A 55,554-nucleotide genomic window follows, 5' to 3' on the forward strand; every position below is an offset into this window, starting at 1 on the left:
GCTCACCATTCAGGATGTGGAGAAAGGGAGCCGGCAGACACACTCTACGACACAGCATCGAGTGCTCAGGTTGGGCAGGTGCTTAGCCGGCTCCGGGTAATGAGGTAGCTAATCCCATTACCCGGGAGAGATACAAGGTTGGGTTGAGACGGCTCCATCGTCGAAGCCCAACAGGCACGAGCACAGTGCCTCCCTGTTAGGCTTCGCTGCGCTCAGCGCCAACCTACGTCAGGAACCGTAGGTTGGGTTGAGACGGCTCCATCGTCGAAGCCCAACAGGCACGAGCACGGTGCACCCCTGTTGGGCTTCGCTGCGCTCAGCGCCAACCTACGTCAGGAACCGCAGGTTGGGTTGAGACGGTTTCATCGTCTAAGCCCCACAGTCACGAGCACGGACCATTCATGTTGGGCTTCGCTGCGCTCAGCGCCAACCTACGTCAGGAGTCGTAGGTTGGGTTGAGACGGCTCCATCGTCGAAACCCAACAGGCACGAGCCCGGTGCATCCCTGTTGGGCTTCGCTGCGCTCAGCGCCAACCTACGCCGGTGTAGGCCAGAACGCGCGGATCGCCGCCACGCCCTGGGCGCCGGCCTGCCAGGCGCCGGTGAGGTCGGCATCGCCCAGCCCTCCCAGCAGATAGGCCGGCAGGTTGCAGTCGGCCAGCAGTTGCTGGGCCTTGACCCAGCCCAGGGTCGGGGCGCCGGGGTGGCTGGCGGTGGGCATCACCGGCGACAGAGTGACGAAATCCACCCCCATCTGCTGAGCCAGGGCCAGTTCTTCGGCGTCGTGGCAGGAGGCCGCCAGCAGGCGCTGTTCCGGAAAGGGTCGCCCATTGGGCGCATAGCGACGCAACTGCTCGGCGGTCAGGTGCCAGCCGGCCGCGGGGAAGTCGCCCAGCCACTCCAGCGGGCCCTTGAGCATCAGCTGGGCGCGGCCGGTGCAGAGCCCCTGGACGTCGCCGGCCAAGTCGCGGTACTGGGGATCGAAGTTGTCCGGCGTGCGCAGCTGGACCAGGCGGATGCCGCTGTCCAGCGCTCGATGCAGGCCGTTGAGCAACTCCGCGGTGGTCAGCTCGCCGGGGGTGATGAGATAGCGGTCTGGCAGCCGCGCCGCCTGGACGATGGGTCGGTTGGCTGCGGGAAAGTCATAGTCGAGCAGCGCGCGCGGGGCGACCCAGGTCAAGGGCTGGCCCTCGGCGCCGTGGGCCTTCCCGGTGAAGGCGTCCACCTGCCAGACGTCCAGCAGCACCGCCTGGTCGGGATAGTCGTGGCGGACCTGCAACAGCGGGCGGGCCGCAGTCGCCCTGATGCCCAGCTCCTCGGCCAGCTCGCGTTCGAGCGCTACGGCCGGGGCCTCACCGGCCTCGACCTTGCCCCCCGGAAATTCCCAGAGTCCGCCCTGGTGCTTGTGCGCCGGACGCTGGGCGATAAGGATCTGCCCCTGGGGATCGCGAATCACCGCGGCAACCACATGCAGACGAGTCATGCGCTCTGCTCCTCCGTTTCAGCCTCCGCCAACCAGCGCTGGAAGGCCGGCCAGGCGTAGATGGTTTCGACATAGGCGGCCGCCTCGGCCGACAGTTCCACCCCGTAGCTGCGGAAGCGGCTGGCGACCGGGGCATAGAAGGCATCGGCGATGGTCGGCGTACCGAACAGATAAGGGCCTTGCTGGCCATAGCGCTCGCGGCATTCGCGCCACAGGCGCTGGATGCGCTGGATGTCTTCCACCGCCTCGGCGGTGGTCGACTTCAGCCGCTGGCGGCGACGCAGGTCCATGGGCAGCTCGCGGCGCAGGGCCAGGAAGCCACTGTGCATCTCGGCGCACAGCGCCCGGGCATGGGCGCGGGCCAGGGTGTCCGTCGGCCACAGCCCGGCATCGGGATAGGCCTCGGCGAGATACTCGACGATGGCCAGGGAATCCCAGATGGTGCCCTCGGCCAGTTTGAGCACCGGCACCTTGCCGGTCGGTGACTGGGCCTTGAGCAAGGCGCGGCTGTTGGGGGTATAGAGCGGAATCGCCACCTCTTCAAAGGCAGCGCCGCTGAGCTCCATGGCCAGCCAGGCGCGTAGCGACCAGGAGGAGAAGTTCTTGTTGCCGATCACGAGTTGCAACTGGGACATGCGGGGATTCCTCGAAACGATGCGGCCCGCGAGGACCGCCGCAGGCGCCCGTCGGTGCGGACGCCCAGGCGTCGGATAGCCGTCAGGTACGGTACTCGGCGTTTATCTTCACATAGTCGTGGGACAGGTCGGTGGTCCAGATGGTCTCGCTGTGGCTGCCGCGACCCAGCTCGATGCGGATCTCGATCTCGGCCTGGGCCATGACCCGCGCGCCCTGCTCTTCCGTATAGGTGGCCGCGCGACCGCCCTGCTGGCAGATCTGCACGCCGCCAAGGAAGACGTCGATCAGGCTGACGTCCAGCTGAGGCACGCCGGCCCGGCCAACGGCGGCGAGGATGCGGCCCCAGTTGGGATCGGAGGCGAACAGCGCGGTCTTGATCAGCGGCGAATGGGCCACGGCGTAGCCGACGTCCAGGCACTCCTGGGCATTGCCACCGCCATTGACCTGTACGGTGACGAACTTGGTGGCACCCTCGCCGTCACGCACGATGGCCTGGGCCAGTTCGGCGAACACTGCGAACACCGCCTCGCGCAGCTGCTCGAAGGCCGCACCGCTGGGCTGGGCGATTTCCGCCATGGCCGCCTGGCCGGTGGCAACCAGCATGCAGCAGTCGTTGGTGGAGGTGTCGCCATCGATGGTAATGCGGTTGAAGGAGCGATTGGTGGCATCGGCCAGCAGGTCCTGCAGCAGGCCCCGAGCGACCTTGGCGTCGGTGGCCACGTAGCCCAGCATGGTCGCCATGTTCGGCTTGATCATGCCGGCGCCCTTGCTGATACCGGTCACGGTAACGGTGGTGCCGTCCACCTGGAACTGGCGGCTGGCGCCCTTGGGCAGGGTGTCGGTGGTCATGATGCCGGTGGCGGCGGCGGCCCAGTTGTCTTCGGCCAGGTCGGCCAGGGCGGCCGGCAGCGCAGCTTCGATCTTTTCCACCGGCAACGGCTCGCCGATCACGCCGGTGGAGAACGGCAGCACCGCTTCCTCGCCGACGCTGGCCAGAGTCGCCAGGGTCTTGGTGGTGCGCTCGGCCGCGGCCAGGCCCGGCTGGCCGGTACCGGCATTGGCATTGCCGGTGTTGGTCAGCAGGTAGCGGACGGGGCCAGCGAAGCGCTGGCGGGCAATGATGACCGGCGCCGCGCAGAAGGCGTTCAGGGTAAAGACCCCGGCCACGCTGGAGCCTTCGGCACAGCGCATCACCACCACATCCTTGCGCCCGGGACGCTTGATGCCGGCAGAGGCGATACCGAGTTCGAAACCGGGAACCGGGTGCAGCGTGGAGAGCGGACCGAGACCGACAGCCATGGGAAAACTCCAGTGAAAGAAAAGGAAACGCCGCGAGCGGAAAACCGGTCGCGGCGTGGAAATCAGCCTTCCAGCGCCCGCCTCGCCCAGCCTGGGCAAGGGGCGCAGACAGCCTAGCGGGTGGAGTTTACAACCTGTCGGCGGCTATGCCGACCGGTTGCCGTCGCCGCGGCTGCCTGGGCAGGTCTCAGTCGAGCTTGCCGTGGCACTGCTTGTACTTCTTGCCGGAACCGCAGGGGCACGGCTCGTTGCGACCGATCTTCTGGTCGTTGCGCTGGGGCTGCAAGGGCACCACGGTGTCCTCGCCCTGCTCGTCCTCGAGCACCTCGGGGTCGACCAGCGAAGGCGCCTCGGCGTGCTGGAACTGCATACGCTCGGCCAGGGCTTCGGCCTCGCGGCGCATGCGCTCCTCTTCCTCGACCGGATCCTCGCGGCGCACCTGGACGTGGGACAGCACGCGGATGGTGTCGCGCTTGATGCTTTCCAGCAGCTCCTGGAACAGGGTGAAGGACTCGCGCTTGTATTCCTGCTTGGGGTTCTTCTGGGCGTAGCCGCGCAGATGGATACCGTGGCGCAGGTGGTCCATGGTGGTGAGGTGGTCCTTCCAGAGGTCGTCGACCACCCGCAGCAGCATCTGCTTCTCGAAGTTGCGCAGGGCCTCGCGACCGGCCATGTCTTCCTTTTCCAGGTAGGCGGCTTCGAGCTGCTCGAGGATCTTCACCCGCAGGGTGTCCTCGTACAGCTTGTCATCCTCGTCCAGCCACTGACCGATGGGCAGTTGCAGGCCGAAGACGCTGTAGATCTCCGCTTCCAAGCCGGGCACGTCCCACTGCTCGGGCAACGACTGCGGCGGGATGTGCTCGTTGATCACCTGGGTCAGGGTTTCCTCGCGGAAGCCCTTGATGGTGTCGCCGACGTCTTCGTTGGCCAGCAGGGTGTCGCGCATGTGATAGATCACCTTGCGCTGCTCGTTGGCTACGTCATCGTATTCCAGCAGCTGCTTGCGGATGTCGAAGTTGCGGCCTTCGACCTTGCGCTGGGCCTTTTCGATGGCGTTGGTGACCATGCGGTGCTCGATGGCCTCGCCGCCCTGCATGCCCAGAGCCTTCATGAAGTTCTTCACCCGGTCGGAGGCGAAGATGCGCATCAGGCTGTCTTCCAGCGACAGGTAGAAACGGCTGGAGCCCGGGTCGCCCTGGCGACCGGCACGACCGCGCAGCTGATTGTCGATCCGGCGGGATTCGTGGCGCTCGGAGGCGATCACATGCAGGCCCCCGGCGTCGATGACCTGCTTGTGGCGCGCCTGCCAGGCGGCCTTGATCGCGGCGATCTGCTCCTCGGTGGGATTCTCCAGGGCCGCGACTTCGACTTCCCAGTTACCGCCGAGCAGGATGTCGGTACCGCGACCGGCCATGTTGGTGGCGATGGTCACGGCGCCCGGACGACCGGCCTGGGCGATGATCTCGGCTTCGCGCTCGTGGTACTTGGCATTGAGCACCTTGTGCTCAATGCCGGCCTGGGTCAGCAGCTGGTCGACGTACTCGGAGCTCTCGATGGAGGCGGTACCCACCAGCACCGGACGGCCTTCGGCCTGGCACTGCTTTACGTCCTCGATGATGGCCTGGTACTTCTCGGCCTGGGTCAGGTAGACCAGGTCGTTGAAGTCCTTACGGGCGACCTCGCGGTGGGTCGGGATCACCAGCACGTCGAGGTTGTAGATCTGGCGGAACTCGAAGGCCTCGGTGTCGGCGGTACCGGTCATGCCACCGAGCTTGTTGTAGAGGCGGAAGTAGTTCTGGAAGGTGGTCGAGGCCAGGGTCTGGCTCTCGGGCTGGATCGGCAGTCCTTCCTTGGCCTCGATGGCCTGGTGCAGGCCTTCGGAAAGACGGCGACCCGGCATGGTCCGGCCGGTGTGCTCGTCGATCAGCAGTACCTGGTCCTGCTGGACGATGTACTCGACGTTGCGATGGAACAGGGTATGGGCGCGCAGACCGGCGAACACGTGGGTCAAGAGGCCCAGGTTGTGCGCCGAATAGAGGCTCTCGCCCTCGGCCAGCAGCCCGACTTCGGTGAGCATCTCCTCGATGTACTGGTGACCCAGTTCGGTGATCTCCACCTGGCGGGTCTTTTCATCGATGGTGTAGTGGCCGACCTGGGTCGGATTGCCTTCCTCTTCCTCGATGTGCTGCTGCAGACGCGGGATCAGCAGGTTGATCTTCTGATAGAGCTCGGAGCTGTCTTCGGCCTGGCCGGAGATGATCAGCGGAGTCCGGGCTTCGTCGATGAGGATGGAGTCCACCTCGTCGACCACCGCGAAGTTCAGCTCGCGCTGGTACTTCTCGGCCATGCTGAAAGCCATGTTGTCGCGCAGATAGTCGAAGCCGAATTCGTTGTTGGTGCCGTAGGTGATGTCCGAGGCATAGGCGGCGCGTTTCTCTTCCGGCGGCTGGAACGGCAGGATGATGCCCACCGACAGGCCGAGGAATTCGTACAGCGGCCGCATCCAGTTGGCGTCGCGGCGGGCCAGGTAGTCGTTCACCGTGACCACGTGGACGCCCTTGCCGGACAGCGCGTTGAGATAGACCGGCAGGGTGCCCACCAGGGTCTTGCCCTCACCGGTACGCATCTCGGCGATCTTGCCTTCGTGCAGCGCGGCGCCGCCGATCAGCTGGACGTCGAAGTGACGCATGCCCATAACGCGCTTGCCCGCCTCGCGGACCACCGCGAAGGCTTCCGGCATCAGGGCATCGAGGGACTCGCCCTTGGCCACACGCTGCTTGAATTCCTCGGTCTTGGCGCGCAGTTGCTCGTCGCTCAGGGAGGCAATCTGGGATTCCAACGCATTGGTGGCCACCACGACCTTGCCTAGGCGTTTGACATCTCGTTCGTTCTTGCTTCCAAAGAATTTCTTCAACAAAGGCGCAAACATATCGACTGGAATTCTTCCGCTGGAATGAGGGGAGCGAAACGGGCGGCAAGGCCTCTGCAGAGCCTGGCCAGACGCCTGGGCGCGGGGGTTGAAACCCGCGGTGTCCCGCAATGGTAATCGGGCATTCTACTCGGAAATGCCGATGAGGAAAGAACGACGGGCCCCTGGCCGCCAGGACGCCAGAGCGATCTGTTACCATCGGCGTCCTCTCTTCGCCCATCGCGAGTCCTGCGCATGGCCTTTCGTCCGCTCAACGCCGTCGCTCCCGCTGCCCTGCTGCGCCAGGCCAAACCGCTCAAGGCGCTGTTTCGCGAGGCCGAGCGACTGGGTCGGCTGCAACAATTGTTGGAAGAGCAGCTGCAACCCGCTGCCCGCCCCCATTGTCGGGTGGCCAGCTGGCGCGAGGGCACGCTGCTACTAGTGGTCAACGACGCCCACTGGGCGACGCGGCTGCGCTATCAACAGCGCCGTCTGCTCCGGCTGCTGCAACAGGCGCCGGAGTTCGTTGGCCTGACGCGTCTGCAGTTCAAGATGCAGCCGAGTCCTGGCGTCGCCACCCGCGCCCGGCCGGTGCGCCAGGTCAGCCAGGTGGGCGCCGACAGCCTGCGTGAAGTCGCGGCCGGGATCCGCGACCCCAAGCTCAAGGCCGCCTTGGAGCGGCTGGCCAGTCGCACCGGCCAGGTCGCGGACTAGGCCTCAGGCCTTGGCCACCGCCCGCTCGAAGGCGGCGCGGATGCGGTCTTCCGGCAGGTCCATGCCGATCAGCACCACACGACTTTCGCGCTCTTCGCCTGGGAGCCAGTCACGCTCCCAGTCGGCGGCATAGATCTGCTGCACGCCCTGGAACAGCAGGCGGCGGTCCTCGCCGGCGATATTCAGCAGACCCTTGTAGCGCAGTAGGTCACAGCCGAGGGTATCGAGCAGCATCTCCATCACGCTGCTGATCTTGGCCTGGTCGAAGGGCCGGGACTCGCGGATGGCGATGGACTGGATGCGCTCGGTAAGGCTGACCGCTTCCGACACCGGCCGCAGCGGGCGGAACAGCGTCGGTGGCGCCAGGTCTTCGTCGTGCAGGTTGAAGCCGCGGATGTCCAGCAACTCCGCCAGCTCGATGCGGCCGTGGTCGACATGGCGAATCGGCGCGCGACGATTGATGCGTTGCAGGCGATTCTCCAGCGCCTCGACGGCCGCCGGTTCGGCCAGGTCGAGCTTGGTCAGCAGCAGGCGATCGGCGAAACCGATCTGCGCCTGCAGCAGCGGATCGCTCAGCTGCTCGCTGGCGTGGACGGCGTCCACCAGGGTCAGCACCCCATCGAGCAGATAACGCTCGCGCAGGAGGTCGTCGGTAAAGAAGGTCTGGGCCACCGGACCGGGATCGGCCAGGCCCGTGCATTCCACAACCAGGCGCTCGAAGTCCAGCTCGCCGCTGTCCAGCCGCTCCAGCAGCACGGTCAGGGCATAGGCCAGGTCCTTGCTGCCGGTGCAGCAGACGCAGCCGTTGGCCACCTTCATCAGTTGCACGGCACCGGCGTCTTCGAGCAATTCGCCGTCGACGTCCAGGGCGCTGAATTCGTTTTCGATCACGGCGATCTTGAGACCATGCTCGGCTTGCAGGATGTGCTTGAGCAGGGTGGTCTTGCCGGCGCCGAGAAAGCCGGTCAGGACGGTGACGGGGATGGGTTCGTGCATGGAAACTCCAGACAGAAAGAGGCCGGGCTTGGAGCCCGGCCTTAGAACCTGCTCACGATCTCGCGAGCTAGAGACAAACAAGGCGAAAATGGCTGAGGAAGCGGAGTTTACGAGTGGTAAATGAGCATTCCGACCGGGCTGGCGACCCAGGGCATTTTCAACGCCGTTTGGCCGACGCGCAGCAGATCGTGAACAGGTTCTTAGGGTGATCCTGGGTCAGCAGCAGCGGATGGCGCCCGACTTGCCGCCACCGTAGCGCGCCTCCTGGCGCTCACGGAAGAAGGCTTCGTAGCTCATCACCGGCTGGTCCGGGTGCTTGCCGCGCATGTGCTCGACATAGGTGTCGTAGTCGGGCATGCCCACCAGCATCTTGGCGGCCTGCCCGAGGTATTTGCCCATGCGACCCAGGTCATTGAACATGAAGATTCTCCTTTAGGCGCCCGCTACCGGCTGGAAGGGGGTCTCGCGATCGGTCCGCTCGGGCTTGGCCAGTGCGGCGCGACCGACCTTGATGGAAAAGAACAGGATGCTCATCACCACCACCAGGAACAGCACCGACAGGGTGGCGTTGGTGTAGGCGTTGAAGACGATGTGCTGCATCTGTTCCATGCTCTTGGCCGGGGCGATCACCTGCCCCTGGGCCATGGCGGTGCTGTACTTCTTGGCCAGGGCCAGGAAGCCGACCGCCGGATTCGAATCGAACAGCTTGATCAGGCTGGCGGTGGTGGTGCAGATCAGCAGCCAGACGGCCGGCACCAGGGTGACCCAGACATAGCGCTGGCGCTTCATCTTGATCAGCACCACCGAGCCCAGCATCAGGGCGATACCGGCGAGCATCTGGTTGGAGATACCGAACAGCGGCCAGAGGGTGTTGATGCCACCCAGCGGATCGACCACGCCCTGATACAGCAGCCAGCCCCAGAGGGCGACGCAACCGGCGGTGCCGATGACGTTGGCGGTCCAGGAGTCGGTCTTCTTCAGCGCCGGCACGAAGCTGCCCAGCAGGTCCTGCAGCATGAAGCGTCCGGCGCGGGTACCGGCGTCCACCGCGGTGAGGATGAACAGCGCCTCGAACAGGATGGCGAAGTGGTACCAGAAGGCCATGGTGTTCTCGCCCGGCAGCACGTTGTGCATGATCTGGGCGATGCCCACCGCCAGGGTGGGAGCACCACCGGCACGGGCCAGGATGGTGTGCTCACCGATCTCGGTGGCGGTGGCCTGCAGCATCTCGGGCGTCACCACGAAGCCCCAGGTGCTGATCTTGGCGGCCACCGACACCACGTCGGCGCCGACCACGGCGGCCGGGCTGTTCATGGCGAAGTAGACGCCCGGCTCGATCACCGAGGCGGCGACCATGGCCATGATGGCGACGAAGGACTCCATCAGCATGGCACCGTAGCCGATGTAGCGGGCATGGGTTTCCTTGGCGATCAGCTTGGGCGTGGTGCCCGAGCTGATCAGCGCATGGAAGCCGGACACCGCGCCACAGGCGATGGTGATGAACAGGAAGGGGAACAGGGTGCCCTTCCAGACCGGGCCGGTGCCGTCGACGAACTGGGTCAGGGCCGGCATCTTGAGCATCGGCATGGTCACCAGGATGCCGATGGCCAGGGCGATGATGGTGCCGATCTTGAGGAAGGTGGACAGGTAGTCACGCGGAGCCAGCACCAGCCAGACCGGCAGCACGGCGGCGACGAAGCCGTAGCCGATCAGCATCCAGGTGATCTGCACGCCGGTGAAGGTGAAGGCCGGACCCCAGACCGGATCGGCGGCGACCAGGCCGCCCACCCAGATGGACGCCAGCAGCAGCACCACCCCGATCAGCGAGATCTCGCCGATGCGACCGGGGCGGATGTATCTCATGTAGACGCCCATGAACATGGCGATCGGCAGGGTGGCGATCACCGTGAACATGCCCCAGGGGCTCTCGGCCAGGGCCTTGACCACGATCAGCGCCAGCACCGCGAGGATGATGATCATGATCAGGAAGCAGCCGAACAGGGCGATGGTGCCAGGGATGCGTCCCATTTCCTCGCGCACCATGTCGCCCAGGGAGCGACCGTTGCGGCGGGTGGAGAGGAACAAGATCATGAAGTCCTGCACCGCGCCGGCGAAGACCACCCCGGCGATCAGCCAGAGGGTGCCGGGCAGATAGCCCATCTGGGCGGCGAGCACGGGACCGACCAGCGGACCGGCACCGGCGATGGCGGCGAAGTGATGGCCGAAGAGGATGTGCTTGTTGGTGGGGACGTAGTCCAGGCCGTCGTTGTTGAGCACGGCGGGCGTGGCCCGTCTGGCGTCGAGGCCCATCACCTTGGTGGCGATGAACAGGCTGTAGTAGCGGTAGGCAACGAGGTAGATCGCCACGGCGGCGACCACAATCCAGAGGGCGTTGATCGCTTCGCCTCGACTCAGCGCCACGGTACCCAGCGCGAAGGCGCCCAGTACGGCAACGGCGAACCAGGCTAGATGGCTGGCCATTCGGGTCATGCTTGTTCTCCTGCCGCGCATCTGTGACCGCGGCGATACTTGTTATTGTGAGAGCCCACAGCGGAGCCATATTACTATCGGCGGCTCGACGCGACAGCGAAATTCGCAGAACTACCCAAGGCCCGCTACGTAGTTCTACGTAGCGGGCAGTCCGGACAGGTGCCGATGCAACTCAAATACAAGATGGTCGCCCTCGGCCTCCTGCCGCTCCTGCTGGCGGTGGCAGCGGTCTGCCTGGTGGTGTTGGAACAGAGCCAGCGCCTGGGCGAGCAGCAGGCGCGCCTGCTCGAACACAGCATCCTCGGCAGCAAGAAGACCGAGTTGCGCAACTATGTGGAGATGGGCGTCAGTGCCATCCAGCCCCTGTATGGCAGCGGCCGCGACGACGACGAAACCCGGGCCAGGGTACTGGCGCTGCTGGCCAGTCTGAATTTCGGCAGCGACGGCTACTTCTTCGTCTACGACCAGCATGGCCGCAACCTCATGCATCCACGCCAGCCCGAATTGGTCGGGCGCGACCTCTGGCAACTGACCGACGGCAACGGCCTGCTGGTGATCCAGGCGCTGCTCAAGAGCGCCCGCGAAGGCGACGGCTTCCAGCGCTATGGCTGGCAGAAGCCTTCCAGTGGGCAGATGGCGGAAAAGCTGGCCTACGTGACCCAGCTAGAACGTTGGGGTTGGGTGCTGGGCACCGGCCTCTATCTGGATGACGTGGACGCCGCCCTCGCCCAGGTCCGCCACGACGTGGCCGCCGGCATCCGCACGACCCTGTTGGCCAGCGCCGGGGTGGCCCTGGTGGCGGTGCTGCTGGTATTCGCCGGCGGACTGACGCTCAACGTCAGCGAACATCGCCTGGCCGATCGCAAGCTCAAGCAGCTGACCCAGAGGCTCATCACCTCCCAGGAAGAGGAACGCTCCCGACTGTCACGGGAATTGCACGACGGCATCAGCCAGTTGCTGGTGTCCATCAAATTCCAGTTCGAGCTGGCCAGCCGCGAGCTCGGCGCGAGCAAGCCCAGCGCCGGCGAGACCCTGCGCGAAGGCACCCAGCGCCTGGCGGCGGCCATCGGCGAGATCCGTCGCATCTCCCACGACCTGCACCCTTCGCTGCTGGATACCCTCGGCCTGCCTGCCGCCCTGGGCCAGCTGGTGGAGGAGTTCCGCCAGCGCAGCGGCCTGAACGTGGACTATCGGCAGACCCTCGACGACAGTCCCGCCGGCGGCGACATGGACGTCGCCCTGTTCCGTATCGTCCAGGAGGCCCTGACCAACATCGAACGCCATGCCGCGGCCCAGCGGGTGGTCATCGACCTGCAGCGGCGCGGGCGCTGGATCTGCCTGACCGTGCACGATGATGGCCGCGGCTTCGATACCGGCCAGGTGGAGCGCCTCAGCGGCGGCATCGGCCTGCGTAACATCCGCGAGCGGGTGGAGCTGTTCGGCGGTCGTTGCGCCATCCAGTCCGGGCCCGGCGGCACGACCCTGGACGTGGTTCTGCTACGCTCGGACCTCCCGGCCGACGAGGAAAGCCCGACATGACGCCCATCCGCATCCTCCTGGTCGACGACCATGCCCTGGTCCGCGCCGGCGTGCGAGCGTTGCTGGGCACCATCGAGCGCTTCGCGGTGGTCGGCGAGGCCGGCAGCGGCGCGGAAGCCCTCGACCTGCTGGCGCGTCTCGATCCGGACATCCTGCTGGTGGACATCGGCCTCAAGGACATCAACGGCCTGGAGCTGACTGCCCTGATCGCCGAACGCGCACCCCGTGCCCGGGTGTTGATCCTGAGCATGTACGACAATCGCGAATACGTCAGTACCTCGCTGCGGGTGGGCGCGGCCGGCTATGTACTCAAGGATGCCCCCTCGGAGGAAATCATCGCCGCGGTGGAAGCCCTGGCGGTCGGCGGACGCTTCTACAGCAGCGCCATCGCGGCCCGCCTGGGTGAAGGGGGGACCCACGAAGGGGAACTCACCCCCCGGGAACGCCAGGTGTTGTTGCTCATGGCCCAGGGCCTCAACAACAAGACCATGGCGCAGCAGCTGGGGCTCAGCGTGCGGACGGTGGAGACCCATCGCCTGAGCATCCGCCGCAAGCTGGACATCCAGAAGCCGGCCGATCTGGTCCGCCATGCGCGCGAGTACGGCTGGCGCCCCGAAGGTGCGTCCAACGTCTGACCAGCAGGCCGCTGCTCGCGCCCAGGCGACCAATGAGCCCTCTCCTTCTGGCTCCGCCGGTCACCGCCGGCTACCCTTCCAGGAGTAGTCGATACGAGACGGCCCCGGTCGTCTACAGTGATCAGGAAACCTCAGGAAGACCTTCCATGAACGACACCAACGAGCGTCGCCGCTTTACCCGTTTCACCTTCGATGCCCCTGCGCAGTTGCACCAGGGTGAGCGCCAGTGGGCGGCGCCCGTGGACGACATCTCGCTCAAGGGCGTGCTGCTGGCCCGACCTGCCGATTGGTCGAATCAGTCACGCGCGGCCTATGAGTTGCGCATCCGGCTCAATGACGAGACCGAGGTGACCATGGGCGTGGAGCTGGTACGGGAAACCCCGGAGCAACTGGCCTTCGCCTGTCGCCAGATCGACCTGGACTCCATCAGCCACCTGCGCCGGCTGGTGGAGCTGAACCTCGGCGACGAGACCCTGCTGGAGCGCGAGTTGGCGGCGTTGGGTACGCCCTGAGCGAGGCCTTGCCAAGGTGGGTCGAGCCAAAGCGAAGCCTACGATGCGCGAATTCGACCCTGGCTGTTGGGCTTCGACGGTGGAGCCGTCTCAACCCAACCTACTGCATCGATAGCCTCGTAGGTTGGGTTGAGCGAAAGCGAAGCCCAACGGCGCTTAGAACTCCAGATGCAAGCCCACCACCAGCCGGGCGTCGTGGGTGTCTTCGCCCTCTTCCCGCGCCATGGCAGCGGTGTTGCCGTGGGTGGCGTTCCAGGACACCCCGACATAGGGCGCCACCTCCGGGGTCACCTGATATCTCAGGCGCAGCCCGGCTTCGCTTTCGGCGAAGCCGGCGCCCTGGCCGCGGGCCTCGTCGTTGCGACCGTAGAAATTGAGCTCGGTGTGGGGCTGCAGGATCAGCCGCTGGGTCAGGGCCCAGTCGTATTCGGCCTCCAGGCGCAGGGCGGTCTGGTTGTTCTCGCCAAGGAAAGCGGTGATCTCGATGTCGAGATCCTCGGGATCGTGCTCCTGGATCCCCAGGGCGGCCCAGGTCTGCGGCGAGCCGGGTTTGAAATCCTGGCGAATGCCGGCCACGCTGCCCCAGCCCTTGGCCAGCGCGTGCCCCCAGAGGGCCTGCACCTCGGCCTGCTCGGTGTGGCCATTGGTGCGTTCGCCCTGGCTGCGGAAATCCAGCCGATTGGCGCCACCGCCAAGGGCCCAGCCTTCCAGATCCCAGTTGAAGACACTACCCTCGTCGGCGTGCTGCCATTCCAGCTGATCCACCTCCAGGCTGGCCGGGGCGGAACTGCTGGGATCGGCGGCCTGCACCAGGGTGCTGATAGCAAAGCTGGCAAAGAGTACGGAAAGCGGGAGCAGACGAGACATGGCGGGTATCCAGGGTCATGGAAGCGCCTGATAGACCACCCTGCCCCACCGAGAGTTTTAAAAAATATTACAAAGGCCGCGCCAGGCTATTCGAACAGTGCATCCAGTGCCTGCTCCAATCGAGTCACGGCCACCACCTGCAGACCGGGCGGCGGATCCTTGGGCGCGTTGCCCTTGGGCACGATGGCGCGCTTGAAGCCGTGCTTGGCCGCTTCCTTGAGACGCTCCTGGCCACTGGGTACCGGACGGATTTCGCCGGACAGGCCGATCTCGCCGAACACCAGCAGATCGTGCGGCAGGGCGCGGTCCCTCAGGCTGGAGATCACCGCCGACATCAGCGCCAGGTCCACCGCCGTCTCCAGCACCTTGACCCCGCCGACCACGTTGATGAAGACGTCCTGGTCGTAGGTGGGGATGCTGCCGTGGCGGTGCAGCACCGCCAGCAGCATGGCCAGGCGATTCTGGTCCAGGCCCACGGTGACCCGGCGCGGGTTGGCCAGGTGACTGGTGTCCACCAGCGCCTGCACCTCCACCAGCATGGGCCGCGAACCCTCCCAGGTCGCCATGACCACACTGCCGGCCACCGCCTCCTGGGCACGATTGAGAAAGATCGCCGAAGGGTTGGAAACCTCCTTGAGGCCTTTATCGGTCATGCCGAACACGCCCAGCTCGTTGACCGCGCCGAAGCGATTCTTCACCGCTCTGAGCATGCGCAGACGGCCGTCCGATTCGCCCTCGAAATAGAGTACGGTGTCGACCATGTGCTCCAGCACCCGTGGTCCGGCCAAGGCGCCTTCCTTGGTGACGTGGCCAACCAGAAAGATGGCGGTACCGGTCTGCTTGGCGAAACGTACCAGCAGGGCCGCGCTCTCGCGCACCTGGGCCACGCCACCTGGGGCGGATTGCAGTTGCTCGGTGAAGATGGTCTGGATGGAGTCGATCACCATGACCCGCGGCTTTTCCTGGCGGGCGGTGGCGACGATGGTCTCGATGCAGGTCTCGGTCATGACCTTGAGCTTGTCTTCCGGCAGACCCAGGCGCCGGGCGCGCATGGCCACCTGTTGCTGGGATTCCTCGCCGGTGACATAGAGCGCCGGCATGCGCGCGGCCAGATGACAGAGGGTCTGCAGCAGGATGGTGGACTTGCCGATGCCAGGATCACCGCCGATCAGCACCACGGAGCCGTCCACCAGGCCGCCACCCAGCACCCGGTCGAGTTCGGTGGAATCGGTGGTGAAGCGCGGGGTTTCCTCGACGCTGACCTCGGCCAGGGTCTTGATGGTCGCCTGCGCCCCGGCCCAGCCAGCGCGCCCGGAGGGTACGGCGGAGGTCTCGACGACGGTTTCCACCAGGGTGTTCCAGGCACCGCACTCGCCGCACTGACCCGCCCACTTAGGAAAGGTGGCGCCGCATTCGGTGCAGCCGTAGAGACGCTTGGCCTTGGCCATGGCGGAATTCTCCAGTCGAGAAAGGAAGGTTCCCAGCATACCACGACTGGATGCATAGACAGTAAAAAGGCGCGATCCCGGGGGAGCGCGCCTCTCTCAAAAGCGGGCTTGAGCCTTAGTTACCCTCGCCACCCGGCTGACGCAGCATGGTCAGGGCCTGGTTGGCCTGGGCGATGCACTTCTTCTCATCGCCGGCCTTCTGGGCGGCCATGGCGTTCTTGCGGAAGTCGGCGATCTGCTGGGCCTGGGAGCTGCCCGGGCCGATCATGTTGGTCTTCATCTTGCTGGCGTCATCCAGCTTCTGCAACTGCACCGCGCACAGATCCTTGGCGAACACGGGGGCGGTGGCGAACATCATCAGGGCGATCAGGGCGGTACGCTTCATGGGGACATCCTCATTGGGGAGGGCCAGGTAGGCCGGATAAACCTCGCTCACCCCACGAAACTCGTCTGGGGTAACCCATTGACCGTCAGGCATCGTTGGTCGTTCAGCGCGCCATCATTGGCGTTTACCCTCGGGCCAGCCGCTCTGGGACTAGTGCTTGAGCGTCGAAATCATCGCCGCATCGCCACGCATCCAGACCGGCAACGCCTGTTGCCAACGCTCCTGTTCGAGCAGTTGCAGGTCGGCCAAAAGTCGGCTGTATTCGGCGAATTCCTGTTGGACGCGACGGCGTTGCGCGTCCACGGCCGCTTCGGTGATCCACAGGTGCCACTGCTGGTACATCGCCACTTCGTCGGTCATCGGCTCCTCTCCTGGGAGGCCATGATGGCAACGCCGGCGGCCCTTGCCAATCGCACTAAGGTGGGGCTCGACCCTGCAGATCGAGCCCGACACAGCTAGGACGGGTATTTCAGCTGCTGAGCGATTTTGTCCTTGAGCAGGACACGCTCGCGGCGCAGGCGCCCCAGTTCCTCGTCGCCGCTGGACTCTTCCACTTCTTCCAGATCGAGGATCTGCTGATCGAGCTTCGCGTAGTCTTCGAGCAGCTTGGCAAAGGCCGCATCGGTCTGGGGACGGCTGTCCAGCTGCTCGGCGTATTCGGGAAAGTCTTTGTGCAGGTCGTGTTTGGCAACCATCAGAGGCTCCTTGGGGTGAGAGATAGAGGTCGCGAGGGCCGCAGCTCTCGTCGTACAAGGGTGGACCCGGTCCTTTCGACAAAGTGCGACAGCCACGACCAGCTGCCGATTCGCTGACGATTTGACGCTGGCGGGGAACCTAGAGACCGTCAGCAAGGTTCCAAACCCGAGCGAAGCGAGCACAATCGTCTATCGTCTCTTCGAAACCATCCAAAGGAGTGCAGCATGAGCATCATTGCCGAGTTCAAGAAATTCGCCATGAGAGGCAACGTGGTCGACCTGGCGGTCGGCATCATCCTGGGCGCGGCTTTCGGCAAGATCGTGTCGTCCTTTGTAGCCGACATCATCACACCGCCGCTGGGGTTGCTGCTGGGGGGTGTGGATTTCTCCCAGCTGGCCATCACTCTGAGGGCTGCCATAGGTGACCAACCGGCCGTGGTCATGTCCTACGGCAAGTTCCTGCAGACCATCTTCGACTTCGTGATCATCGCCTTCGCCATCTTCATGGCGATCAAGGTGCTCAACCGCCTGCGCCTGCACCAGGATGCCGCGCCCTCTGGCCCGACCAAGGACCAGGTGCTGCTGACCGAGATCCGCGACCTGCTGAAAGAGCAGAACAGCCAGGCGACCGCGGCCCCTGTCGTCAAACAGGAACCGCCGATCACCCCGCAGTAGAAACCTGCTGGATCCCGCCTCGCTAGGAGGCGGGTCGCTCCAGGCGGATCCAGCCGATCCGTCGATCCTTGACCGATTCCACCGTCAGCTGCCAGCCCTGGTATTCCAGGCGATCACCAGCCACCGGCAGGCGGCCCAGCAGGTCCACCACCAGGCCGCCCAGGGTCTGGTAGTCGTCGTTTTCCGTGATCTGGAAACCGGTGCGCTGGGCCAGGGGATGCAGATTCAGACCGCCGCTGGCGCGATAGCCGTTCTCCACCCTTTCCAGCTCCGGCAGGCTCTCCTCGCTGGCATCCGGCAGTTCGCCGGCAATGGCCTCGAGGATGTCGGTCAGGGTCAGCAGGCCTTCGAAGCCACCGAATTCGTTGACCACGAAGGCCACGTGGGTGGAGGCCGCGCGCAGCTGTTCCAAGGCACCTAGCACCGTGGCCTGGGCCGGCAGGTGGATGGGGGTGCGCACCCGGGCGCGCAGGTCCGGTGACTGGCCCTGGAGGATGTCGGCGAACAGCTCCTTCTTGTGGACATAGCCCAGGGGCTCGTCGATGTTGCCATTGACCACCAACGGCAACCGCGAGTGAGCCGAGGCCAGCAGTTGCTCATGCAGTCGTTCCGGCGGAGCGTCGGCATCGAGGATGTCGACGTCGGCGCGGGCGGTCATCACCGTACGCACCGGGCGTTCGCCCAATTGCAGCACGCCACTGATCATCAGGCGCTCACGGCGATCGAAGACCGGGCCTTCGCCCTTCTCGCCTTCCATCAGTTCGGCGATGTCCTCGTCCACCTCGTCTTCGCGCAAACGACCACCCAGCAGGCGCAACACGGCCTGGGAGGTCCGCGCACGCATGCCGAGCCGCTCGTGCATCTGCCGCTTGCGCTTCCAGCGCACCACCTGGTTGGCCAGCTCGATAAGGATCGAGAAGCCGATGGCGGCGTACAGATAGCCCTTGGGAATGTGGAAGCCCAAGCCTTCGGCGGTCAGGCTCAGACCGATCATCATCAGGAAGCCCAGACACAGCATGATCACCGTGGGGTGGGCGTTGACGAAGGCGGTCAGCGGCTTGCTCGCCACCAGCATCAGACCGATGGAGATGATCACGGCGATCATCATCACGCTCAGGTGCTCGACCATGCCCACGGCGGTGATGACGGCGTCCAGCGAGAACACGGCGTCGAGCACCACGATCTGCGCCACCACCGGCCAGAAGGCGGCGTAGGTCCGGCTGCCACCGGTCTTGTGGGTATGGCCCTCGATGCGTTCGTGCAGCTCGGTGGTGGCCTTGAACAGCAGGAAGATGCCGCCGAACAGCATGATGAGGTCACGACCGGAGAAGGCCTTGCCGAAGACCTCGAACAGCGGTTCGGTGAGGGTGACCATCCAGGAGATGCTGGCCAGCAGGCCCAGACGCATGATCAACGCCAGCGACAGGCCGATGACCCGTGCCTTGTCACGCTGCGCCGGAGGCAGCTTGTCGGCGAGGATGGCGATGAAGACGAGGTTGTCGATGCCCAGGACGATTTCCAGGACGATCAGGGTCAGCAGCCCCAACCAGGCGGTGGGATCGGAGATCCATTCCATTAGCGGTATGCCTCCGCAAGAGAGGGCCGGACGGCCACGGAGGAAAGACAACGGGAGGGGGTGTTGGCCGCGCCTGGCCAGGAGGCCGGGGGCGGCTCGGATCTGTCACTGCTCATCGGAACTCGAAAGGTAGCCTTGGAAATTCCGATCCTAGAGCAAGGCGGGGCCAAAGCTAAAGGTCCAACCTTTTCCAATTGTGAAGAAAACGTAAAGACGCCCGGATAACTTCCCGGTTACCAGTAGTTTTCCACCGCCACCTGGCCGGGTCGGCGACTCAGGGCCAGCTGCAGATCGCGGGTCTTGAGCAGCTGGCGGGTGTCGTCGACCATCTCGGGATTGCCGCAGATGAGGATCCGCGAGTGCTCGGGCGACAGCGTGACGCCGGCGGCGCGTTCCAGCTCGCCGTTCTCGATCAGGGTGGTGATGCGGCCGCGCAGGGCGCCGGGGTGATCCTCGCGGGTGACCACCGGGACATAGACCAGGCGGTCGGTGAGGCCTTCGAGGTGCTCCACCTGGCCGTAGCCGTTGATGACGTCCTGGTAGGCCAGGTCGCGGGCCGCGCGCACGCTGTAGACCAGCACGATGCGTTCGAAGCGCTCCCAGGTGTCGGGTTCCTGCAGCATGGACAGGAAGGGTGCCAGGCCCGTGCCGGTGGCCAGCAGCCAGAGATCCCGACCGCCGCCGAAGCGCTCCAGGGTGAGATAGCCATAGGGCTGCTTTTCCACCAGCAGCTCGTCGCCCTCGCGCAGGCGGCTCAGCTCGCTGGTGAAGGCGCCGCCAGGCACCACGATGGAAAAGAATTCGAGGAATTCATCGTGAGGTGCCGAGACCATGGAATAGGCGCGCCAGACGATGTCGCCATCGGCCTTGCGCACGCCCAGCCGGGCGAATTGGCCGGCGCGAAAGCGATAGCGCGGGTCGCGGGTGGTCCTCAGGCTGAAGAGGTTGTCGCTCCAGGGCCAGACGGCGGTGATCGTCTCGCGGGTGAACTTGTCTTCGGTGGCGGTCATACTGGCCTCTTTTTCCCGATTGCTTAGAGCCATTGTCCCGCACTGGGCCGCCGATAAACACCGACAGAAACCATGCCTTCTCTCGTCTCGCCCTTCGCCACCCTCGAACTCGACCGTCAGCCACCGCGCCGCGACGATCCCCTGCAGGCCTTCGACGCCGCCGACGAGTACCTCCTGCAGCAGGTCGCCGAGGGCGGCCTGGCTCCCGCCACCCGGGTGCTGGTGCTCAACGACGCCTTTGGCGCCCTGGCCGTGAGCCTGGCCGGCCATGCCCAGGTGACCTCCAGTGGCGATTCGCACCTGGCGGCCCTGGCCCTAGCGGCGAATCTGGCACGCAATGGCCTCGCCGCCGATGCGGTTACCTTCGTCCCGGCCAGCGAGGCGACGGGTGGGCCCTTCGATCTGGTGCTGATACGGGTGCCCAAGACCCTGGCCCTGCTGGAAGAACAGCTGATCCGCCTGCACGGCCAGTTGGCGCCGGACGCTCAGGTGATCGCCGGCGGCATGCTCAAGCATCTGCCCCGCGCCGCTGGCGACCTGCTGGAGCGGCACATTGGCCCGGTACAGGCCTCGCTGGCGGTGAAGAAAGCCCGACTGCTATCTGCCACGCCCGCGTCGCGGCCGGCGGTAGCCTCGCCCTACCCAAGTCGTTATCGCCTGGATGCACCGCCGCTGACTCTGGTCAACCATGCCAATGTCTTCTGCCGCGAGGGTCTGGACATCGGTACCCGCGCCTTCCTGCCGCACCTGCCCCAGGGTCTGGGCCAGGCCCGGGTAGCCGATCTCGGTTGCGGCAACGGCGTGCTGGCCCTGGCCTGTGCCCTGGCCAATCCGGAGGCGCAATTCACCCTGGTGGACGAGTCCTACATGGCGGTGCAGTCGGCGCAAGAGAACTGGACCGCGGCCTTCGGCGAGCGACCGGTGGCGATCCGCGCCGCCGACGGCCTGGCCGAGCAGCCGCCGCGGTCGCTGGACCTGATCCTCTGCAATCCACCCTTCCACCAGCAACAGGTGGTGGGCGACTTTCTGGCCTGGCGCATGTTCCAGCAGGCACGGGCGGCGCTGAGCGAGCAGGGCGAACTCTGGCTGGTGGGCAATCGCCACCTGGGTTACCACGTCAAGCTCAAGCGACTGTTCAAGCGCGTCGAACAGATCGCGGCCACGCCGAAATTCGTGGTGCTGAGGGCGGTCCAACCCCTCTGACATACATCCGGAGAAGAGAGCCGCCCGCGTGCCATCCCTGCCCCTCGATCTCCACTACATCGCCCTGGTGCTCGAACTGATCGGCATTAGCGCGGCGATCCACGCCATTGTTACGGTGCGTACCGCCCAGGGCGCCATGGCCTGGGCCATGGCGCTGGTGTTCATGCCCTTGCTCAGCCTGATTCCCTATCTGGTGTTCGGCCGGCGCCGCTTCGACAGCTATGTGAAGGCACGGCGCCAGGCCGACGAGGAGATGGCGCGCCAGGCCGCCGAGCTGGACTGGCGGCCCTGGATCGCCGAGGCCATGGCCGCCCAGCAGTGCAGCGCGGCCAACCGCAAGCTCAAGGCCATGACCGCCCTCACCGGCACCCCCTGCGTCGCCAACAACCAGGTGCGGCTGCTGATCAACGGCGAGGAAACCTTCGCCGCCATCCTCACGGCCATCCGCGGGGCGCAGAAGGTGGTGCTGGTGCAGTTCTTCATCATCCACGACGACGCCCTAGGTCTGGCCTTGCAGAACACCCTGCTCGACCGCGCCCGCGCTGGAGTCCAGGTCTTTCTGCTGTACGACGCCATCGGCAGCCATGCCCTGCCGCGCGCCTATGTGGAAAAGCTGCGCGAGGCCGGTTGCGAGGTGAAGGGCTTCAGCAACCGCCGCGGACTGATCAACCGATTCCAGGTCAACTTCCGCAACCACCGCAAGATCGTGATCGTGGATGGCGAGGTGGGCTTCACCGGCGGGCTCAACGTCGGCGACGAATACATGGGCCTCAAGCCGCCCCTGGCGCCCTGGCGCGATACCCATCTGGAACTGCGCGGCCCGGCCCTGGCCACCCTGCAGGAGACCTTCGCCCAGGACTGGTACTGGGTGACCCGGCGGCTGCCCACCCTGCTGCTGCCGGAACGCTACGAGGACGGCGGGGTGCTCTGTCAGGTGGTGCCCAGCGGCCCGGCGGACGACCAGGAGACCTGCTCGCTGTTCTTCGTCGAGGCTATCCATTCGGCGCGCCACCGGGTCTGGATCACCACGCCCTATTTCATTCCCGACGAAGCCGTCTCGGCGGCCCTGCGCCTGGCCGCCCTGCGCGGGGTCGACGTGCGCATCCTCCTGCCCTCGCGACCGGACCACAAGGTGGTCTACGCCGCCTCCTATCTCTATGCCTTCGAGGCGGTGCACGCCGGGGTGCGGGTATTCCGCTACGGACCGGGCTTCCTGCACCAGAAGGTGGTGCTGATCGACGAGGACGTGGCCGCGGTGGGCAGCGCCAACCTGGACAACCGCTCCTTCCGCCTCAACTTCGAGGTCATGGTGATGGTGATGGACGTCCCCTTCGCCTGGGAGGTGCGCAAGATGCTGGAGCAGGACTTCAGTCGCTCCCGCGAACTCACCCCCGAGGACAACGCCGCCCTACGCCGCTGGCGGCGGGTGGCCATGCGCGTGGCGCGGGTGTTTTCGCCGGTGCTCTAGAAACCCGGAACCCGCTCTGCGACGGCCCGGTCCGATGCCCCATGGCGCCTCACCCGGAGCGCCCCGCGCCCCCGGAGTCGCCCGCCATGCCATTCTTTTCGCCGCTGCGTTGCGTCTGCCTGCTGGCGGGCGGTCTGGCCCTGGAGGCCACCGCCGCGCCACGCAGCGTGCCGTCCATCGAGAGCGAAGACGCCGCCCTGGGTAGCGTGGAGGTCAGCGAAACGTCCGGGCGGTTCCATCCGCAACTGGGCGTGGACGTGCGCAACGGTGACTTTTCCCGTGGCAACTACGATGACGATGCCGCCAGCCTCGATCGCATCCCGCTGCACGTCCAGGCGGGTTTCGCCCTGGATCTGCATCAGGGGGTCGACGGCAGCGCCGATGCCTGGCTGGTGTTCAGCAGCAGCAATGGCTTGCACAGCCCGTCCAGCGAGGAACGGGTCAGCCCGCGGCGCTGGTACGAGAGCAACAACCTGCTCGGCCTGGTGGTGTCGCCGGCGGAAGGTCTGAGGGTCGGCTTCGTCTACACGGTCAAGAGCAGCCCCAATGATGTCGCCGCCACCACCCAGGAGGCCAGCCTGACCCTGGCCTACCAGACCGACTCGGGCCTGGGCGCCTGGCGCCCGGGGCTGGCGGTGACCACCCGCACCCAGGGCGACAGCGGCCTCTATACCCAGGGCGGCCTGGAGCCGGGGTTGGATCTCACCCCAGGCGGTCTGCGCCTGAGTTTCCCCAGTGCCCTGGGGGTGGGCTGGAACGGCTTCTACGGACCGGATTCCGGAGACCGCCTTTATGCCCGCACCGGCCTGGCGCTGGAGCAACCGTTCCGCTGGGGCGACACTCGCTGGAGCGCTCGGGCCGAGGCCCTGGCGCTCTACCGCGACGGTGCCCTGCGCGAGTTGAGCGGTCCGGAGGGCGAGACCGACGGCGTGGTGCCCCAGGTGACCCTCAGCCTGTCCATGGCCTACTAGCCCAACGGCGCCACCCCAAGGCCCTCGACCAGACTTTCGAGGGCGCGCAGGCCGGCCACCGAGTTGCCATAGCTGTCCAGCCGCGGCGACCAGACACAGATGCTCATCTGCCCCGGGACGATGGCGACGATGCCGCCCCCGACCCCGCTCTTGCCCGGCAGGCCGACGCGCCAGGCGAAGTCGCCCGCGGCATCATAGAGGCCGCAGGTCAGCAGCAAGGCATTGAGCTGACGCGTCTGCTGGGGGGTCACCACCGCCTGACCATCCTGGGGATTGACCCCACCGTTGGCCAGGAAGGCAAAGGCCCTGGCCACGTCGCTGCAGCTCATGGCCAGGGCGCAGCCATGGAAATAGACGTCGAGGACGTCGTTCACCTCGCTGTGGAGATTGCCGTAGGCCTTCATCAGATAGGCCAGGGCGGCGTTGCGCGCCTTATGGTCCATCTCCGAACGGGCTACCCGGTCGTCGAAATTGATGGCCGGATTGCCGGCCAGGCGCCGCGCCTGTTCACGCATCATCCAGTGGATGGACATGATGCGTGACACCAGCAATTCGCAGACCAGCACGGCGCCGGCATTGATGAAGGGATTGCGCGGCACGCCCTTCTCTTCTTCCAGCTGGGCCATGGAATTGAAGGCATGACCGGACGGCTCGCGGCCGACGCGGGTCCAGATGTCGGGCTCGTCCAGGCGCTGCATGGCGATCACCAGGTTGAGCACCTTGGAAATCGACTGGATGGAAAACGCCGTATCGGCCGCACCCGCACGCCAGACCTTGCCGTTGATGTCACAGACGGCGATGCCGAACTGATCCGGCGCCACCTCGGCCAGGGCCGGGATGTAGTCGGCCACTTGACCTTCGCCGAAGTGGCGCGGCGCGGCGGCGGCGATACGGTCGAGCAACGGCTGCAGCTGATGGCGATCGAAAAGCTCTGGCATGGCGAATCCAAGGCGGGCGGGGGCGCCAAGTGTAGGGGCCCTGGCGGCCTCAGGCGAGCCCCGCGGGCGCCTGCAGGGGCAGGCGGATCTCGAACCGCGCACCGCCCCGCGTACCGGCGCTCAGGTCCAGGCGGCCACCCTGGTTTTCCACTGCGCGACGGCTGATGGCCAGGCCCAGGCCGAAGCCGCCGGTGGCACGGTCACGGCTGCGATCCAGGCGGTAGAAGGGCTCGAAGACTCGCTCGCGCTCGGCCTCGGGGATGCCTTCGCCATCGTCTTCCACCGCGATCAGCAACGTCTCGCCGTCACGGCGGACCGTTACCCAGACCTCACGCTGGCAATAGCGCAGCGCATTGCCGACGAGATTCTGCAGGGCGCGGGCCGTAAGCCGCGGGGCCAGCTCGACCCGCATGGGCGCCTGCGCCATGTCCAGGTGCACCTCGACGCCGCGACGCTCCTGCTCCTCGGCGAAGTCGGCCAGCACGCTGTCGAGAAAGGCTTCGAGATCCAGGCCCAGGCGTTCGGGCGGCTGCTGACTGCTCTGCAGCCGGGCGAAGGACAGCAGTTCGTCGACCAGGGCATCCAGTTCGCGGACGTGGCGGACCAGTTGCTCCAGCTGGCGGTGGGTCTCGGCGGGCAGTGGATCGGCCTGCAACAGTGCCAGGCCGAATTCCAGACGCGACAAGGGCGTGCGCAATTCGTGGGAGACGGCGTTGAGCAGGTCGCGCTGCTGGACGATCAGCGCCTCCAGCTCCTGAGCCATGTCATCGAAGGCCCGCGCCAGCTCGCCGACATCCGAGCGCGGCGAGATGGCCGTACGCTCGCCCAGATGGCCCTTGCCCAGTCGTGCCGCGGTGCGCCGCAGCCGCTCCAGGTCGCGCCAGTGCGGACGTAGCCAGACATAGAGACAGATCAGCAGGGCCGCGCCGATCAGGGCGTTCATCGCCCAGTAGGTCAGGGCGATGTCGGTGGGCGCCTCGGGGATGCCGATCCACAGCACCTGATCTGCCGGCAGCGGCACCAGGGCCGCACTGGGTTCGCCATAGTCACCCAGGCGTACCCGTCGCTGGCCGGCAGCGAGGTCTGCGCGCTCCTCCAGACTGAGGGCCTGATCGTCGCGCGGGACCAGGCGCAGGCTGATGGGCGCCAGCTCCGCGGCCAGTTCGTCCTGCAGCGCCGGCCAGCGCTCCGGCGGCGTGGTGGTGAAGGCGCGCTGAACCAGGCTGAGCGGGCCATGCAGTTGTTCCAGGGTGTAGCGGCTGTAACGCTCGTCGAACACCTTGAGCAGCGCCTCGGGTACCAGGTAGCTGGCGGCGCCGTAGGTCACCAGCAGGATGAGGTAGAGGCGGACGAGGATCTTGAGCATCAAGTGTGGTGCCTCAGAAGTTCGCGCAAGAATTGGCGAGTGATTTTTGCTCGATTCGGCGCTCCGAATGGGCTAGGCGCCACGACGAGTCATAGCAGGGCCATGCGAGGAGGGGCAACGACGCTCAGAAGCAAAAAGCGCCGCCAAAATTGCGCAGTTAACTTCTGAGACATCACACTAGTCCCACTCGGCGCGAGACAGCAGATAACCCTTGCCCCAGACGGTCTTGATCCGTCGCGCTTCGCCAGGATGCTCCTCGAAACGACGGCGCAGCTTGGAGATGGCCACGTCCACCGAGCGGTCGACGCCGTTGAATTCGATGCCGCGCAGTTGCTGGATCAGCTGGTCGCGGCTGAGCACCTCGCCGGCATGGCGCATGAGGACTGCCAGCAGGTTGAATTCAGTGGACGACAGCTCCACCAGCTGGTCGCGCCACCAGACCTGGCGCTCGCCCGGCAGCAACCGCAGCTGGCCGATAACCAGGCGATCATCGGTGGCCACCTCGCCCAGCTGGCAGCGGCGCAGCAGGGTGCGGATGCGCGCCAGCAGCACCCGCGGCTCGCAAGGCTTGCTGACGTAGTCGTCAGCACCGATCTCCAGCCCCAGCACCTGGTCGTGGCTGTCGTCCAAGGCGGTGAGCATCAAGATCGGCAGGCCCGGCTGGGCGGCGCGCAGCTGGCGGCAGACCTGCAGGCCATCCAGCCCCGGCAGCATGACATCGAGCACCACCAGCTGCGGGCGCAGTCGCTGCACCGCGGCCAGGGCCTCGTCGCCACGGCCGATCACGGTCACGGCATAGCCCTGGCGACCCAGGTAGGTGGCGATGAGGTCAGCCAGGGCGGCGTCGTCTTCGACGATGAGCAAGGGGATCACGGCAGCTCTTCATGGCGGCAAAGCCCGAGCATAGCCGAGCGCAGCACCGGCGGGCGCAGGCCTTAACACTCTTTCACAAGAGACCTACAGACGTTTACAGGGTGGCCTGCGCGAGGCGCCTACCATGACGCTCTTCTAGAGGAAGCCCCGATGTCCCCGATCCGCCCTGCCCTTGGCAGCCTCGTGCTGCTCTGTCTGCTGCTCGCCGCCTGCGACCGTCCGGCCGAGGAAGCCGCCGCCCCGCCCGCGCCCAGGGTGCAGGTGGAGACCCTGCACCCCAAGCCCCTGGCCATCGCCAGTGAATTGAGTGGCCGCCTGGTGGCGCCACGGACCGCGGAAGTACGGGCACGGGTCGCCGGCATCGTGCTGCAGCGGGTGTTTCGCGAGGGCAGCGAGGTCAAGGCCGGCGAGGTGCTGTTCCGCATCGACCCGGCGCCGCTGCAAGCCGAGGTGGACAGTGCCGCCGCGGCCCTGCGCAAGGCCGAGGCCAGCGCCTTCCAGGCGCGGCGCCTGGCCGAGCGTTATGCGGCACTGGTCGAGAGCGAGGCGATCAGTCGCCAGGAGCAGGACAACGCGCGTGGCGCCAGCCTGCAGGCGGAGGCCGAGGTGGCGGCGGCCCAGGCGGCGCTCAAGCGGGCGCGGCTGAATCTGGGCTATGCCACGGTCACCGCGCCCATCGCCGGGCGCATCGGCAAGGCGCTGGTCACCGAGGGCGCGCTGGTCGGCCAGGGCGATGCCACACCCCTGGCGATCATCCAGCAGCTGGACCCCATCCATGCCGACGTCACCCAGTCGACCCGCCAGCTCAAGGCGCTGCGCGATGCCCTGCGGGACGGCCGGCTGCAGCAGGTGGCGCCGGATCAGGCACGGGTAACACTGCTGCAGGAGGATGGCAGCCCCTACCCCGAGAGCGGCCGCCTGCTGTTCGCCGATCTCACGGTGGACGCCAACACCGGGCAGATCACCTTGCGCAGCCAGTTTCCCAATCCACGGCGCGACCTCTTGCCGGGCAGCTTCGTGCGGGTCCGCTTGGAGCAGGCGCGCCTCGATCAGGGTTTGAGCGTCGCCCAGCAGGCGGTGCAGCGCAGCGTCGATGGCGGGGCCCAGGTCTGGGTGGTGGATGCCGAAAACCAGGTCGCCCTGCGCGAGGTGCGCCTGGGCCCGGTGGTCGAAGGTCGCTGGGTGGTGGAGTCCGGCCTTGCTGCTGGTGAGCGCGTACTGCTCTCCGGTCTGCAACAGGCGCAGCCGGGCCTGGTGGTGGAACCCCAGGAAGCCCAGGCCGCCACGGCGGAGGTGCGCTGATGGCCAACTTCTTCATCGACCGCCCGGTGTTCGCCTGGGTGGTGGCGCTGTTCATCCTGCTCGCCGGGCTGCTGGCCATCCCGCAGTTGCCGGTGGCCCAGTACCCCAATGTGGCGCCGCCACAGATCGAGCTGTACCTGACCTATCCGGGCGCCTCGCCGCAGACCCTGGACGAGAGCGTGGTCAGCCTCGTCGAACAGGAACTCAATGGCGTCAATCACCTGCTCTACTTCTCGTCGAGCAGCAGCCAGGGCAGCGCCACCCTGACCGTGACCTTCCAGCCCGGTACCGATCCGGAACTGGCCAAGGTGGACATCCAGAATCGCCTCAAGGTGGTGGAGCCGCGCCTGCCGCGGGCGGTCACCCAGCAGGGCATCCAGATCGAGGAGACTTCGGCCGGCTACCTCATGTTCGTCACCCTCTCCGCCACCGACGAGCGCCTCGACACCACCGCCCTGAGCGACTACCTGGCGCGCAACGTGGTCAACGAACTGCGCCGCCTGGACGGCGTGGGCAAGGCCCAGCTGTTCGGTGCCGAGCACGCCCTGCGCGTCTGGCTCGATCCCAGTCGCCTGGTGGCGGTCGGCCTGACCCCGGCGGACGTGACCCGGGCCATCGCCGAGCAGAACGTCCAGGTGGCGGCCGGCAGTATTGGCGAGCTACCGGCCCCCGCTGGCCAGGAACTGACCGCGCCGGTGCTGATCAAGGGCCAGCTCAGCGACCCCACGGAGTTCGCCGGCATCCTGCTGCGCGCCGGAGCCGACGGTTCCAGCGTGACCCTGGGCGACGTGGCCCGGATCGAAGTGGGCAGCCAAAGCTACAATTTCGGCACGCGGCTGGACGGCAAGCCTTCGGTGGCGGTGGGGGTGCAGCTGGCACCCACCGCCAACTCCCTGGCCACCGCCCAGGCCGTGCGCGCCAAGCTGGCCGAGCTGTCCCAGTATTTTCCACCCGGGATGAAATACGACATTCCCTACGACACGGCGCCCTTCGTCGAGATCTCCATTACCCAGGTCATCCATACCCTGCTGGAGGCCATGGCGCTAGTGTTCGCGGTGATGTACCTGTTCCTGCAGAACCTGCGCTACACCCTGATCCCGACCCTGGTGGTGCCGGTGGCGCTGCTGGGCACCTGCGCCGTGCTCCTGGCGCTGGGCTATTCGATCAATGTGCTGACCCTGTTCGGCATGGTGCTGGCCATCGGCATCCTGGTGGACGACGCCATCGTGGTGGTGGAGAACGTCGAGCGACTCATGGCCACGGAGGGCCTCGATCCACGCGCGGCCACCCGCAAGGCCATGGGCGAGATCTCCGGCGCCATCGTCGGCATCACCCTGGTGCTGACCGCGGTCTTCGTGCCCATGGCCTTCATGAGCGGCTCGGTCGGCGTCATCTATCGCCAATTCTCGGCGTCCATGGCGGTGGCCATCCTTTTCTCCGCCTTTCTCGCCCTGAGCCTGACCCCGGCGCTGTGCGCCACCCTGCTCAAGCCGATTGCCCAGGGTGCCCATGCCCGCAGCGGCTTCTTCGGCGCCTTCAATCGGGGCTTCGAGCGCCTGACCGGCGGTTTCGAGGGCTGGGTGGCCCGCGCCATCCGCCGCCTGCTGCCCAATCTCGTGCTGTTCGCCGTCCTGCTGGCGGCCCTGATAGCGCTCTATGGCCGGCTACCCGGTGCCTTCCTGCCCACCGAGGATCAGGGCTATCTGATCACCGACATCCAGCTGCCGCCCGGGGCCACTCAGGAGCGCACTCTCAAGGTGATCGAGCGCCTGGAGCGCCATTACGCCGAGGAGCCGGGGGTGGCCAACGATCTCGTCCTGCTCGGCTTCAGCTTTTCCGGCAGCGGCCAGAACGCCGCCCTGGCCTTTACCACCCTCAAGGACTGGTCCGCCCGCGGCCCGGCCGATTCCGCCGCGGCCATCGCCGAGCGCGCCAATGCCGCCCTGGCCGGCGAAAGCGAGGCCTTGGGCTTCGCCGTGCTGCCACCGCCGGTGGAAGGCCTGGGCACCTCCAGCGGTTTCGAGGTGCGCCTGCAGGACCGGTCCAATCGCGGCCAGGCGGCGCTCAAGGCAGCGCGGGATGAATTGCAGGCCAAGCTGGCGGGCAATCCGATCATCGCCTACGTGCGGGAAACGGCCCTGGCCGACAGCGCCCAGGTGCAACTGGTGGTGGATCGCCGCCAGGCCGCCGCCCTGGGAGTGGGTTTCGCCGCCCTCGGCGAGACCCTGGGCACCGCCCTGGGCTCCAGCTACGTCAATGACTTTCCCAATCGCGGCCGGATGCAGCAGGTGATCGTGCAGGCCGAGCTGGGCAGCCGCAGCCAGGTGGACGACCTGCTGCGCCTGGAGGTGCGCAATGAGCACGGGCGCATGGTGCCCCTGTCCGCCTTCGTCAGCGCCGACTGGACCCAGGGTGCGGCGCAACTGTCGCGCTACAACGGCTATCCGGCCATCAGCCTGTCCGGCGAGCCGCTGCCCGGTCACACCACCGGCGAGGCCATGGCCGAACTGGAACGCTTGGCCGCGGAGCTGCCACGGGGCTTCGCCCTGGAGTGGACGGCGCTGTCGTTGCAGGAACGCCTCTCCGCCGGCCAGGCACCGGTGCTGCTGGGGCTGTCGCTGCTGGTGGTGTTCCTCTGCCTCGCCGCCCTCTACGAGAGCTGGTCGATTCCCACCGCGGTGCTGCTGGTGGTGCCCCTGGGGGTGTTAGGCGCGGTGCTGGCGGTGACCCTGAGGGGCATGCCCAACGATGTCTTCTTCAAGGTCGGCCTGATCACGGTGATCGGCCTGACGGCGAAGAACGCCATCCTGCTCATCGAATTCGCCAAGAGCCTGCACGACGGCGGCATGGACCTGTACCAGGCCACCTGCCGTGCCGCCCGGCTACGCCTGCGGCCCATCGTCATGACCTCACTGGCCTTCATCCTCGGCGTGGTACCGCTGGCCCTGGCCACCGGCGCCAGCTCGGCGAGCCAGCAGGCGGTGGGCACCGGGGTGATCGGCGGCATGCTCAGCGCCACCCTGGCGCTGATCTTCGTGCCGGTGTTCTTCGTGCTGGTGCTGCGGGTGGTGGGGCGATTGCGGCGCAATCCGGAGCAGCGCCCTGACTAGATCCGGCCTGCTGTCGCGGATGGCCAGCCTTCGCGGTGGGTCATCCGTCGCGTTTTCCACCGAGACCTAAAGCCGCACCCGGTGGACAAGGCTGCGACCCGGTCCAGGCTACGCCCTATCCAAGTCTTACAACCCCAGGTCGCTCAACCCCGGATGATCGTCCGGCCGCCGCCCCTGGGGCCAGTGAAACAGCCGTTCGGCCTCGCTGATCGGCAGGTCGTTGATACTGGCGTGACGCTCGGCCATCAGGCCCTGGTCGTCGAAGTGCCAGTTCTCGTTGCCGTAGGTGCGGTACCACTGGCCGTCTTCATCCCGCCATTCGTAGGCGAAGCGCACGGCGATGCGCGCGCCGTCATGGGCCCACAGCTCCTTGATCAGCCGGTACTCGTGCTCGCGCTGCCACTTGCGGGTGAGAAAGGCCTCGATGGCGGCGCGGCCCTGGAGGAAATCCGAGCGATTACGCCAGCGGCTGTCGGCGGTATAGGCCAGGGCCACCTTGGCCGGATCGCGGCTGTTCCAGCCGTCTTCGGCGGCGCGGACCTTTTGCTGGGCGGACTCCAGGGTAAAGGGAGGAACGGGGGGACGGGCAGCGCTCATGGGGACTCTCCTTGGCAGATGAGGCCCCAGTGTCAGGCCGCAGCGGGAGTGTCACAAGGTCGAACGGCCCACGGATCTGGCCAAGTCGCTCAGACTTCTACCAGGCGATAGTGCAATCCCCGCACCACCGCCTCGACCCGGTTGCGCGCGCCCAGTTTGCGGGCGGCGGAGTTGAGGTGCAGGTTGATCGTGGCGGTGGAGCGGTTGAGGGTCGCGGCGATGCGCTTGGCGGTCAGCCCCTTGGCGGAATACTGCAGGCATTCACGCTCGCGCGGTGTCAGGCGGATCTGGCCGCAGCGCCGCTCGGCGGGCGCGAGCAATTCGTCGGCGCGGGCCTGGAAGGCATGGGCGAGGACCAGAAAGGCGCCTAGACAGGCTTCGCCGGCGGCCTCGGCGTCCGGGGCATCGGCATCGAGGATGCCGGTCAGGGTGGCGAAGGCACCGCCGGGCAGGTGCAGCGGTACCGTCACCCCGGTAGCGAGGCCGCTGTCCCGCACATAGCAGGTGACCGGCCGATGACTGTCACCCAGATACTCGCGCAGGGCGCTACGGGTTTCGCTGCGAAACGACCAGACGAAGGGTGCCGCGCGCCGGCTGGCGCACTGCTGCACCGGATCGATCTGGTAATAGCCGCGCTCGCACCAGAAGGCCTGCATGTCCGCCGGGGCGTTGCGCACCTTGAACACCGAGGGCGTGATGAGCACCCCCTCGTGGCTCAGCGGCACCGGGGCGTAGTCGTAGATCAGCGCCTTGCAGCCGAGGCGATCAGCGCTGGCCTGCACCGTATCCAGACAGGCGTCGAGCGTGGGCAATCCGACGAGGCGGCGGCTAATGGTGAGCAGATCGGCATGCATCTTGGAGCTCCTCCCCTGGATCACGATGGGGAACGCGAAGCAAAGGTTCTGCCAGTCACGCCAGCGCTGCTGCAAACCTAGCACTTTTATGGATGGGGCCCGCATCCACCCTGGCCTAGAGTCGAGCCTACCCCGCCCCTTCGAGGAAGCCCCCATGACTCAGCACGCTCCGTCCGGCGACAGCGCCGACCTCGCCCGCTTCGGCTACACCCAGGAACTCAAGCGCCAGCTCGGGCTGAAGGACCTGCTGATCTACGGTCTGGTGTTCATGGTGCCCATCGCCCCCTTCTCCATCTTTGGCGGGGTGTTCGATGCCAGTCATGGCATGGTGCCCCTCACCTACCTCATCGGCTTCGTCGCCATGCTGTTCACCGCGGTCAGCTACCAGCAGATGTCGCGCGCCTTTCCGGTGGCCGGCTCGATCTATGCCTACGTCGGTCGCGGCCTGCATCCGGCGCTGGGCTTTCTCGCCGGCTGGGCCATCCTGCTCGACTACCTGCTGGTACCCACCCTGCTCTATGTGATCGGCGCCAACGCCATGGCAAACGTCATCCCAGCCATTCCCCAGCCGCTGTGGATCGTTTTCTTCGTCGGCCTCAACACCCTGGTCAACCTGCGTGGCATCGAGACCACCGCCCGCGCCAACCGGCTGTTCCTCTATGGCCAGCTGGCGGTGCTGCTGGTGTTCGTGGTGCTGGCGTCCCTGGCCATCAGCCGCGGGGTCAACGGCGCCGAATGGACCTTGAAGCCGCTGTACAACTCCCAGGAATTCTCCCTGCCGCTGATCTTCAGCGCCCTGTCGGTGGCGGTGCTGTCCTTTCTCGGCTTCGACGCCATCTCCACCCTCTCCGAAGAAACCCGCGGCGGCAGCCGCGTGGTGGGCCGCGCCACCCTACTGGCCCTGACCCTGGTGGCCGCGCTGTTCATGGTGCAGACCTGGCTGGCCGCCCTGCTGCAACCCAACCTGATCCAGTACCCCGACGCCGATGCCTCGAACAACGCCTTCTACGAGATCGGCCGACTGATCGCCGGCCCCTGGTTGCAGGTGGTGATCGCCCTGGCGGTGGCCATCGGTGCCGCCATCGCCAATGCCCTGGTGGCTCAGGCCGCCACCTCCCGGCTGCTGTTCGCCATGGCCCGCGACCGCCAACTGCCGCAGTTCCTGCGCCAGATCCATCCCAAGACCCGGGTGCCGCAGCGCGCCATCCTGCTGGTGGCGGCCCTGAGTCTGGTGCTGGGACTGTTCTTTGTCGGCCAGATCAACCTGCTCGCCTCCATGTGCAACTTCGGTGCGCTGACCGCCTTCCTGCTCCTGCATGTGGCAGTGGCCTGGCATCACCGCGGCTCCGGTCGCCCGCTGCTGTACGCCCTGGTCCCGCTGGTCGGCTTCATCGTCCTCGCCTATGTGCTGTTCAACGCCGACATCTACGCCAAGGTCGGCGGCAGCTGCTGGATGGTGCTGGGTCTGGCCGTGCTGGCCTTCCTCAGGCTCAGCGGCCGGACCACGGAATTCAAGGCGAACGACGCCGTCCATTAGGCACAGACCCGCCGCGGAGGCTCCCGATGATCAAGACCCTGCACAGCCAGCACTGCCATTGCGGCTGGGATCACAGCCTCGCCCCGGCGCTGGAGGTCGCGCCGGGCGAGACGGTGAGCTTTGCCTGCCGTGACGCGGCGGACGGCCACTTCCACGCCCACTCCAGCGCCGCCGACGTCGCCACCCTGCCCTTCGAGCGGGTCAATCCGGTCTGCGGCCCGCTGTGGATCGAGGGTGCCGAGCCCGGTGATGTACTCAAGGTGACGCTGGACAGCTTCACCCCCAGCGGCTTTGGCTGGACCGCCAACATACCCGGCTTCGGCCTGCTCGCCGACCAGTTTCCGGACCCGGTGCTGCAGCTCTGGCATTACGACCGCAGCGGGCAGACACCGGCCGCCTTCGGCGAGCTGGCGCGGGTCCCGCTCAAGCCTTTCGCCGGCACCCTGGGGGTGGCTCCTGCTGCGCCAGGTCTGCACTCGGTAGTGCCACCGCGGCGGGTGGGCGGCAACCTGGATATCCGCGACCTGGCCGCCGGCACCAGCCTTTACCTGCCGGTGGAGGTAGCCGGGGCGCTGTTTTCCATCGGCGATACCCATGCTGCCCAGGGCGATGGTGAGGTCTGCGGCACCGCCATCGAGACCGCCATGGCGGTCACCGCGACCTTCGAGCTGATCAAGCAGCAACCGCTGGCCATGCCGCGCTTCAGCACCCCGGGGCCGGTCACCCGCCACCTCGACGGCGCCGGTTACGAGGTCTTCGCCGGCGTCGGGCCGGACCTGCTGGCTGCGGCGCGCATGGCCGTCAGCGGCGCCATCGACTGGCTCGGGCAGACCCGCAACCTGCCGGCGGAACAGGCCTATCTGCTCTGTTCGGTCTGTGGCGACCTGCGCATCAGCGAGATCGTCGACGTGCCCAACTGGGTGGTTGGCTTCTATTTCCCGCGGATCGTGTTCGAATAGTCTGGCGCCCGCCGCGGCAACGTCCCCCACAGCGAGGCGATGACGATCAGCAGGCCGCCCACCCAGCCCCAGAGGCCCAGGCGTTCGTCCAGCCAGAAGCTGGCGAACAGCGCGCCGAACAGCGGCTCGGCGCCCATCAGCAGGGCGACGCGGGTGGCGCTGGTGCGGCCCAGGGCATAGTTCTGGGCAAGAAAGGCGCCCAGGGTGCAGAACAGCACCAGGTAGCCGGTGGCGAGCCAGAAGCCTGGCTGCACGGGCAGCGGCGCCAGACCCGGGCCCAGGACGAACAGCAGCAGACAGGCCAGGCCCACCACGCCAGTCTGCACCGCAGTCAGCGCCAGGGCCGGCACCGGGGCACTGGCCTGCTGCAGACGCCGGCGCACCACGCAGACGTTGACCGCTCGTAGCACGGCCGCCAGCAGGATCAGGCCGTCCCCCAGGTTGAAGCTCAGGGTCACCCCGCGGGTCAGCAGCCCGGCGCCCGCCACCGCCAGCGCCGCGGCGCCCAGGGCGCGGGCCTCGGGGCGCTGGCCGAGCAGCCACCACTCGGCGAAGGGCGTCAGGGCCACGCAGAGGCTGATGAGAAAGGCGGCGTTGCTGGCGCTGGTCAGGGCCACGCCATAGGTCTCGGCGAGAAAGATCGCCAATAGCAACAGACCGGTCGGTATTCCTGGTCGCCAGGCCCGTCGGCCCTCGCCCCTCAGGGTGGGCAGCAACAGCGCCGCGGTGAGGCAGAAACGCAGCGCCAGGTAGCCCAGCACCGGATAGAGCACCACGGCGTCCTTGACCACGGCATAGCTGGTCCCCCAGACCAAAGCAGTGGCGAGCAGCAGGCCTTCGGCGAGGCCGAAGGTGGGGCGTTGCGACATGACGGTTTCTCCTTGAACAGACCGCCAGTGTGCCCACATCAGGTATGCACCATAAGCTCGTTCGCGTGTATAGCTCTTGTTCCGCCAGGGAAGCAATGACAGTCTTCCCGACCCCATTGCTTCCCGTGTATTTTGGTATGGACCTTCTGCGCGCCCTTCCCCTGTTGCCCTGCATGATCGCCTTCGCCAAGGTGGTGGAGACCGGCAGCTTCACCGCCGCCGCCCGGCTGCTGGACGCCACGCCCTCGGCGGTCAGTCGCCAGGTCGCACGGCTGGAACGGGAGCTGGGGGTACGCCTGTTGCAGCGCACCACCCGCCAGCTGCGCCTGAGCGAGGCCGGCCGCGAGGTGCTTGGCCACTGCCGCCAACTGCTGACCGCCGCCGGCGCGGCACTGGACAGTGGCCTGCAGCACCGCGAAGAACCTCGCGGCCAGGTGCGGCTGGCGGTGCCCAAGGCGGTCGGCTACCGGCTGATAGCGCCGCTGCTGCCGGACTTTTTCCAGCGCTATCCCGAAGTGGATCTGCAACTGCGCCTGGACGACCGCCCGCTGGACCCCATCGCCGACGACCAGGATCTGCTGGTGCGCATCACCGAGCAGCCGCCTGCCGGCTTCGTCGCCCGACCGCTGCGGGAGATGGACTTCGTGCTCTGCGCCAGCCCGGCTTATCTAAAAGGGCGCGGCACGCCGCAGCAGCCCCAGGCACTGGCCGAACACGATTGCCTGTACCTGGGCGAAACTCCGGGCGACCAGCGCTGGCAACTGCGCCGCGGCAACCGGGTGGAAAGCGTGACGGTGCGCGGCCGCCTGGCCTGCAATCACAGCGGCGTGCGCCTGGAAGCCACCCTCGCCGACCTCGGCATCGCCTGCCTGCCGGCCTTTGCCGCCGAAGCCGGCCTGGCCGACGGCAGCCTGCTGCGGGTACTGCCCGACTGGCAATACCTTGGCCCCTACCAGGGTACCGCCTGGCTGCTCTATCCGCCGGATCGCCAGTTGCCGGCGGCGGTCAGGGCGCTGGTGGATTTTCTGCTGGAGCGGCTCGGGCCAACCCCAGGCTCAGGCTAGCACCGCCACCGACTTGAGCTGCGCCCAGACCCGGCTGCCCGGCTGCAACGCTAGCCGCTCCCGCGAATAGCGGGTGATCCGCGCCAGCAGCGCCGTGCCGCCCAGGTCCAGGCGCACCAGCACCTGGGCCGGCGAACGGGTCGGGGCGATCTCGGCGACGGTGGCCGGCAGCACATTGAGGATGCTGCTGTGCTGGCGTTCCAGGCTGAGGCTGACATCCCGCGCCAGCACCTTGATGCGCAGCCCCTGCCCGGGCGGCAGCGGCGCATGGGCGAGCAGCACGCGCTGCTCGCCCGCCAGCCCTAGGCTGAGCAGGCCGTAGTCCGGGTCATGGCCGAGCACCCGCCCTTCCAGCACCACCCCGGCGTCGTCGGCCAGGGCGATGGGCAGGTCAAGGCGTGCCAGCACCTCGGTGGTCGGCCCACTGGCCAGCACCCGGCCCCGCTCCAGCAGCACCAGGTGATCGGCCAGCCGCGCCACCTCGTCGGGGGCATGGCTGACATAGAGGATCGGCAGTGCCAGTTCCCGGGTCAGGCGTTCCAGGTAGGGCAGGATCTCGGCCTTGCGCTCGGCGTCCAGCGCCGCCAGGGGTTCGTCCATCAGCAGCAGCCGCGGACTGGTCAGCAGCGCGCGGGCGATGCCGACCCGCTGGCGCTCGCCGCCGGACAGACGCGCCGGCATCCGCGCGAGCAGTCCCTCGATGCCCAGCAACTCGACGACCTGCTCCAGCGCCAGCCGGCGCGCGGCGGGCGCCACCCGCTTCCAGCCGAACAGCAGGTTGCGGCGCACATCCAGGTGCTCGAACAGATTGGCGTCCTGGAAGACGTAGCCCAAGGCGCGCCGGTGCGGCGGCAGGAACAGGCCGCGGTCGCTGTCCTGCCAGGTCTCGCCGGCCACCACCAGGCGCCCGCGGGCCGCGGGTTCGAGGCCGGCCACGCACCTCAGGCAGCTGGTCTTGCCCGAGCCCGAGGGGCCGAACAGCGCGGTGACGCCGCTGCCGGGCAACGCCAGGTCCACGTCCAGCGTGAACCCCGGGTGCGTGAGTTGGAATCTCGCCGCGAGACTCATGTCCAGGCCGACCGCCCGCGGCGCCCATAGAGCAGCAGCAGGATCACGAAGGAGAAGGCCAGCATGCCGCCGGCCAGCAGGTGCGCCTGGGGATACTCCATGGCCTCCACGTGATTGAAGATCTGGGTAGAGACCACCTGGGTGCGCCCGGGGATGTTGCCGCCGATCATCAGCACCACGCCGAATTCGCCCACGGTATGGGCGAAGCCGAGGATGGCGGCGGTGACGAAGCCCGGCCGCGCCAGCGGCAGCACCACATGGAAGAAGGTATCCAGGGGGCCGGCCCTGAGGGTAGCCGCCGCTTCCAGGGGACGTGGACCGATGGCCTCGAAGGCGTTCTGCAGCGGCTGCACCACGAAGGGCAGCGAATAGAACAGCGAACCCACCACCAGTCCGGCGAAGGTGAAGGGCAACCGACCCAGGCCCAGCGCTTCGGTCAACTGCCCCACCCAGCCTTCCGGCCCCATGGCCAGCAGCAGGTAGAAGCCGATCACCGTGGGCGGCAAGACCAGCGGCAGGGCCACCAGGGCGCCGACGGACCCCTTGAGCCGGGAGCGGGTGCGCGTCAGCCACCAGGCGAGGGGCGTGCCCAGCACCAGCAGCAGCAGCGTGGTCACGCTGGCCAGTTCCAGGGTCAGGCGGATCGCCGCCCAGTCCGCCGCACTCAGGGTCATGAAATCACTGCCGATAGCCGTAGGCCTTGAGCACCGCGGCCGCCTGGGGTCCCTTGAGATAGGCCAACAGCGCCTTGGCCGCTGGCTGGTCCTGGCCCTTGTCCAGCAATACGGCGTCTTGGCGGATCGGCTCATAGAGCGCGGCCGGCACGATCCAGGCCGAGCCTTCCTTGATCTTGCCGTCCTGGTAGATCTGCGACAGGGCGACGAAGCCCAGCTCGGCATTGCCGGTGGCGACGAACTGGTAGGTCTGGGTGATGTTCTGGCCTTCCACCCGCTTGGCCGCCACCGCCTCGGTCAGGCCCAGCTTGGCCAGCACCTGGGTGGCGGCCAGGCCATAGGGCGCGGTCTTGGGATTGGCCACGGCCAGGTGGGTGAAGGCGTTCTGCTTGAGTACCGCGCCCTCGCCGTCCACATAGCCAGGCTTGGGCGACCAGAGCGCCAAGGTGCCGATGGCATAGGTGAAGCGCGAGCCCTTGACCGCCGCGCCCTCGTTTTCCAGCTTGGCCGGAGTGGTGTCATCGGCAGAGAGAAAGACCGCGAAGGGCGCGCCGTTCCTTATCTGGGTATAGAGCTGGCCGGTGGCGCCGCTGGAAATCACCAGCTGATGACCGGTGTCCCGGGTGAACTGCTCGCCGATGCCCTTGAGCGGCGCGCTGAAATTGGCGGCCACGGCCACCTGGACCTCGTCGGCCAGGGCGGGGGTGGCCAGGGCCGCGGTGAGCAGCAGCAGCGACAGGCGGGAACGGCTAGACAGCATCGGGTTTTCTCCATCAGGGGTTGGGCGTGAGGCTGACGGCACTGAAAACAACGTTCAGGCCTCCCGCAGCAACGAGACAAAAGAAAACGCCGCTGGGTTTCCCCAGCGGCGTTTCGGCGGACGCTTACGCCAGCTTCTTGTACTTCACCCGCTTGGGCTGGGCCGCGGCCTCACCCAGGCGCTTCTTGCGATCGGCTTCGTACTCGGTGTAGTTGCCTTCGAAGAACACCACGTTGGAATCATCCTCGTAGGAGAGGATGTGGGTGGCGATACGGTCGAGGAACCAGCGGTCGTGGGAGATCACGATGGCCGCGCCGGGGAAGTCCAGCAGGGCGTCTTCCAGGGCCCGCAGGGTTTCCACGTCCAGGTCGTTGGAGGGTTCGTCCAGCAGCAGCACGTTGCCGCCCTGCTTGAGGGTCAGCGCCAGGTGCAGACGCCCGCGCTCACCGCCGGAGAGGTCCTTGACGAACTTCTGCTGGTCGGCGCCCTTGAAGTTGAAGCGCCCCACGTAGCTGCGCGAGGGCACCTCGTAGTTGCCGATCTTGATCACGTCGGAGCCGTCGGAGACCTGCTCCCAGACGGTCTTGGTGTCGGACAGGTTCTCGCGGCTCTGGTCGACGCTGGCCAGTTGCACGGTATCGCCGATCTCGATGCTGCCCGCGTCCGGCTGCTCCTTGCCCATGATCATGCGGAACAGGGTCGACTTGCCGGCGCCGTTGCCGCCGATGACGCCGACGATGGCGCCCTTGGGCACCACGAAGCTCAGGTCGTCGATCAGCAGGCGATCACCATAGCCCTTGCTGACATTCTTGAACTCGATGACCTTGTCGCCCAGGCGCTGGCCGGCGGGGATGTAGATCTCGTTGGTCTCGCTGCGCTTCTGGAATTCCTGGGACTGCATTTCCTCGAAGCGCTGCAGCCGGGCCTTGGACTTGGACTGGCGGGCCTTGGCACCGGAGCGTACCCATTCCAGTTCGGCCTTCATGGCCTTGGCGTGGGCGGCTTCCTGTTTGGCTTCCTGGGTCAGGCGCGCGGCCTTGGATTCCAGCCAGCCGGAGTAGTTGCCCTCGAAGGGGATGCCCTGGCCGCGGTCCAGTTCCAGGATCCAGCCGGCGACGTTGTCGAGGAAGTAGCGGTCGTGGGTGATGGCCACCACGGTGCCGGGGAAGTCGTGGAGGAAATGCTCCAGCCAGGCCACCGAGTCGGCGTCCAGGTGGTTGGTGGGTTCGTCCAGCAGCAGCATGTCGGGGGCCGACAGCAGCAGGCGGCACAGCGCCACGCGGCGCTTCTCGCCACCGGAGAGCACACCGACCTTGGCGTCCCAGGCCGGCAGGCGCAGGGCGTCGGCGGCGACTTCCAGCTGGCGCTCCAGGTTGTGGCCGTCGGCGGCCTGGAGGATGGCTTCCAGCTTGGCCTGCTCGGCGGCCAGGGCGTCGAAGTCGGCATCCGGCTCGGCGTAGGCGGCATAGACCTCGTCCAGGCGGGCCTGGGCCTGCTTGATCTGACCGACCGCTTCCTCGACCACCTCACGAACCGTCTGCTCGGGATCAAGTTTCGGTTCCTGCGGCAGATAACCCACATTGATACCGGGCATCGGCCGCGCTTCACCTTCGATCTCGGTATCGACGCCGGCCATGATGCGCAGCAGCGTCGACTTGCCCGCGCCGTTCAGACCGAGCACGCCGATCTTGGCGCCGGGAAAGAACGACAGGGAGATGTTCTTGAGGATTTCACGCTTGGGCGGCACGACCTTGCCGACCCGGTGCATGGTGTAGACGTATTGAGCCATGGGAGAACCTTGGGACCGGAATGAAAAACAGGGGACACAGTATGGCGTCAGCAGCGAACGCTGTCGAAACCCCGCGCGACGAAAGCGCCGACGCTGATCACGCGGAAAAAACCGGCGGAGACACCGTCCGGTCCCTTATCATAGGCCATCCCTGCCCCGCGGAACCGGGCGCAGCCGAACGGCCATCGCCTCTGCAGGAACGCAGTCCGTCGTGAATAGCCCGCCCTCCTCGCTGCCGGAAGAGCCGCTCGCCCCCTCCTCGCGACGCCTGACCCGCGGTCTGCTGATCCTTTCGCTGCTGGCCATGCTGGCCCTGATGTTCTGGCAGGCCTTCGCCAGCGTGGCCGAGCGCGAGGCCCTGCGTCGCGAACAGCTGGAAGGCCTGACCCGGCAACTGGCCAACACCGTCGAATTCGGGCTGGCGCTCAAGGCCCAGGCCGTGCGCAGCACCCTGCGCTGGTCGCTGGATCCAACCCTGCCGCTGGCGCCCAATCTGCTGCTCAGTCTCAAGGACTTCTTTCCCGGCCTGCAACAGGTGCGCTGGCTGCCGGCCAATGCCAACCTGCGCGCCGCGCGCCTGGGTGATACGCCAGACGCCGCCTTCATCCAGCAACTGATCGCCCGCAGCGGTCAGGCCGACTTCCGCTACGGCTACAACGCCGAGGCCAGCGCCGCGCCCCTCTATGTGCTGCTGGCCGGCGATCCTCAATTGCAGGACGGCTGGTGGGTGCTGACCAGCGCGCCCCTGCTCGAATCCCTGTGGCGGCCGAGCCGGGTGCCATCGGGCCTCGACTGGCGCCTGGAGGATCGCACCCAGGGCACCCTGCTGTTCCGCGTCGGCGCGACCCCGGCGGCGAGCGGCATCGACGAGGTCCGCCAGGAGCTGGCCTACAGCAACTGGCAGGTGGTGGGTACCCATCCCGGCGAAGACGTGGGCGCCACGTTGCTGGGCGCCTCCTTCGGCCGCCTGGCGCTGTTCAGCCTGTCCGGCCTGGTGGCCGCCATCCTGCTCTACCTGCTGCTGCGCGAAGAACAGGGCCTGCGTGCCCTCACCCTCGCCTCGCGGCGTGGCTTGCGCCTGGCGGGCACCGCCCTGAACGGCATCGAGGAAGCCGTCTGCATGACCCAGGCCGATGGCCGCCTGGTCCATGTCAACGCCACGGCCGGCCGTCTGCTGGGCATCGCCCCCGACGACGCCCAGCAGTATTTCCTTGCCAGTCTGTTACCCCCGTTGGTTGCCCTGACGCCCGCCGAGCGGGACAGTGGTGCCCTGATCAGCCTGACGGTGGAGGGGCAGCCACGCCGTTTCACGGTCAGTTGCCATGCCCTGGCGGACAGCCAGCCCAGCGCCCGGGTCCTGCGTGACCGTACCCAGACCCAGGACGGTTTCGTCTGGGTGCTGCGCGACGTCACCGACCAGCAGCGCAACCTGGACACCATCCAGACCACCCGTCAGCGCTATGAGAACATCTTCAACGGGGTGCACACCGGCATCTGCGTGGTCGATCTGAGCGCCATCTGGCCCCGCATGCGCGACCTGGGGCTGGAGCGCCCCGAGCAACTGGCGGAGTTGTTCGCCCGCCAGCCCGATGTGCTGGATACCCTGGGTCGCCAGGTACGCATCACCGAGATCAACCAGCGCGCCCTGGAAATGCTCGGCATCGAGCACCTCGACCAGGCCTGGGCGCGGCTGGTAGGTGACTCCCACGTCCAGCTCGGTGGCAAGCGCTACCGCCTGCTGGCCGGCCTGCTCTCCGGCCAGCAGGTACTGGAACTCGAGACCTGCATCAGCACCGCCGAGGGCGAACGGCACCTCTGGCTGACCATGCACCTGCCAGCCGACCCCAGGCACCTCGACGCGACCCTGCTCAGCCTCAACGACATCACCCAGCGCAAGCTGGGCGAATTGCGCCTGCTCGAGCGCGACAGTTTCTGGTCGAATCTGATCAGCGCCATCCCCGACACCCTCTACACCTATGACGTGGCCAGCGGCGAACTGACCTACGAAAGTCGTTCACTGGCCCTCAAGCTCGGCTATCCGCCGGAGGCCTTTGCCAGCCTCGGTCGCGCGCGCCTGCACCCGGATGACCTCGAACTGCACGAGCGGGTGGTGAGCATGCGCCCGACGCTCTCCGACCAGCCCAGCAGCAGTCTCTTGCGCTGGCAGCACCGCAACGGCGGTTGGCGCTGGTTCGACGTGCGCGAGCAGCGCCTTGCCCGTGCGGCGGACGGCACCGCGGCGAGCGTGGTCGGGCTGGCCCTGGATGTCACCGATATGGTGCGGGCCAGCGAGCGCCTGCGCGAAAGCGAGAATCGCTACCGGCAGCTGGCGGAAAGCATCAGCGACGTCATCTTCACCACCGACGCCCAGCTGGTGCTCAACTACATCAGTCCCTCGGTGGAGGAATTGCTCGGCTATCCCGTCGGTGAGCTGCAACAGCGCACCCTGGCCGAACTGGTGGTGCACTCGCGCCAGTGGCAGGAGGTCCGGCGCACCCTGCAACGGCTGCTGCGCAGCCTCGACAATCCACGCGCCCTGGCCGAGTTGCGCCGTGAGCACTTCGCGCCCCTGGTGCTGGACTGCCTGCACGCCCAGGGGCATACCCTGCAGATCGAGCTGCGCCTCAAGCCGCTGTGGGACGACCACGAGCGCTTCGCCGGCCTGCTCGGCATCTGCCGCGACATCTCCGCCCAGCGCCGCACGGACAAGGACATGCGCATGGCGGCCACGGTGTTCGACCACTCGGCCGGCGCCATCCTGGTCACCGACCCGGCGGGCTACATCGTGCGGGTCAACCGCACCTTCACCCGCATCACCGGCTTCAGCCCCGAAGAGGTGTTCGACCAGCAACCGATGATGCTTTGCGCCGACAAGCAGGAAGCCAACCAGCTGCAGCACGTGATGCAGCAGCTGCGCACCGAGGAGAGCTGGGAAGGCGAACTCTGGCAGCGCCGGCACGACAACGAGCCCTACCCCTCCTGGGTCGGCATCACTGCCATCCGCGACGACGACGGCGACCTGATGAGCTATGTCTGCTTCTTCGTCGACATCAGCGAGCGCAAGGCCAGCGAAAGACGCATCCACCGCCTGGCCTACTACGACGCCCTGACCCTGCTGCCCAACCGCACCCTGTTCCAGGATCGCCTGCACAACGCCCTGCAGCAGAGCCGCCACAACGGCAGCTGGGTGGTGCTGATGTTCCTCGACCTCGACCGCTTCAAGCCGATCAACGACAGCCTCGGCCACGCCGCCGGCGACCGCCTGCTCAAGGAGGTGGCCATGCGCCTGACCGCCTGCGTCGGCACCGAAGACAGCGTGGCGCGCATGGGGGGCGACGAATTCACCCTGCTGCTTTCCGGCCTGGAAACCCGCGAGGCCGCCCTGGCCCAGGCGATCCGCGTCGGCGAGCTGATCCTTACCCAGCTGGCCGAAGCCTTCATCCTCGAAGGCCGCGAATTCTTCGTCTCCGCCAGCATCGGTATCGCCCTGTCGCCCCAGGACGGTAGCGAGCTCAGCCAGCTGATGAAGAACGCCGACACGGCCATGTACCACGCCAAGGAGATGGGCAAGAACAACTTCCAGTTCTACCAGGCCGAGATGAACGCCCGCGCGCTGGAACGCCTGGAACTGGAAGCCGATCTGCGCCATGCCCTCCTGCAGGGGGAGTTCCGCCTGCACTACCAGCCGCAGTATCGCTGCGACACCCGCCGCCTGACCGGGGTCGAGGCCCTGCTGCGCTGGGAGCACCCGGTGCGCGGCCACGTCTCGCCGGCGGAGTTCATCCCGGTGCTGGAGGAGATCGGCCTGGTGGTCCAGGTGGGCGACTGGGTGATCCGCGAGGCCTGCCGGCAGATGCGCGAATGGCACGCCGCCAAGGTGCGCATCCCCAAGGTCTCGGTGAACCTCTCCGCCCGCCAGTTCAGCGATGGCCAGCTCGGCCAGCGCATCGCCGCCATCCTCGCCGAGACCGGTCTGGCACCGGCCTGCCTGGAAGTGGAACTGACCGAGAGCATCCTGATGCGCGACGTCGGCGAAGCCCTGCAACTGCTGGGCGAACTCAAGGGCCTGGGGCTGTGCATCGCGGTGGACGACTTCGGTACCGGCTACTCGTCGCTCAACTACCTCAAGCAGTTCCCCATCGACATCCTCAAGATCGACCGCAGCTTCGTCGACGGCCTGCCCCACGGCGAGCAGGATGCCCAGATCGCCCGGGCCATCATCGCCATGGCCCACAGCCTCAACCTCTCGGTGATCGCCGAAGGGGTGGAAGAGCAGGAGCAGCTGGACTTCCTCTGCACCCACGGCTGCGACGAGGTCCAGGGCTTCCTCTTCGATCGCCCCTTGCCGCCGGACCTGCTGCGCCAGCGCCTGGAACGTCAGGGTCTGTTTCCCGTGCTGACATGAGACCGGTGGCGCCACCGCATGACTGGCGCTCATACCTCAGAGTTCCCGCGATGGGGTAGAATGTTGCCCCTCACGAGCCCAACCGGGTTCGCTCTTCGCCATGCCTCAGGGGACCCTGCCGCCATGTTCAGCCGTGAAACCACCCTCGCCCGCTTCGACGCCGACCTGTATGCCGCCATGCAGCAGGAAGCCCAGCGTCAGGAAGATCACATCGAGCTGATCGCTTCGGAAAACTACACCAGCCCGGCGGTCATGGAAGCCCAGGGTAGCGTGCTGACCAACAAGTACGCCGAAGGCTATCCCCACAAGCGCTACTATGGCGGTTGCGAATACGTCGACGTGGTCGAGCAACTGGCCATCGACCGCGCCAAGCAGCTGTTTGGCGCCGACTACGCCAACGTCCAGCCGCATTCCGGCTCCCAGGCCAACTCGGCCGTGTACCTGGCGCTGATCGAAGCCGGCGACACCATTCTCGGCATGAGCCTGGCTCACGGCGGCCACCTGACCCACGGCGCCACCGTGTCCTCGTCAGGCAAGCTGTACAACGCCGTCCAGTACGGCATCGACGAGCAAGGCCTGATCGACTACGCCGAGGTCGAGCGCCTGGCCCAGGAGCACAAACCCAAGGTCATCGTCGCCGGTTACTCCGCCTACTCCCAGGTGCTGGATTTCGCCCGCTTCCGCGCCATCGCCGATGCCGTGGGTGCCTACCTGTTCGTCGACATGGCCCACTTCGCCGGCCTGGTCGCCGCCGGTGTCTACCCCAATCCGGTGCCCTTCGCCGACGTGGTCACCAGCACCACCCACAAGACCCTGCGCGGCCCGCGCGGCGGCCTGATCCTGGCCAAGGCCAACGAAGCCATCGAGAAGAAGCTCAACTCGGCGGTCTTCCCCGGCGCCCAGGGCGGTCCGCTGATGCACGTCATCGCCGGCAAGGCGGTGTGCTTCAAGGAAGCCCTGCAGCCCGAGTTCAAGACCTATCAGCAGCAGGTGATCAAGAACGCCCAGGCCATGGCCAGCGTGTTCATCGAGCGCGGCTTCGACGTGGTCTCCGGTGGCACCGACAACCACCTGTTCCTGCTCAGCCTGATCAAGCAGGAAATCACCGGCAAGGACGCGGACGCCGCCCTGGGTCGCGCCTTCATCACCGTGAACAAGAACTCGGTGCCGAACGATCCGCGCTCGCCCTTCGTCACCTCCGGCCTGCGCATCGGCACCCCGGCCGTCACCACCCGTGGCTTCCAGGAAGCCGAGTGCCGCGAGCTGGCCGGCTGGATCTGCGACATCCTCGGCAACATGGGCGACGAGTCGGTGATCGATGCCGTGCGCGAGAAGGTCAAGGCCGTCTGCGCCCGCCTGCCGGTGTACGGCAAGTAAGAGGCACGCCTCCCCCTCTCCCCCCAGGGAGAGGGCCGGGGTGAGGGAAACCCCAAAAAACGAGCCCCGACCAATCGGCCGGGGCTCGTTGCATTTCCAGCAGGGTCGTCAAGGCAGCCAAGCCGGACCCTGGCGCACGCCGGACGGAAGACCCCGGAAACGAAAAAACCCCGGCCAGTGCCGGGGTTTTTCGTTGTCAGGCGACAATCAGGCGCTTACAGGACCTGCAGATCGCCCAAGCCATCCAGGTAGCGCTCGGCGTCCAGGGCGGCCATGCAACCGGCACCGGCCGAGGTGATCGCCTGGCGGTAGGTGTGGTCGGCCACGTCACCGGCGGCGAACACGCCCGGGACGTTGGTGGCGGTGGCATTGGCCTCGCGACCACCCTTCACCACCAGGTAGCCGTCGTGGCTGTCCAGCTGGCCTTCGAACAGCGCGGTGTTGGGCGTGTGGCCGATGGCGACGAACAGACCGGCCACCTGCAACTCCTCGGTGCTGCCGTCGTTGTTCTTCAGACGCACTCCAGTGACGCCCATGTTGTCACCCAGCACCTCGTCGACGCTGGCATTGAGCTTGAGCACCATCTTGCCTTCGGCGACCCGGGCGCGCAGCTTGTCCTGCAGGATCTTCTCGGCGCGGAAGGTCTCGCGGCGGTGGATCAGGGTCACCTTGCTAGCGATGTTGGCCAGATACAGAGCTTCCTCGACCGCGGTATTGCCGCCGCCGACCACCGCCACCTCACGGTTGCGATAGAAGAAACCGTCGCAGGTGGCACAGGCGGACACGCCCTTGCCCATGAAGGCTTCTTCGCTGGCCAGACCCAGGTAGCGGGCGCTGGCACCGGTGGCGATGATCAGGGCGTCGCAGGTGTAGGTGGCGCTGTCACCCTTGAGGGTGTAGGGCTTGCCACCGAAGTCCACGGCGTTGATGTGATCGAAGACGATCTCGGTCTCGAAGCGCTCGGCGTGCTCGCGCATCCGCTCCATCAGTGCTGGACCGGTCAGGTCATGGGGATCGCCAGGCCAGTTGTCGACCTCGGTGGTGGTGGTCAGCTGGCCGCCCATCTGCATGCCGGTGATCAGCAGCGGCTTGAGGTTGGCCCGGGCGGCATAGACCGCGGCCGTGTAACCGGCCGGACCGGAACCGAGAATGATGAGGCGCGAATGGCGCGTGATGCTGGCTTCAGACATGACATTCTCCCTGCCGGGGTCTCCGGCAGACCTAAGAGTAAAGTGGCCCGCGCGCCGTTGGGGCGCACCGGCCGGTGTGCGTGCGGAGCCGTTCCGCGAGCGCCCATCGCTCCTGGCGAGGGCGCGACCGGTGTCGACGGGCGGACACCGGGTCCAAGGATGGGCTCAGCCTAACGGGCATGGCCCTTCCATAGAAGCGAGCATTCTAAATCCAGACCATAGGGTGCGCCTATGTCGACCGCTTCGCCAATGGCGCCCTGAGGTAAGCTGTGCCTTCCCGCCACCTGTCAGGAATGTTCATGGCTGTTGCTCCCCTGTCCGGCTCCGCCTACTTCGCCGAAGGCCTGCGCCTGGTGACCCGCCCCGGCATGCGCCGTTTCGTGGTCATCCCGCTCACCATCAATCTGCTGCTCTACGCCGCCATCCTCACCTTCGCCGTACGGGGCTTCGAAGGCTGGCTGGACCAACTGATGCCGAGCCTGCCCGCCTGGGCCGGCTTCGTCGAATGGCTACTCTGGCCGCTGTTCGTGCTCTTGTTGCTGGCGATCATCTTCTTCACCTTCACGATGCTGGCCAACCTGGTCGCGGCGCCCTTCAACGGCTTTCTTGCGGAAAAGGTCGAGGTGCTGGTGCGCGGGCAGGATGATTTCCCATCCTTCAATCTCACCGAGCTGGTCACCATGGTGCCGCGCACCTTGCAGCGTGAACTGCGCAAGCTGGGCTACTACCTGCCACGCGCCCTGGGCCTGCTGGTGCTGACCTTCATCCCCGGTCTCAACCTGATCGCCGCACCGCTGTGGATCCTGTTCGGCGTCTGGATGATGGCGGTGCAGTACATCGACTTTCCCGCCGACAACCACAAACTGGATTTCCGCAGCATGCTCGCCTGGCTGCGCACCCGCCGCCTGCGCTGCCTGGGCTTTGGCGGGGTGACCTACCTGGCGCTGCTGGTGCCCGGCCTGAACGCCCTGTTCATGCCCGCCGCCGTGGCCGGGGCGACGCTGTTCTGGGTGCGTGAGGAAGGCAACAAGGCGCTGGTGGTGCGCTCCTGAGCCCTGCTTGCCGGACGTCCCAACACACCCTATCCCGACAGCGACTCCCGATTGTTGGGCTTCGGCGATACAGCCGCCTCAACCCAACCTACGGCTATCTTCCGCGTAGGTTGGGTTGAGCGCAGCGAAGCCCAACAACTCCGGACCATCACGCCGGATACCATGGTTTCCAGCTGTTGGGCTTCGGCGATAAGGCCGCCTCAACCCAACCTACGGCTATCCTGCGCGTAGGTTGGGTTGAGCGCAGCGAAGCCCAACAACTCCGGACCACCACGCCGGATACCATGGTTTCTGGCTGTTGGGCTTCGGCGATGGAGCCGCTTCAACCCAACCTACGGCGCGCTCCGCCCACACCGCCAAACAAGCCCCCTCTCCCCCTGGGAGAGGGTTGGGGTGAGGGCGCTCCCCGCACGGACTCCACAAACGACGACGCCCGCGCCGGCAAGGCCGGACACGGGCGTCGTGTAAAGCTGTCGCCAGGCTTAGTGCTGGTGACCGCCTTCGCCATGGATATGACCATGGGCGATTTCTTCATCGCTGGCGGCACGCACATTGACCACCTTCACATCGAAGTTCAGGCGCTGGCCGGCCAGGGGATGGTTGCCGTCGACGGTGACCTGGTCGCCGTCGATGTCACGCACGGTGACGATCTGCATGGCGCCGTCCGGGCCGGACGCGTGGAACTGCATGCCCACTTCCAGCTCGTCCACGCCTTCGAACATTTCCTTGCCCAGGGTGGCAACCAGTTCGGGCGTGTATTCGCCATAGGCGTCTTCCGGCTCGATGGCCACTTTCAGCTCGTCACCGGCCTGCTTGCCGGACAGAGCACGCTCCAGACCCGGAATGATGTTGCCTGCGCCTTGCAGGTACACCAGCGGAGCACCACCAGCGGAGCTGTCGATGACTTCGCCGGCGTCGTTGGTCAGGGTGTAGTCGATGGATACTGCCGTGTTCGCCGCGATCTGCATGGCCAGAACCTTCATGCTGGGAAAAATTTAGGATGACGCATCAGTCTACGCGTCCAACTTAGCAATTGCGAATGCGTTCGGTCAGTCCCCTGGCGCCCGGAGGCATCTGGAGGGCGCCCCTGCAACGGTGCGCGACCGCCCGTCACGCAATCGCCACGGCCGCTTCACGGGGCTGTCATCCCGGCTACCTAGGGTTTGCTGCATACCCACTGCCGGAGCCCTGCCATGCCGATTCCAGTGTCCGCACCGCCCGCGTTGCGCGCCGAACGCCTGTCGACCGCTGCAGATATCCGCGCCGCCCAGCGCCTGCGAGCCGCGGTCTTCGGCAGTACCTACGGCGTGCATTTCGCCGATAACCTCGACCAGGACCCCTACGACGCCCACTGCCTGCACCTGGGCGTGCGCGACCTGCGCAGCGGCGAGCTGATCGCTACCACCCGGCTGCTCGACGGCCGTCGGCGCGAGCGGCTGGGCAGTCTCTACAGCGAGAGCGAATTCCAGCTGGAGGGTCTGGACACGCTGCAGGGCCCGCTGCTGGAAATCGGCCGCACCTGCGTGGCGCCCGGGCATCGCACCGGCGCGGCCATCGCCCTGTTGTGGGCGGAACTGGCCGAGATCATGGCCTGCGGCGACTACCACTACCTCATGGGCTGCGCCAGCGTGCCCATGGCCGACGGCGGCCTGCAGGCGGCCGCCCTGCTGCGCCAGGCGGCGCGGGACGAACGCATCCCAGCGATCCGCGCCACGCCGCGGCGGCCGCTGCCCTTCGTCGCCGTGCCGGACAACCTGGTGGTGCAGCTGCCACCCCTGCTCAAGGCCTATCTACGCCTAGGTGCCCAGGTCTGCGGCGCGCCCTGCTGGGATCCGGAATTCGGCGTGGCCGACGTCTTCATCCTGCTCAAGCGCGAAGACCTCTGCCCGCGCTATGCCCGCCACTTCAAGGCCGCGGTATGAGGCGACTGCGTCGCGTCTGGCGACTGCTGCCAGTGCTGGCCGCGCTGCTGCTCGGGGCACTGTTCGCCCTGACGGTGACGTTGGCGGTGGTGCCGAGTCGCCGGCCCTGCCCGGTGCTGCGGCAACGGCTGACGCAGCGTTTTTTCCAGGTGCTGACTCGGGCGCTGCGATTGCGGCTGGAGGTCAGCGGCGAGGTACCGCGCGGCACCCATCTCTGGCTGGCCAATCACGTGTCCTGGCTGGATATCGTCGCCCTGGGCAGTCTGCGGCCGCTGAGTTTCCTGTCCAAGGCAGAGGTGGCCCACTGGCCCTTCGCCGGCTGGCTGACGCGCCAGGCCGGTACCCTGTTCATCCGCCGTGGCGCCGAGCGCGGCGATGCCCTGGGCGAGGCCCTGACCACGCGCCTGACCCAGGGCCTGTCGCTGGCGCTCTTTCCCGAGGGCACCACCACCGACGGCAGCGGGCTGCGCACCTTTCACGGCCGGCTGCTGAGTCCGGCCATCGCCACCGGCACCCCGCTGCAACCCGTGGCGCTCAGCTACTGGCGCCACGGCGAGCCTGACCGGGCCGCGGCCTTCATCGGTGACGACGACCTGGTGAGCCATCTGCTGCGCCTGCTGGACAACGGCGGCACCACCCTGAGGATCGAACTGCTGCCGCCCATCCTGCCCCAGGGCCGGCCGCGCCAGGTGCTGGCGGGTGAATGCCAGGCGGCCATCGCCGCCCGCCTCGGGATTCAGCTGGAACCGCGCGCGGCCCGTTCGGCGGCGGCAAAGGCCTGCAGCTGCGGATAGAAGTCGCGAAAGTCTTGCAGCAGGCCGTCATAGGCGGCGTCCAGCTCGGCGAAGGCGCCGGCCAGCAGTTCCGGGCGCGACAGCCGTCGCGCCATGCCCTCCACCACTCGCTCCAGCACGGCGAAGTCCGTGTAGCTGCCCAGCCAGTCCTGGCGTGCCATCAGGGGTGCGATGCGGGCCAGCCGCGGCGGCAGTTCCGGTTCGTCCAGCAGGGTCTGGTAGCAGTCCGCGACGAAGCCCGGCAGTGGCTGCTCGGTGTAGTCGTGCCAGAGGCGTGCCAGGCAGTGATCGAAGAAGACATCCACCAGCAGCCCGGCCACTCGCCGCCGCGCTGCGGGCAGCCGCGTCTTGGCCCGGATCACCAGGGGGTGGTCGTCGGTATAGACGTCGATGCGCCGATGCAGACGGATGCCGGCGGCGATCCCGGTCGGCCAGGCGTCCGCCGAGCCCTTGACGAAATCGCCATAGAGGCTGCCGAGACGGTCTTCGCGGCTGGGGCCGCCCAGGTGCAGATGAGCGAGATAATTCATCCCCCCAGCATACTCCAGCCACAACCGGGCGGTTTTCCTGGACGACCCGCGGCTGCTAGGCTCGGGCCTCCTTCCCTTCTCCGCTGGAGTCGTCATGCCCGCTCGCGCCGTGTTCCTCGACTATGCCTCTCTCGACCTGGGCGATCTGGACCCGGCGCCCTTGCGCGCGGTGTTCGACGAACTGGAGTTGCATCCGGCGAGCGCGCCGGACGAGGTCGCCGCGCGCCTGGCCGGCGCCCAGGTCGCCATCGTCAACAAGGTGGTGCTGGACGCCCAGACCCTGGGCGCCTGCCCGGAATTGAAACTGGTGCTGGTCAGCGCCACTGGTACCAACAACATCGACCTGGACGCCGCCCGCGCCCAGGGCGTGCGGGTCTGCAACTGCCAGGGCTATGGGACCGCCTCGGTCGCCCAGCACACCCTGACCCTGCTGCTGGCCCTGGCCACGCGGCTACCGGATTACCAGGCGGATATCCGCGCCGGGCGCTGGCAGACCGCCAGCCAGTTCTGTCTGCTCGATCACCCCATCGTCGAGCTGGAGGGCAAGACCCTTGGCCTGCTCGGCCTGGGCGAATTGGGCAGCGCGGTCAGGCGCCTGGCCGAAGCCTTCGGCATGCAGACCCTGGTGGGTCAGTTGCCCGGCCGTCCGGCCCGCCCGGGCAGCCTGCCGCTGGCCGAGCTCCTGCCCCAGGTGGATGCCCTGACGATGCACTGCCCGCTGACCGAACAGACCCGCGGCCTGATCGGCGCAGCGGAACTGGCGGCGATGAAGCCCACGGCCTTCCTGGTCAACACCGCCCGCGGCGGCATCGTCGACGAACAGGCCCTGGCCGACTGCCTGAGACGCGGCCACCTGGCCGGCGCCGCCACCGACGTGCTCAGCGTGGAACCCCCGCGCGACGGCAATCCGCTGCTGGCCGGCGACATTCCGCGACTGATCGTTACCCCGCACAACGCCTGGGGCAGTCGTGAAGCGCGCCAGCGGATCATCGGCCAGCTCGCCGCCAATGCCGAAGGCCATTTCGCCGGCACACCGCAGCGAGTGGTCTGCTAAAGTTCGCGCTTTTTTCGCCAGGTAGCCCCATGGATCCGCGCTGCGAAGTCCTCCTCCGTCACCCCGAGCGCTTCGGCGGCCCCTTGCTGCTGGCGGGGCTACCGGCTGACGACCTGCTTGGCGCCCTGCCCGCGGCCAGTGGCTGGAGTTGGCACGCCGGCGAGGCCGAGCAACTGGCCCGGCGCTATCCGGGACGCTCTCATCTAGGCATCGAACCACCCCCGGACGACTTCGCCAATGCCGTGCTGTTTCTGCCCAAGTCCCGCGAGGCCACCGACTTCCTGCTCACCGCCCTGACTCGCTGCCTGCCCGCCGAGGGCAGCCTCTATCTGGTCGGCGAAAAGAAGGCCGGCATCGAACGCGCCGCGCGCCAGCTGGGTGCCTTCGGTAAGGCCAGCAAGCTCGACAGTGCCCGCCATTGCCAGCTGTGGGTGGTGCAGGGACCGCACACCGAAGCCGATCCGCGCCCCGATGCCTGGCTGCAACGCCAGCGGCTGGAGCGGGCTGGGGTGAACCTGGACATTCTCAGTCTGCCGGGCGTCTTCAGCCATGGCCGGCTGGACGTGGGCACGGCGCTCTTGCTGGACCAGCTCGACGGCCTGCCCGAGGGCGCGGTGCTGGACTTCGGTTGCGGCGCCGGCGTGGTCGGCGCCGCCCTGGCTCGCCGCTATCCCGCCAGCACCCTGCATCTGCTGGACGTGGACGCCTTCGCCGTGGCCAGCAGTCGCCAGACCCTGGCGGCCAATGGTCTCGCCGGAACGGTGATCGCCGGCGACGGCATCGCCGCGGCGCCCACGGGCCTTGCCGCCATCGTCAGCAATCCGCCCTTCCACAGCGGTGTGAAGACCGACTATCGCACCACCGAAACCCTGCTGGCCGAGGCGGTGCGCCATCTCCGGCCCGGTGGCGAACTGCGCCTGGTGGCCAACAGCTTCCTGCGCTATCCGCCGCTGATCGAGGCGGCCTTCGGCAACTGCCGCACCCTGGCCGAGCGGGACGGCTTCAAGGTCTACAGCGCCCGGCGACGGTAGCGACACCGAGCCCTGTCGGGCTTCGCTGCGCTCAGCCCAACCTACGGCTATACCTCGGCGCCAGAGCCGCCCCCTCTCCCCCTGGGAGAGGGTTGGGGTGAGGGAAACCTCCTCTCCCAACCCAAAACCTCACCCCTTCTTCGCCGCCTCATACAACGGCATCACCTTGGGAATCGCCGCCTGCAGCGCCTTGGTGCGGTTGGCGTCGGAGGGGTGGGTGCTGAGGAATTCCGCCGGCTGCTTGCCCTGGCTGGCCTGGGCCATCTTTTGCCAGAGGGTAATGGCGGCATTGGGGTTGTAGCCGGCGCGCGCCGAGAGCTCCAGGCCGATGAGGTCGGCCTCGTTCTCGTTGCCACGGCTGAACGGCAGGGTCAGGGCCACCTGGGACACCTGGTCGGCCAGTTGCATGCCGCCCTGGCCAACGCCCAGCAGGGCCCCGCCAAGGTTCTCGCCCATCTGGATGGCATAGGCCCGCGACATCTGCTCGCGGCTGTGCTCGCGCAGGGCGTGGGCGATCTCGTGGCCCATCACCGCGGCCAGCTCGTCGTCGGTCAGCTTGAGCTGATCGATCAGGCCGCTGTAGACGAAGATCTTGCCGCCCGGACCGCAATTGGCGTTGAGCTCGTCGCTCTGCACCAGGTTGACCTGCCAGTCCCAGTTCACCGCGTCCGGGCGGAAGGCCGCGGTCTGCGGGATCAGGCGCTTGGCGATGGCGGCGACGCGCTTGCCGTCGGCGCTGTCATTGGCCAGCTTGCCGGCGGCCTTGGCTTCGCTGACCGTCTTGGCATAGGACTGGGCGTACATCTGGTTGACCTGCTGCTCGGACAGCATGCTGAACATGTACTGCTTGCGCTGCACCCCGACCGCGCCACCCGAGGTGGTGTTGACGGTCTGGCAGGCGACCAGTAGCAGGCTCAAGGACAGGCCTG

At 67.0% G+C, this 55,554-nt stretch carries 48 protein-coding genes (1 of these 48 only partly in view); 20 read left to right on the forward strand and 28 right to left on the reverse strand.

Annotation, left to right across the window (positions count from 1 at the left end; translation table 11 throughout):
* Positions 1-535: 535 nt before the first annotated feature.
* The 4 genes from FEZ61_RS19995 to secA form a co-directional block, all read right to left on the reverse strand.
* The gene (locus FEZ61_RS19995; RefSeq protein WP_173150186.1) at positions 536-1,483 is read right to left on the reverse strand and encodes a Nudix family hydrolase; all 948 of its coding nucleotides are present in this window, start codon (positions 1,481-1,483) and stop codon (positions 536-538) included.
* Positions 1,480-2,118, reverse strand: coding sequence for a glutathione S-transferase family protein (locus FEZ61_RS20000; RefSeq protein WP_068382955.1), 639 nt, complete (start codon positions 2,116-2,118; stop codon positions 1,480-1,482). The genes FEZ61_RS19995 and FEZ61_RS20000 overlap by 4 nt, the downstream gene beginning before the upstream one ends.
* Positions 2,119-2,200: 82 nt before the next feature.
* On the reverse strand, positions 2,201-3,418 hold the full coding sequence (gene argJ / locus FEZ61_RS20005) for a bifunctional glutamate N-acetyltransferase/amino-acid acetyltransferase ArgJ (protein ID WP_068382952.1): 1,218 nt from the start codon (positions 3,416-3,418) through the stop codon (positions 2,201-2,203).
* Positions 3,419-3,605: 187 nt separating this feature from the next.
* Positions 3,606-6,347 (reverse strand): preprotein translocase subunit SecA, encoded by a 2,742-nt coding sequence (gene secA, locus FEZ61_RS20010; RefSeq protein WP_017639103.1) that lies wholly within the window; start codon positions 6,345-6,347, stop codon positions 3,606-3,608.
* Between the two features lie 234 nt (positions 6,348-6,581).
* Here secA and FEZ61_RS20015 point away from each other — a divergent pair, with 234 nt between their 5' ends.
* Positions 6,582-7,040, forward strand: coding sequence for a DciA family protein (locus FEZ61_RS20015; RefSeq protein ID WP_017639102.1), 459 nt, complete (start codon positions 6,582-6,584; stop codon positions 7,038-7,040).
* A gap of 3 nt (positions 7,041-7,043) precedes the next feature.
* Here FEZ61_RS20015 and yjiA read toward each other — a convergent pair whose 3' ends face one another.
* From yjiA to FEZ61_RS20030, 3 genes are all read right to left on the reverse strand, one after another.
* Positions 7,044-8,036, reverse strand: coding sequence for a GTPase (gene yjiA / locus FEZ61_RS20020; protein ID WP_068382949.1), 993 nt, complete (start codon positions 8,034-8,036; stop codon positions 7,044-7,046).
* Positions 8,037-8,252: 216 nt separating this feature from the next.
* Positions 8,253-8,456 carry a YbdD/YjiX family protein gene (locus FEZ61_RS20025; protein WP_007162682.1) on the reverse strand — a complete coding sequence of 68 codons (204 nt, stop codon included), beginning with the start codon at positions 8,454-8,456 and terminating at the stop codon, positions 8,253-8,255.
* Between the two features lie 12 nt (positions 8,457-8,468).
* On the reverse strand, positions 8,469-10,526 hold the full coding sequence (locus tag FEZ61_RS20030) for a carbon starvation CstA family protein (protein ID WP_026083612.1): 2,058 nt from the start codon (positions 10,524-10,526) through the stop codon (positions 8,469-8,471).
* Positions 10,527-10,691: 165 nt separating this feature from the next.
* Between FEZ61_RS20030 and FEZ61_RS20035 the strand changes: the two genes are divergently transcribed.
* The 3 genes from FEZ61_RS20035 to FEZ61_RS20045 all read left to right on the forward strand — a co-directional run bounded on the left by FEZ61_RS20035 (position 10,692) and on the right by FEZ61_RS20045 (position 13,212).
* Positions 10,692-12,065, forward strand: coding sequence for a cache domain-containing protein (locus tag FEZ61_RS20035; protein ID WP_017639099.1), 1,374 nt, complete (start codon positions 10,692-10,694; stop codon positions 12,063-12,065).
* Positions 12,062-12,700, forward strand: coding sequence for a response regulator transcription factor (locus FEZ61_RS20040; RefSeq protein ID WP_064307514.1), 639 nt, complete (start codon positions 12,062-12,064; stop codon positions 12,698-12,700). The genes FEZ61_RS20035 and FEZ61_RS20040 overlap by 4 nt, the downstream gene beginning before the upstream one ends.
* 146 nt (positions 12,701-12,846) lie before the next feature.
* On the forward strand, positions 12,847-13,212 hold the full coding sequence (locus tag FEZ61_RS20045; protein ID WP_017639097.1) for a PilZ domain-containing protein: 366 nt from the start codon (positions 12,847-12,849) through the stop codon (positions 13,210-13,212).
* A gap of 156 nt (positions 13,213-13,368) precedes the next feature.
* Here FEZ61_RS20045 and FEZ61_RS20050 read toward each other — a convergent pair whose 3' ends face one another.
* The 5 genes from FEZ61_RS20050 to FEZ61_RS20070 all read right to left on the reverse strand — a co-directional run bounded on the left by FEZ61_RS20050 (position 13,369) and on the right by FEZ61_RS20070 (position 16,607).
* Positions 13,369-14,079 (reverse strand): copper resistance protein B, encoded by a 711-nt coding sequence (locus tag FEZ61_RS20050; protein ID WP_017639096.1) that lies wholly within the window; start codon positions 14,077-14,079, stop codon positions 13,369-13,371.
* An 86-nt stretch (positions 14,080-14,165) separates the two neighbouring features.
* The gene (radA, locus tag FEZ61_RS20055) at positions 14,166-15,527 is read right to left on the reverse strand and encodes a DNA repair protein RadA (protein WP_017639095.1); all 1,362 of its coding nucleotides are present in this window, start codon (positions 15,525-15,527) and stop codon (positions 14,166-14,168) included.
* A 115-nt stretch (positions 15,528-15,642) separates the two neighbouring features.
* Entirely contained in the window at positions 15,643-15,912 is a 270-nt protein-coding gene (locus tag FEZ61_RS20060) for a hypothetical protein (RefSeq protein ID WP_017639094.1), read from the reverse strand.
* A 150-nt stretch (positions 15,913-16,062) separates the two neighbouring features.
* Complete coding sequence (locus tag FEZ61_RS20065; RefSeq protein ID WP_017639093.1) at positions 16,063-16,272, reverse strand: hypothetical protein; 210 nt, start codon at positions 16,270-16,272, stop codon at positions 16,063-16,065.
* Positions 16,273-16,367: 95 nt separating this feature from the next.
* Entirely contained in the window at positions 16,368-16,607 is a 240-nt protein-coding gene (locus tag FEZ61_RS20070; RefSeq protein ID WP_007162691.1) for a DUF465 domain-containing protein, read from the reverse strand.
* Between the two features lie 225 nt (positions 16,608-16,832).
* Between FEZ61_RS20070 and mscL the strand changes: the two genes are divergently transcribed.
* A complete protein-coding gene (gene mscL / locus FEZ61_RS20075) occupies positions 16,833-17,282 on the forward strand; it encodes a large-conductance mechanosensitive channel protein MscL (protein ID WP_017639092.1) in 450 nt (149 codons plus the stop codon).
* A gap of 22 nt (positions 17,283-17,304) precedes the next feature.
* Here the strand turns inward: mscL and FEZ61_RS20080 are convergent, their stop codons facing one another.
* Both FEZ61_RS20080 and FEZ61_RS20085 read right to left on the reverse strand, forming a co-directional pair.
* Positions 17,305-18,858 (reverse strand): TerC family protein, encoded by a 1,554-nt coding sequence (locus FEZ61_RS20080; RefSeq protein ID WP_017639091.1) that lies wholly within the window; start codon positions 18,856-18,858, stop codon positions 17,305-17,307.
* A 233-nt stretch (positions 18,859-19,091) separates the two neighbouring features.
* On the reverse strand, positions 19,092-19,868 hold the full coding sequence (locus FEZ61_RS20085; RefSeq protein ID WP_173150188.1) for a ferredoxin--NADP reductase: 777 nt from the start codon (positions 19,866-19,868) through the stop codon (positions 19,092-19,094).
* 72 nt (positions 19,869-19,940) lie between these two features.
* On the opposite strand from FEZ61_RS20085, the gene FEZ61_RS20090 reads away from it, so the two are divergent.
* The 3 genes from FEZ61_RS20090 to FEZ61_RS20100 all read left to right on the forward strand — a co-directional run bounded on the left by FEZ61_RS20090 (position 19,941) and on the right by FEZ61_RS20100 (position 23,510).
* Positions 19,941-21,071, forward strand: coding sequence for a class I SAM-dependent methyltransferase (locus tag FEZ61_RS20090; protein ID WP_017639089.1), 1,131 nt, complete (start codon positions 19,941-19,943; stop codon positions 21,069-21,071).
* Between the two features lie 28 nt (positions 21,072-21,099).
* Positions 21,100-22,539, forward strand: coding sequence for a cardiolipin synthase (gene cls / locus FEZ61_RS20095; protein WP_017639088.1), 1,440 nt, complete (start codon positions 21,100-21,102; stop codon positions 22,537-22,539).
* A gap of 86 nt (positions 22,540-22,625) precedes the next feature.
* The gene (locus tag FEZ61_RS20100) at positions 22,626-23,510 is read left to right on the forward strand and encodes a hypothetical protein (RefSeq protein ID WP_173150190.1); all 885 of its coding nucleotides are present in this window, start codon (positions 22,626-22,628) and stop codon (positions 23,508-23,510) included.
* On the opposite strand, the gene glsB is transcribed toward FEZ61_RS20100, so the two are convergent.
* The 3 genes from glsB to FEZ61_RS20115 form a co-directional block, all read right to left on the reverse strand.
* Entirely contained in the window at positions 23,507-24,448 is a 942-nt protein-coding gene (gene glsB, locus FEZ61_RS20105) for a glutaminase B (protein WP_173150192.1), read from the reverse strand. The two genes, FEZ61_RS20100 and glsB, sit on opposite strands and share 4 nt — an antisense overlap.
* Positions 24,449-24,497: 49 nt before the next feature.
* Entirely contained in the window at positions 24,498-25,814 is a 1,317-nt protein-coding gene (locus FEZ61_RS20110; RefSeq protein ID WP_173150194.1) for an ATP-binding protein, read from the reverse strand.
* Positions 25,815-25,991: 177 nt separating this feature from the next.
* On the reverse strand, positions 25,992-26,684 hold the full coding sequence (locus FEZ61_RS20115) for a response regulator (RefSeq protein WP_173150380.1): 693 nt from the start codon (positions 26,682-26,684) through the stop codon (positions 25,992-25,994).
* 153 nt (positions 26,685-26,837) lie between these two features.
* Between FEZ61_RS20115 and FEZ61_RS20120 the strand changes: the two genes are divergently transcribed.
* Positions 26,838-27,989 carry an efflux RND transporter periplasmic adaptor subunit gene (locus FEZ61_RS20120; protein WP_173150196.1) on the forward strand — a complete coding sequence of 384 codons (1,152 nt, stop codon included), beginning with the start codon at positions 26,838-26,840 and terminating at the stop codon, positions 27,987-27,989.
* Positions 27,989-31,099, forward strand: a complete 3,111-nt coding sequence (locus tag FEZ61_RS20125) for a multidrug efflux RND transporter permease subunit (RefSeq protein WP_017639082.1) — start codon at positions 27,989-27,991, stop codon at positions 31,097-31,099. The genes FEZ61_RS20120 and FEZ61_RS20125 overlap by 1 nt, the downstream gene beginning before the upstream one ends.
* 126 nt (positions 31,100-31,225) lie before the next feature.
* Here the strand turns inward: FEZ61_RS20125 and FEZ61_RS20130 are convergent, their stop codons facing one another.
* Together FEZ61_RS20130 and FEZ61_RS20135 are read right to left on the reverse strand one after the other, a co-directional pair.
* Positions 31,226-31,696: a nuclear transport factor 2 family protein gene (locus FEZ61_RS20130; RefSeq protein WP_173150198.1), complete on the reverse strand. Its 471-nt coding sequence runs from the start codon at positions 31,694-31,696 to the stop codon at positions 31,226-31,228.
* A gap of 89 nt (positions 31,697-31,785) precedes the next feature.
* Positions 31,786-32,550, reverse strand: a complete 765-nt coding sequence (locus tag FEZ61_RS20135) for a LuxR family transcriptional regulator (RefSeq protein WP_017639080.1) — start codon at positions 32,548-32,550, stop codon at positions 31,786-31,788.
* Between the two features lie 154 nt (positions 32,551-32,704).
* On the opposite strand from FEZ61_RS20135, the gene FEZ61_RS20140 reads away from it, so the two are divergent.
* Together FEZ61_RS20140 and FEZ61_RS20145 are read left to right on the forward strand one after the other, a co-directional pair.
* Positions 32,705-34,087: an APC family permease gene (locus tag FEZ61_RS20140; RefSeq protein WP_173150200.1), complete on the forward strand. Its 1,383-nt coding sequence runs from the start codon at positions 32,705-32,707 to the stop codon at positions 34,085-34,087.
* Positions 34,088-34,113: 26 nt separating this feature from the next.
* Positions 34,114-35,046, forward strand: a complete 933-nt coding sequence (locus FEZ61_RS20145; RefSeq protein WP_017639078.1) for an acetamidase/formamidase family protein — start codon at positions 34,114-34,116, stop codon at positions 35,044-35,046.
* Here the strand turns inward: FEZ61_RS20145 and FEZ61_RS20150 are convergent.
* Positions 35,019-35,915 (reverse strand): DMT family transporter, encoded by an 897-nt coding sequence (locus FEZ61_RS20150; RefSeq protein WP_017639077.1) that lies wholly within the window; start codon positions 35,913-35,915, stop codon positions 35,019-35,021. The two genes, FEZ61_RS20145 and FEZ61_RS20150, sit on opposite strands and share 28 nt — an antisense overlap.
* Before the next feature lie 137 nt (positions 35,916-36,052).
* Between FEZ61_RS20150 and FEZ61_RS20155 the strand changes: the two genes are divergently transcribed.
* The gene (locus FEZ61_RS20155) at positions 36,053-36,979 is read left to right on the forward strand and encodes a LysR family transcriptional regulator (RefSeq protein WP_173150202.1); all 927 of its coding nucleotides are present in this window, start codon (positions 36,053-36,055) and stop codon (positions 36,977-36,979) included.
* Here FEZ61_RS20155 and modC read toward each other — a convergent pair.
* The 4 genes from modC to ettA all read right to left on the reverse strand — a co-directional run bounded on the left by modC (position 36,971) and on the right by ettA (position 41,270).
* Positions 36,971-38,047 (reverse strand): molybdenum ABC transporter ATP-binding protein, encoded by a 1,077-nt coding sequence (gene modC / locus FEZ61_RS20160; protein WP_037063009.1) that lies wholly within the window; start codon positions 38,045-38,047, stop codon positions 36,971-36,973. The two genes, FEZ61_RS20155 and modC, sit on opposite strands and share 9 nt — an antisense overlap.
* Positions 38,044-38,721: a molybdate ABC transporter permease subunit gene (modB, locus tag FEZ61_RS20165; protein ID WP_017639074.1), complete on the reverse strand. Its 678-nt coding sequence runs from the start codon at positions 38,719-38,721 to the stop codon at positions 38,044-38,046. Before modB ends, modC begins: the two co-directional genes overlap by 4 nt.
* A gap of 4 nt (positions 38,722-38,725) precedes the next feature.
* Positions 38,726-39,481 carry a molybdate ABC transporter substrate-binding protein gene (modA, locus tag FEZ61_RS20170; protein WP_173150204.1) on the reverse strand — a complete coding sequence of 252 codons (756 nt, stop codon included), beginning with the start codon at positions 39,479-39,481 and terminating at the stop codon, positions 38,726-38,728.
* Between the two features lie 124 nt (positions 39,482-39,605).
* Positions 39,606-41,270 (reverse strand): energy-dependent translational throttle protein EttA, encoded by a 1,665-nt coding sequence (gene ettA, locus FEZ61_RS20175; RefSeq protein WP_017639072.1) that lies wholly within the window; start codon positions 41,268-41,270, stop codon positions 39,606-39,608.
* A gap of 211 nt (positions 41,271-41,481) precedes the next feature.
* Between ettA and FEZ61_RS20180 the strand changes: the two genes are divergently transcribed.
* Positions 41,482-45,675 carry an EAL domain-containing protein gene (locus FEZ61_RS20180; RefSeq protein WP_017639071.1) on the forward strand — a complete coding sequence of 1,398 codons (4,194 nt, stop codon included), beginning with the start codon at positions 41,482-41,484 and terminating at the stop codon, positions 45,673-45,675.
* Between the two features lie 123 nt (positions 45,676-45,798).
* On the forward strand, positions 45,799-47,052 hold the full coding sequence (glyA, locus tag FEZ61_RS20185; RefSeq protein WP_017639070.1) for a serine hydroxymethyltransferase: 1,254 nt from the start codon (positions 45,799-45,801) through the stop codon (positions 47,050-47,052).
* 215 nt (positions 47,053-47,267) lie between these two features.
* Here the strand turns inward: glyA and trxB are convergent, their stop codons facing one another.
* Positions 47,268-48,242 carry a thioredoxin-disulfide reductase gene (gene trxB / locus FEZ61_RS20190; RefSeq protein WP_017639069.1) on the reverse strand — a complete coding sequence of 325 codons (975 nt, stop codon included), beginning with the start codon at positions 48,240-48,242 and terminating at the stop codon, positions 47,268-47,270.
* 299 nt (positions 48,243-48,541) lie between these two features.
* On the opposite strand from trxB, the gene cysZ reads away from it, so the two are divergent.
* The gene (cysZ, locus tag FEZ61_RS20195; RefSeq protein WP_017639068.1) at positions 48,542-49,294 is read left to right on the forward strand and encodes a sulfate transporter CysZ; all 753 of its coding nucleotides are present in this window, start codon (positions 48,542-48,544) and stop codon (positions 49,292-49,294) included.
* Between the two features lie 482 nt (positions 49,295-49,776).
* On the opposite strand, the gene FEZ61_RS20200 is transcribed toward cysZ, so the two are convergent.
* The gene (locus tag FEZ61_RS20200; protein ID WP_017639847.1) at positions 49,777-50,262 is read right to left on the reverse strand and encodes a peptidylprolyl isomerase; all 486 of its coding nucleotides are present in this window, start codon (positions 50,260-50,262) and stop codon (positions 49,777-49,779) included.
* A gap of 225 nt (positions 50,263-50,487) precedes the next feature.
* Between FEZ61_RS20200 and FEZ61_RS20205 the strand changes: the two genes are divergently transcribed.
* Together FEZ61_RS20205 and FEZ61_RS20210 are read left to right on the forward strand one after the other, a co-directional pair.
* On the forward strand, positions 50,488-51,216 hold the full coding sequence (locus FEZ61_RS20205; protein ID WP_017639848.1) for a GNAT family N-acyltransferase: 729 nt from the start codon (positions 50,488-50,490) through the stop codon (positions 51,214-51,216).
* A complete protein-coding gene (locus FEZ61_RS20210; protein WP_173150206.1) occupies positions 51,213-52,010 on the forward strand; it encodes a lysophospholipid acyltransferase family protein in 798 nt (265 codons plus the stop codon). Before FEZ61_RS20205 ends, FEZ61_RS20210 begins: the two co-directional genes overlap by 4 nt.
* Here FEZ61_RS20210 and FEZ61_RS20215 read toward each other — a convergent pair.
* Complete coding sequence (locus FEZ61_RS20215; RefSeq protein ID WP_064307496.1) at positions 51,953-52,540, reverse strand: ACP phosphodiesterase; 588 nt, start codon at positions 52,538-52,540, stop codon at positions 51,953-51,955. The genes FEZ61_RS20210 and FEZ61_RS20215 overlap by 58 nt on opposite strands.
* 94 nt (positions 52,541-52,634) lie before the next feature.
* On the opposite strand from FEZ61_RS20215, the gene FEZ61_RS20220 reads away from it, so the two are divergent.
* On the forward strand, positions 52,635-53,594 hold the full coding sequence (locus tag FEZ61_RS20220) for a 2-hydroxyacid dehydrogenase (protein WP_173150208.1): 960 nt from the start codon (positions 52,635-52,637) through the stop codon (positions 53,592-53,594).
* A 29-nt stretch (positions 53,595-53,623) separates the two neighbouring features.
* Entirely contained in the window at positions 53,624-54,625 is a 1,002-nt protein-coding gene (locus FEZ61_RS20225) for a class I SAM-dependent methyltransferase (protein WP_173150210.1), read from the forward strand.
* Positions 54,626-54,754: 129 nt separating this feature from the next.
* Here FEZ61_RS20225 and FEZ61_RS20230 read toward each other — a convergent pair whose 3' ends face one another.
* Positions 54,755-55,554: the 3' portion of a M48 family metallopeptidase gene (locus FEZ61_RS20230; RefSeq protein WP_017639853.1), read on the reverse strand. 22 nt of this gene lie beyond the right edge of the window; 800 of the gene's 822 nt are visible here — the last part of the coding sequence; its start codon lies beyond the right edge, outside the window; it ends in the stop codon at positions 54,755-54,757.

It is taken from the genome of Pseudomonas sp. MS15a(2019) (assembly GCF_013277805.1).
Taxonomy (GTDB): Bacteria; Pseudomonadota; Gammaproteobacteria; order Pseudomonadales; family Pseudomonadaceae; genus Chryseomonas; species Chryseomonas benzopyrenica.

What these genes read in the sequence shown, in the direction of transcription:
- FEZ61_RS19995 (WP_173150186.1), bottom strand. Translation starts at nt 1,483, where the DNA reads ATGACTCGTCTGCATGTGGTTGCCGCGGTGATTCGCGATCCCCAGGGG.
- FEZ61_RS20000 (WP_068382955.1), bottom strand. Translation starts at nt 2,118, where the DNA reads ATGTCCCAGTTGCAACTCGTGATCGGCAACAAGAACTTCTCCTCCTGG.
- argJ (WP_068382952.1), bottom strand. Translation starts at nt 3,418, where the DNA reads ATGGCTGTCGGTCTCGGTCCGCTCTCCACGCTGCACCCGGTTCCCGGT.
- secA (WP_017639103.1), bottom strand. Translation starts at nt 6,347, where the DNA reads ATGTTTGCGCCTTTGTTGAAGAAATTCTTTGGAAGCAAGAACGAACGA.
- FEZ61_RS20015 (WP_017639102.1), top strand. Translation starts at nt 6,582, where the DNA reads ATGGCCTTTCGTCCGCTCAACGCCGTCGCTCCCGCTGCCCTGCTGCGC.
- yjiA (WP_068382949.1), bottom strand. Translation starts at nt 8,036, where the DNA reads ATGCACGAACCCATCCCCGTCACCGTCCTGACCGGCTTTCTCGGCGCC.
- FEZ61_RS20025 (WP_007162682.1), bottom strand. Translation starts at nt 8,456, where the DNA reads ATGTTCAATGACCTGGGTCGCATGGGCAAATACCTCGGGCAGGCCGCC.
- FEZ61_RS20030 (WP_026083612.1), bottom strand. Translation starts at nt 10,526, where the DNA reads ATGACCCGAATGGCCAGCCATCTAGCCTGGTTCGCCGTTGCCGTACTG.
- FEZ61_RS20035 (WP_017639099.1), top strand. Translation starts at nt 10,692, where the DNA reads ATGCAACTCAAATACAAGATGGTCGCCCTCGGCCTCCTGCCGCTCCTG.
- FEZ61_RS20040 (WP_064307514.1), top strand. Translation starts at nt 12,062, where the DNA reads ATGACGCCCATCCGCATCCTCCTGGTCGACGACCATGCCCTGGTCCGC.
- FEZ61_RS20045 (WP_017639097.1), top strand. Translation starts at nt 12,847, where the DNA reads ATGAACGACACCAACGAGCGTCGCCGCTTTACCCGTTTCACCTTCGAT.
- FEZ61_RS20050 (WP_017639096.1), bottom strand. Translation starts at nt 14,079, where the DNA reads ATGTCTCGTCTGCTCCCGCTTTCCGTACTCTTTGCCAGCTTTGCTATC.
- radA (WP_017639095.1), bottom strand. Translation starts at nt 15,527, where the DNA reads ATGGCCAAGGCCAAGCGTCTCTACGGCTGCACCGAATGCGGCGCCACC.
- FEZ61_RS20060 (WP_017639094.1), bottom strand. Translation starts at nt 15,912, where the DNA reads ATGAAGCGTACCGCCCTGATCGCCCTGATGATGTTCGCCACCGCCCCC.
- FEZ61_RS20065 (WP_017639093.1), bottom strand. Translation starts at nt 16,272, where the DNA reads ATGACCGACGAAGTGGCGATGTACCAGCAGTGGCACCTGTGGATCACC.
- FEZ61_RS20070 (WP_007162691.1), bottom strand. Translation starts at nt 16,607, where the DNA reads ATGGTTGCCAAACACGACCTGCACAAAGACTTTCCCGAATACGCCGAG.
- mscL (WP_017639092.1), top strand. Translation starts at nt 16,833, where the DNA reads ATGAGCATCATTGCCGAGTTCAAGAAATTCGCCATGAGAGGCAACGTG.
- FEZ61_RS20080 (WP_017639091.1), bottom strand. Translation starts at nt 18,858, where the DNA reads ATGGAATGGATCTCCGATCCCACCGCCTGGTTGGGGCTGCTGACCCTG.
- FEZ61_RS20085 (WP_173150188.1), bottom strand. Translation starts at nt 19,868, where the DNA reads ATGACCGCCACCGAAGACAAGTTCACCCGCGAGACGATCACCGCCGTC.
- FEZ61_RS20090 (WP_017639089.1), top strand. Translation starts at nt 19,941, where the DNA reads ATGCCTTCTCTCGTCTCGCCCTTCGCCACCCTCGAACTCGACCGTCAG.
- FEZ61_RS20100 (WP_173150190.1), top strand. Translation starts at nt 22,626, where the DNA reads ATGCCATTCTTTTCGCCGCTGCGTTGCGTCTGCCTGCTGGCGGGCGGT.
- glsB (WP_173150192.1), bottom strand. Translation starts at nt 24,448, where the DNA reads ATGCCAGAGCTTTTCGATCGCCATCAGCTGCAGCCGTTGCTCGACCGT.
- FEZ61_RS20110 (WP_173150194.1), bottom strand. Translation starts at nt 25,814, where the DNA reads ATGCTCAAGATCCTCGTCCGCCTCTACCTCATCCTGCTGGTGACCTAC.
- FEZ61_RS20120 (WP_173150196.1), top strand. Translation starts at nt 26,838, where the DNA reads ATGTCCCCGATCCGCCCTGCCCTTGGCAGCCTCGTGCTGCTCTGTCTG.
- FEZ61_RS20125 (WP_017639082.1), top strand. Translation starts at nt 27,989, where the DNA reads ATGGCCAACTTCTTCATCGACCGCCCGGTGTTCGCCTGGGTGGTGGCG.
- FEZ61_RS20130 (WP_173150198.1), bottom strand. Translation starts at nt 31,696, where the DNA reads ATGAGCGCTGCCCGTCCCCCCGTTCCTCCCTTTACCCTGGAGTCCGCC.
- FEZ61_RS20135 (WP_017639080.1), bottom strand. Translation starts at nt 32,550, where the DNA reads ATGCATGCCGATCTGCTCACCATTAGCCGCCGCCTCGTCGGATTGCCC.
- FEZ61_RS20140 (WP_173150200.1), top strand. Translation starts at nt 32,705, where the DNA reads ATGACTCAGCACGCTCCGTCCGGCGACAGCGCCGACCTCGCCCGCTTC.
- FEZ61_RS20145 (WP_017639078.1), top strand. Translation starts at nt 34,114, where the DNA reads ATGATCAAGACCCTGCACAGCCAGCACTGCCATTGCGGCTGGGATCAC.
- FEZ61_RS20150 (WP_017639077.1), bottom strand. Translation starts at nt 35,915, where the DNA reads ATGTCGCAACGCCCCACCTTCGGCCTCGCCGAAGGCCTGCTGCTCGCC.
- FEZ61_RS20155 (WP_173150202.1), top strand. Translation starts at nt 36,053, where the DNA reads ATGGACCTTCTGCGCGCCCTTCCCCTGTTGCCCTGCATGATCGCCTTC.
- modC (WP_037063009.1), bottom strand. Translation starts at nt 38,047, where the DNA reads ATGAGTCTCGCGGCGAGATTCCAACTCACGCACCCGGGGTTCACGCTG.
- modB (WP_017639074.1), bottom strand. Translation starts at nt 38,721, where the DNA reads ATGACCCTGAGTGCGGCGGACTGGGCGGCGATCCGCCTGACCCTGGAA.
- modA (WP_173150204.1), bottom strand. Translation starts at nt 39,481, where the DNA reads ATGCTGTCTAGCCGTTCCCGCCTGTCGCTGCTGCTGCTCACCGCGGCC.
- ettA (WP_017639072.1), bottom strand. Translation starts at nt 41,270, where the DNA reads ATGGCTCAATACGTCTACACCATGCACCGGGTCGGCAAGGTCGTGCCG.
- glyA (WP_017639070.1), top strand. Translation starts at nt 45,799, where the DNA reads ATGTTCAGCCGTGAAACCACCCTCGCCCGCTTCGACGCCGACCTGTAT.
- trxB (WP_017639069.1), bottom strand. Translation starts at nt 48,242, where the DNA reads ATGTCTGAAGCCAGCATCACGCGCCATTCGCGCCTCATCATTCTCGGT.
- cysZ (WP_017639068.1), top strand. Translation starts at nt 48,542, where the DNA reads ATGGCTGTTGCTCCCCTGTCCGGCTCCGCCTACTTCGCCGAAGGCCTG.
- FEZ61_RS20200 (WP_017639847.1), bottom strand. Translation starts at nt 50,262, where the DNA reads ATGCAGATCGCGGCGAACACGGCAGTATCCATCGACTACACCCTGACC.
- FEZ61_RS20205 (WP_017639848.1), top strand. Translation starts at nt 50,488, where the DNA reads ATGCCGATTCCAGTGTCCGCACCGCCCGCGTTGCGCGCCGAACGCCTG.
- FEZ61_RS20210 (WP_173150206.1), top strand. Translation starts at nt 51,213, where the DNA reads ATGAGGCGACTGCGTCGCGTCTGGCGACTGCTGCCAGTGCTGGCCGCG.
- FEZ61_RS20215 (WP_064307496.1), bottom strand. Translation starts at nt 52,540, where the DNA reads ATGAATTATCTCGCTCATCTGCACCTGGGCGGCCCCAGCCGCGAAGAC.
- FEZ61_RS20220 (WP_173150208.1), top strand. Translation starts at nt 52,635, where the DNA reads ATGCCCGCTCGCGCCGTGTTCCTCGACTATGCCTCTCTCGACCTGGGC.
- FEZ61_RS20225 (WP_173150210.1), top strand. Translation starts at nt 53,624, where the DNA reads ATGGATCCGCGCTGCGAAGTCCTCCTCCGTCACCCCGAGCGCTTCGGC.